Consider the following 57671-nt stretch of genomic DNA (forward strand, 5'->3'; position numbering starts at 1 on the left):
TGCCCAAGGTGGGGGCACGGGTGCTGATGACGCTGACGCAGGCCAATGGCCAGCCGGTGCCGTTCGGGGCCACGGTCAGTGATACCGACCCGGCGGCAACCCCCGGCGGCAGCATTGTTGGCGACGGCGGTCAGGTGTATCTGAGCGGCGTGGCCCCGCAGGGCAGCCTGCAGGTGAAATGGGGCAATGGTAACGGCGAGCAGTGCCGGATTAATTATCAACTGCCGCAGACGGTACAACCAGGCGGGATCGGTCAGATAGAGGAAGTGTGTCGATGAATAGGGAAAGAATAAAACTCATGATAGCTAATAAATACAGGGCGAACATTGCAAAAAAAATTGCACCAATATGTACATTGCTTGTCTTGGCTTTGTGGGGGAATGGGCAAGCATTTGGTTACTGCCATTTCGCGTCAACCTATACAACATTGCCAATGCATCTGACCCTGCCAGCTAATCTGGTAGTACAGCGCGACTCACCTGTCGGTACCGTGATATGGACCAGTAGCCCAAGCACCAGCACAGGCAGTGGGACTGACATTCACTGCACGCCCGAACCCTATATAGAAGCGACCCAATATCTGACCGCTGTAAGCCTGGTTAGCGGCTATAGGGATGTATATCAGACCGCTATTTCAGGTGTTGGATTCCGGGTAAGAAATCAGGGCACCTATACACTGTGGGACACTGTCCCTACATCAATCACTTATACCCCTGTTAATGATAATTGGAGCTATACCGAAAACAAATACATCTTCTTTAAAATGGAGCTGATTTACGTTGGTGGCGATGTCAACGGTAAGCTGTCATTTGCCTCTCCACTGGCATCCTTAACCACCGGGACTATTACTGCCGGTCAATTGTATATTGATGGCAGTAGCACCGTGAGTAAAGTCGCCTGCTCCCTTTCCAGCACCAGCATCAACGTCCCTCTGGGCGATGTGCTGATCTCCAAATTCACCGCAGTGGGCGTTACCGCTAATGACAAAAGCTTCAACCTCGGTCTGACCTGCGATAAAGACGCCAAAATCAACGTCTCAATGGCCGGTACGCAAAATGCGGACACCAGCGAAACCAGCGTGCTGGCGCTAACCAGCGCCGGGCAAACCGGTACTGCCAGCGGCATTGGCGTGCAACTGCTGTATGGCGGCATCCCGCTGAAAATCAACACCAATATTCTGCTGAGAACCTCCGCCGGCGGACTGGATACCCTGCCGCTCACCGCCCGCTATTACCAAACCAAAGCCACTGTCGGTACCGGGCAAGCCAACAGTAGTGCCACATTAAATATCACCTATCAATAACCCTGGAAGGGTTATGGCAGGCGTGATGTCAGCGACCGCAATCATACAAAGGACAATGATGAACGCATATAAGGAAATAGGCATGTCCCGATTCACAACGGCCGTTCGGTGCTATATCGCCGCTGGCGGCGCAATGATTTCACTGGTTTCTTCCGAGAGCAGCCACGCCGCCTCCCCCTGCACTATGAACATCAGCACCGCCAGTACCCAGACGGTTAGTCTGGGGGATATCCGTGCCTCGGCCTCGCTGGCCAATGGCTCAGTCATAGCCACCTACCGGTCGACAACCTTTAGCCAAGTCACCGTTGCAGCTTCTTTTACAGCCAGCGCACTCTGTCAAATGTTGATCATGGGAAAGTTTAAAAATTATGGGCTACCGATTTCATCCGCTACCGGGTGGGCCGTCACCAATAATATTATGGCAACTTCGATCTCTGGACTGGGAATACGAGTCTCATTGCCCACCGCAGAGGGCGATATTTACGCCGGATCCATCTACTACCCCAAAACTTCAGCTTTTTTTAGCCTCCCTGCGGGATCCTGGAAGGTCGAAGTAATCAAGACCGGGGCATTGGGCAGCGGTTCATTGCCGACCGGCACTACGCTGGCAAAAATGACCTTTATCGATACGGATAACAATTCACGCACCCTGCTGACGCTAAATCTTGGTGCCGGCAGTTCAGTCGCCTCTTCAACCTGCACACTTTCTAGTACCTCGATCAGTGTTCCTATAGGAAACATTGCCGGCACGAAATTTAGCAAAATCGGTTCCACCGCCGGCGATAAGTCTTTTGACATCGGACTGAAATGCGACAAAAACGCCAATATCAATGTCTCGATGACGGGAACCCAGAATAAGGATACGGCGGAAAAAAGCGTGCTGGCTCTGACCACCGGCGGCAATGCCCAGGGCATCGGTGTGCAGTTGCTGTATGGCGGTACTCCCCTGACGTTGGGCAGCAATCTGGCATTAAAAACCGCCTCTTCCGGGGGGGCGGAAACCCTGCCATTTACCGCCCGCTATTATCAGACCCAATCAACCGTCATCGCCGGAACGGCCAACGCCACCGCCACATTAACCTTCACCTACCCCTAGCGGATTGGACTCAATATGGAATACAGCCAAAGGACTATAAATATGTTGATGATTACCCCCCGTATTCTGATCGCAACCTTGCTGCCGGGGTTACTGATATGTCACGTCGCGCAGGCAGATTCGGTAACGGTGAATATTAGCGGCAATGTGGTTGCCAGCCCTTGTACGGTCGAAAGCACCAGCCCGCTCAGCGTGGTATTGCCGGATGTTGATATGGCGACATTGGCCACGGCTGCCAGCACCAGCGCAGAGAAAAGCTTTGAGCTGAAACTCAAAGACTGCCCGGCCAGCACCACCAAAGTCACAGCGACCTATAGCGGGACGGTTTCCCCGCTGGCCACCGACAGCTTTATCAATAACGGTACCGCCACCCAGGTGGTGCTTTGGGTGAAAGATGACGCAGGTTCCACCATAAAACCCAATGGCGCCCGGACAGCCACAATAGACAGCTCAACGAAAACGGCCGCGTTTAAACAGACGGTGCGGTTGTACTCAAAAGGTGCCGCACAACCCGGCACGGTCAGCGGCAACATTGTCGTTTCCTTCACCTATCAATAATTCTGTCCAGGAGACATTCAGGGATGAAAATCCGCATCATCACGCTGGCCTTTGTCAGCGTCGTCTGGGCTCTGCCCCTGTCGGCCGCTGAGGTCAATATCAGCGGCAAGGTTACCGCCTCGCCCTGCATGGTTGACGCCAGCATTAATCAGACGGTGGACTTCGGCGATGTCCAATCCCAGACCTTACAGACCGCCGGGTCGGGTAGCCCGTGGAAGGCATTCAGCCTGACGCTCAGTCAGTGTCCGGCCAGCACTACCAAGGCAGCGGTGACCTTCAGCGGTACGCCCGATGCCCAGGAGGCCACCGCGTTTAGCCAAAATGGCACCGCTGGCGGCGTGGCACTGCAACTGAACAGTGGCAGTGTGGCGCTGGCAGATAAATCGAGCCTGACGGCCGTCGTCGACCCGGCACACAAAGTCACCTTTCCGCTGACGGCACGCATTTACTCACCAAAGGGTAAAAGTAGCGCGGGAACCTTCCGCAGCATGGTTCAGGTCAACCTGAGCTACCCATAAACCAGAACAAGTCGATACGCGCGAAACCTGCCCGCATCGCCACTTATTGAAAACATTTTCAGGGAGATATCGCCATGATGCCGCACCCCCTCGTCAACCATGCTTTAAGTCTTCGCACACCGGAACGAGAAGCGAAACCTCGTACACTGCTGCCGCCGCAGCTTGCAGCCCGGCTAACCCCCAATGAACGCATCATCATGCAGGCTCTGCTCTGCGGTCAGGATTTGACCACCATCGCCTGGTGTCTGAAACGAGATATGCGCACCATCAGCAGCCACAAACAACGGGCGATGGGCAAGCTGGCGCTGACCAGTAACGCCATGCTGTATGCCCTGGCCGCCCTGCTTAACCCTCTGCTACCGGACAATATCACCGAGCGGCGGCAATTACTGACCCTACGCGAACAGCAGGTGCTGAATGCATTACTCGATGGGCACGGCGTGACAAGCATTGCGCATTTGCGGGGCCGCAGCGTGAAAACGGTGAGTTTTCAAAAGCGGCTGATGATGCAAAAGCTGGGGGTGACCAATGAGGTGGAGTTATTTGCGCTGGCACCATTCCGGGCTCGCGCATTGCTGGCACACTGGAGCGGCTGGTCGGAGTTTGAGCTGAAAGCATAAATGTCGGGCCTGGCAAGCACTGCAATCTATGCCAACCCGTTGAAGCTAAAAGAGATAAACCCTATCTATAATCAGACGGGGTTTATATTTAGTGCCTTAAAAAATGTAACGCTCTGGGCTGAATTGACACATAAGTCATAAATGTCCGCCTGAACAACCAACACCTCTAAATGGGTAATCAACTCTTACCGATAATCACCACAATATCAGCAACCTGGCGGACACTACGCATACTGTATAGTCCCCTTTCGACACTTGTTTGCGCGTCAGTCAGGCTATTGACCTTGCGCCAGTAGCGTTATAAAAAACATAAGATTAGTTAATCAATCTGAAAACCAACGCTGGCCGAGAGATTTTGCACGATAAAAAGCGTCGAATTAACCAGCAAACAGCATTATCCATTTAAAGTGACATTTAGGCTCAAAGTGTCACTTGTTCATCTGCGCGCCAGCCTGACAGACCGACGCGCAGCTGAAAAACTAGCGGCGGTTACGCACCAGTTGGTAGCGACGGGTCAGGTACTCCACCGGCACGCTCCAGATATGCACCAGGCGACAGAACGGGAACAGCACGAACAGCGTCATGCCCAGCACCATATGCAGTTTAAAGATCGGTGCAACCCCTACCAGATGTTCTGACGCACCGGCGTGGAAAGTCACCACCGCCTGTGCCCAGCCCACCAGCTTCATCATCTCGCTGCCGTCCATATGCTGGGCGGAGAATGGAATGGTCAGCAGACCGAGGCACACCTGCACCACCAACAGCGTCAGGATCATGATATCGGCAAAGCTGCTGGTCGCCCGTACCCGTGGGTTGGTCAGACGGCGTTTCAGCAACAGCGCACCGCCGACCAGGGTCATCACACCGCAGGCACCGCCGGCGATCATCGCCAGCTTCTGCTTCACATCAATCGGCAGGAAGGATTCATACATCCAGTGCGGCGTCAGCATGCCGAGGAAGTGCCCGGCGAAGATGCCCAGAATGCCGATGTGGAACAGGTTGGAGGCCAGACGTATCCCCTTTTTATCCAGCATCTGGCTGGATCCGGCACGCCAGGTGTATTGGCCGTAATCGTAACGCAACCAACTGCCGATCAGGAAAATCGCTCCCGCCAGATAGGGGTAAATATCAAAGAAGAACTGATTTAAAAATTGCATGATTAGCGTCCTTTGGTTCCGGTTAGCGCATCCGTCAGGTCCAGGTATTGCGGGGCCACCGCGCCGGCAAAGCGCCGTTGATGCGCCGCCTGCTGCGCCGAAGCGCAGCCTTCCTCGCCTAAAAACTTGACCTGCTCCTCTTCCCATACCGCGTCCAGCGCCTGGGGTGTGTCATCGCGGGCTTCTTTTGCTACCTGGGATGCCAGCGTTTGAGCCTGTACTTCACTGCCGGATAACGCCAGCAACAGATCAAACAGCACCGCATACGGGCTTTCCCGCTGTTGTAACCGCGCGCCCAGCAGCGCCAGGATCGGCGCGATGTCCTGCAGCCCCCCAGCGGCCTGCTCCTTGCTGCGGCTGGCAAGATACTCCAGATACAACGGCAGGAAATCTGGCAGTTCGCGGCTGTCGATCTCCAGCCCGGCTTCGCGGTATTGCCCCATCAGATCGACCATGGCCTGACCGCGATCGCGCGACTCGCCATGCACGTGCTCAAACAACAACAGTGAGGTGGCACGCCCCCGGTCGAACAGCTCGCAGTATTCGGCCTGCACATCCAGCAACGGGCGAGCGCAAAAACGGCGAATAAACAGGATCAGCTGTGCGCTATGGTGCAAATCCAGTTCACTGGCCGGTTCCAGCGCTTCCACCAGCGCCTGCTGATGGTCAAACAGCGCCTGCTCCGGGTAATCCAGCAGGCGGGCAATCACTTTCAGGCTGATCATGAGGCATCCTCCTGACGAGGTGTTTTTTGGCTCACATCAATAGCGTCAATGCGGCGGCTGTTGAACAGGTTGAATTTACCGTCGCTGCCGTGGCAGCCGTCGCCAAAGCTAAAGCCGCAGCCCTTGCTTTCGGGGAAGGCTTCACGCGCCAGTTCGCGATGGCTGGACGGGATCACAAAACGGTCTTCGTAGTTGGCGATCGCCAGATAGCGATACATCTCCTGCGCCTGCGCTTCGCTCAGCCCCACCTGTTCCAGTGCGCTAGTGTCCAGCACGCCGTCAACAGTTTCTGCCCGTTTGTAATGGCGCATCGCCAGCATGCGCTTGAGCGCCAACAGCACCGGCGCGGTGTCGCCGGCGGTCAGCAGGTTGGCCAGGTATTGCACCGGAATACGCAGGCTTTCCACGTCCGGCAGTACGCCGCTGTGTGCCAGTGCACCGGCATCGGCGGCGGATTGAATCGGTGACAATGGTGGCACGTACCACACCATCGGCAGCGTGCGGTATTCCGGATGCAGAGGCAGCGCCAGCTTCCAGTCCATCGCCATTTTGTATACCGGCGACTGCTGGGCAGATTCAATCACCCCTTGTGGAATACCGTCGGCCAGCGCCTGGGCAATCACCGCCGGATCATGCGGGTCGAGGAAGATATCCAGCTGGCTCTGGTACAAGTCTTTGTCATTTTCGACCGCCGCCGCCTGCTCGATGCGGTCGGCGTCATACAGCAGCACGCCCAGATAACGGATACGACCGACACAGGTTTCCGAACACACCGTAGGTTGGCCGGATTCAATCCGCGGATAGCAGAAGATACACTTCTCGGACTTGCCGCTTTTCCAGTTGAAATAGATCTTTTTGTACGGGCAGCCGGTCAGGCACATGCGCCAGCCGCGGCATTTATCCTGATCGATCAGCACAATGCCGTCTTCGCCACGCTTGTAGATAGCGCCACTCGGGCAGGTCGCGACGCAGGCCGGGTTAAGGCAGTGTTCGCACAGGCGCGGCAGGTACATCATGAAGGTGTTTTCGAACTGGCCGTACATCTCCTTTTGCATATTGTCGAAGTTTTTGTCCTTCGAACGCTTGGAGAATTCGCCACCGAGGATCTCTTCCCAGTTCGGGCCATTTTCAATCTTCTTCATGCGCTGGCCGGTGATCAGCGAGCGCGGACGGGCGATCGGCTGATGCTTGCCCTGCGGCGCGGTATGCAGGTTCTGGTAGTCGTAGTCGAACGGCTCGTAATAGTCGTCCAGCGCCGGGACGTCCGGGTTGGCGAATATCTTCGACAGCAGACCGACGCGGCCACCCATGCGCGGTTCCAGCTTGCCGTTGATTTTACGGATCCAACCGCCCTTCCACTTTTCCTGATCTTCCCAGGCGTGCGGATAGCCCACGCCTGGCTTGCTTTCCACGTTATTGAACCAGGCGTACTCCATACCCTCGCGGCTGGTCCAGACGTTTTTGCAGGTCACCGAACAGGTGTGGCAACCGATGCATTTGTCCAGGTTCAGCACCATGCCAACTTGCGAACGAATTTTCATTTTGCTTTCTCCTGCTGGCTACCCTGCGAGTCGTCGTTGCCTTCACCGTCTAACCAGTCGATACGGTTCATCTTGCGTACCACCACAAACTCATCGCGGTTGGAGCCGACGGTGCCGTAATAGTTAAAGCCGTAGGCCAACTGCGCGTAACCGCCAATCATATGGGTCGGTTTCGGGCAGACGCGGGTCACCGAGTTATGGATACCGCCGCGCTGGCTGGTGATTTCCGAACCGGGAATATTCACGATGCGTTCCTGCGCGTGGTACATCATGGTCATACCGGCCGGGACGCGCTGGCTGACCACCGCCCGCGCCGTCAACGCGCCGTTGGCGTTAAAGGCTTCGATCCAGTCGTTGTCCTCAATCCCCAGATCTTTGGCATCTTCTTCACTCATCCAGACGATCGGCCCGCCGCGCGACAGGGTCAGCATCAGCAGGTTGTCGCTGTAAGTGGAGTGAATGCCCCATTTCTGGTGCGGCGTCAGGAAGTTCAGCGCCTTTTCCTTGTTGCCGTTCGGCTTCTGGTTCAGCAACGGCTGCGCGGCACGGGTGTCGATCGGCGGGCGGTACACCAGCAGGCTCTCGCCAAAGGCACGCATCCACTCATGGTCCTGATACAGCTGCTGACGGCCGCTGATGGTGCGCCATGGGATCAGCTCATGCACGTTGGTATAACAGGCGTTGTAAGACACATGTTCATCTTCCAGGCCTGACCAGGTCGGGCTGGAAATGATTTTGCGCGGCTGGGCCTGAATATCGCGGAAGCGAATTTTTTCATCTTCCTTGTTCAGCGCCAGATGGCGGTGATCGCGGCCGGTCATCTTGCCCAATGCGTCCCACGCCTTGACCGCGACCTGTCCGTTGGTTTCCGGTGCCAGCGCCAGGATCACCTCGGCGGCATCGATGGCGGTTTCAATCTTCGGCCGACCGGCCGCCGGGCCATCCGCCTTCACGTAGTTAAGTTTTTTCAGGAAGTCGACTTCGGTCTGGGTATTCCAGCTAATGCCTTTGCCACCGTTGCCCAGCTTATCCAGCAACGGTCCCAGCGAAGTGAAACGCTCGTAGGTGGCCGGATAATCACGCTCTACCACCATGATATGCGGCGCGGTAATGCCCGGGATCAGATCGCACTCGCCTTTTTTCCAGTCTTTGACGCCATAAGGCTGCGCCAGCTCGGCGGCCGAGTCATGCTGAATAGGCAGCGTCACCACGTCGGTTTCCTGGCCCAAATGCCCGACACACACCTCGGAGAAGGCTTTGGCGATGCCCTTATAAATCTCCCAGTCGCTTTTCGAATCCCAGGCCGGATCGACCGCCGCCGACAGCGGGTGAATAAACGGATGCATATCCGAGGTATTCATGTCGTCTTTTTCGTACCAGGTGGCGGTTGGCAACACGATGTCGGAATAAAGACAGGTGCTGGACATGCGGAAATCAAGCGTCACCACCAGATCCAGCTTGCCTTCGCCGCCGTTATCCAGCCATTCCACTTCCTCGGGTTTGGCTCCGCCCTGCTGGCCCAGATCCTTGCCCTGAATGCCGTTTTCGGTGCCCAGTAAATACTTGAGCATGTACTCGTGGCCCTTGCCGGATGAGCCCAACAGGTTGGAACGCCAAACGAACAGGTTACGCGGGAAGTTCTGCGGGTTGTCCGGCTGTTCGGCAGCAAAGTTCAGGCTGCCTTTTTTCAGCCCTTCGACGGTGTAGTCCAGCGGCGACTGACCGGCGGCTTTCGCCTGCGCCGCCAGATGCAGCGGGTTGGTGCCCAACTGGGGTGCCGACGGCAGCCAGCCCATGCGCTCGGCGCGCACGTTGAGGTCAATCAGGCTACCGCCAAAGCGGGTCTTGTCCGCCAACGGCGACAGCAGCTCTTCGGTGCCGACGGTTTCATAACGCCACTGGCTGGAATGGTTATAGAAGAATGAGGTGCTGTTCATATGGCGCGGTGGGCGTTGCCAGTCGAGGCCAAACGCCAGCGGCAACCAACCGGTCTGCGGACGCAGTTTTTCCTGGCCGACGTAGTGCGCCCAGCCACCACCGCTCTGGCCGACGCAGCCGCAGAAGATCAGCATATTGATCAGCCCACGGTAGGTCATGTCCATGTGGTACCAGTGGTTGACACCGGCACCGACGATAATCATCGAACGGCCATGGGTTTTCTCGGCGTTGTCGGCAAACTCACGGGCAATGCGGATGATGTTGTGGCGTGACACGCCGGTGATCTGTTCGGCCCAGGCCGGAGTATAGGCTTTGACGTCGTCATAGTCGGTGGCGCAGTTGGCATCGTTCAGACCACGATCGAGGCCGTAGTTGGCCAGGGTCAAATCGTAAACGCTGGTCACCAACGCTTCGCTGCCGTCCGCCAGACGCAGGCGTTTGACCGGCAGCTTGTGCAGCAGGATCTCGTCCAGCGCCACGCTGTTGAAATGTTCGCTCTCGGTACTGCCGCTTTTGATACCGCCAAAATAAGGGAAGCCGACTTCGGCTACTTCGTCATGTGCGCCCAGCAGGCTGAGTTGCAACTCGACTTCCTGCCCGTCTTCACCGGCGCGCTGTTCCAGGTTCCATTTGCCCTGCTCGCCCCAGCGGAAGCCAATCGACCCCTGCGGCGCCACCAGCTCACCGTTGCGCTGATCGATGGCGACGGTTTTCCACTCTGGATTGTTTTCCTGCCCCAGGCCATCCACCAGATCGGCGGCTCGCAGCAGGCGACCGGCGGCGTAATAGCCTGCTTCACGCGGTTCGAGCATCACCAGCATCGGCATATCAGTGTAGCGACGCACGTAGTCACGGAAGTAGCCCACCTCACGATCCAGATGGAACTCTTTAAGCATCACGTGGCCCATTGCCAGCGCCATGGCGCTGTCGGTGCCCTGTTTCGGATTGAGCCACTGGTCGCACAGTTTGGCGACTTCGGCATAGTCCGGCGTCACCGCCACGGTTTTGGTGCCTTTGTAGCGCACTTCGGTGAAGAAGTGGGCGTCCGGGGTACGCGTCTGCGGCACGTTGGAGCCCCAGGCGATGATGTAGGAGGAGTTGTACCAGTCGGCGGATTCCGGCACGTCGGTCTGCTCGCCCCAGGTCATTGGCGAGGCCGGCGGCAAGTCGCAATACCAGTCGTAGAAGCTCAGGCAGGTGCCGCCAATCAGCGACAGGTAGCGGGCGCCAGCGGCGTAGGACACCATCGACATCGCCGGGATCGGTGAAAAGCCGATAATGCGATCCGGACCGAAAGTTTTGGCGGTGTAGACGTTGGAAGCGGCGATCAGTTCGTTCACTTCCTGCCAGCTGGAGCGGACAAAACCGCCACGTCCGCGCGCGACCTTGTAGCTTTTGGATTTTTCCGCATCGCTGACGATCGAACCCCAGGCATCGACCGGGTCACTGTGCAGCGCCTTGGCCTCACGCCACAGTTTGATCAGGCGTTTGCGCATCAATGGGTATTTCAGTCGGTTGGCGCTGTACAGATACCAGGAGTAGCTCGCGCCACGCGGGCAACCGCGAGGTTCATGGTTGGGCAAGTCCGGACGAGTACGCGGGTAATCGGTTTGCTGGGTTTCCCAGGTCACCAGGCCGTTTTTCACATAGATCTTCCAGCTACAGGAGCCGGTGCAGTTCACCCCATGGGTGGATCGCACAATCTTGTCGTGCTGCCAGCGGCTGCGATAGCCGTCTTCCCAGTCGCGGTTGGTGTTCAGCGTCTGGCCATGTTCGCCAGAAAAGGGTTCCGCCAACTGCTTAAAATAGCGGAATCGGTCTAGAAACTTGCTCATCCGGAGTTCTCCTGGAAGCTTTTAATATTTTTACCGTTAAAGGAACGGCATTGCTCAATCTGCCGCCAGCCTACTAATGCGGTTGCAGCGACAAATTGATTGCGATCAAGAGAACGGAGGGAGAATAACGGCGGCAACGGCGTGCCTACCCCTAAAGTATCAGGACAGGCAATGGCGTTAATTAATTGAAAATAGAATAAAAATTATGATTTGGATATTCGGCGGGATGTACTGCGAAGTGAGTCGGGGTATTTGGGGGTAGGATGCGGATCGGCGTCCGCATCCCTGGTTGCTATGTTGATGTCAGTGGAGGCAGAAGCGGGTTAGCCTGCATCCATTTCATGGCCGATCCACTCGCCACTGTCGCGATTAATCACGCGCAGATACTGCTCATACTCCTGTTCGCCGTAGAACAGGTTCAGCAACGGCGTTTTATAAAATGACTGCCACATTTGCCCCAGCATGATCGGCCGACGCGGGACATAGATATTCTCGATCAGGTTATAGCCGGTGGCCATCAGCATGAAACACAAGAAGAAGTAGTTAAACCTGCCGCGAATGAACGAGCCCTGATGAGCCACGTAGTAAAACAGCAGAAATACCGACGCCACGCTGGCATAGCGGCTGGCCGCCTGCAGCGAGCTGGAACACAGGAACACAAACACCACCAGCCAGGCCGCGGTGTTTTTGATGTCCCCCGCCTGGTTACGCATCGGATTCGCCAGCATGAAGACCCCGAGAAACAGCGCCGGGAACAGGACGATCAGGAAGTTAATCATCCCATTGGCATTGCCGGAGGTCAGGTAATCGCTGGCATACATGCCGGAGGTATAGACGTCGGAGTAGCTGTTAATGCCGGAAATCGTAATATGAGAAAGAATAAACGGCAGCGCGAATTTGGCGGTCAGCAACGCAATGGCGCTAAACACCACCGTCAGCAAGCGGTTCAGGCGCATTACCCGGCTGCACAGAAACACCCCGACCAGCAGCATGCTGGAAAAGTGGGTCAGCATGGCGAATAACATCAGGCCGGCGGCCAGCGGCCGATTCTGTTTATGGCAAAACAGTACCATCGCCAGCGTCATCACCGCCATCGAGAAGCCAAAACGCAGCCCCATGCCAATGATAAACGGGTTGATCAGAAACAACACCGCCAGATGCAGCAATACAAACTGCCTGGCTGAAAACACCTTGCCGGAATGCAGCATGACAATATTGAGCGCGGCGAGATAACAGTAAACCGACAGGCCAACGTACAGCCCCGGAATCACGTAAAAAGGGATACCCAGGGTTTTGAAAATATAAAAGTTGGCGTACAGCACCACGTCCACCTTGCCCTGAATGACATCACCCAGGCTGGTGGCCGAGTTAATCGCATCATAGTTGGCAAAGTGGCGGTAGAGATCGGCCAATGGCGGGATCTTGATAAAGAAGAAGAAAAAACACAGCGCAATCAGCAGATAGGCCACCGTGTTTTTCTTTCCTGCCCGCAACGTGCCAATGCTGTGCAGTAAGGCAAACAGCGGTACCGTCAGCAGCAGCACGCTGCCAATCAGCGTAGAACGTTCAAAGCGCATAATCATCCTCTGGCTAAATATTCCCTCTCAGTTGGGAGTATTGCTCATCAGTTAAGGCGATATTGTCCCCTCTCCTTTGGGAGAGGGTTAGGGTGAGGGGAAACAGACAGAGCAGAGGCTAAAGCCCCTCACCCCGGCCCTCTCCCACAGGAGAGGGTGATGTTTATTCAGAAAGGCACGCCACGGAAAAACACATTGCGGATAATATTTTTCATATACACCCCTGCCATCAGGCCGCTATTGACGTAGACAATGCCCTTCAGCCCATACAAAACCCCAACCAGAGGGTTCTTACCGTCGGTAATGATGCGCGAGTTAATGCAGGTGTGGCGCAGGCGCATGATGTTGCGCGCCCGGGGCGATATCTGCGGCATCAAGCGCTTTTCAAACTGCATTTTATTGCGGTATCCCAGGATGCCTTTCGGGCTGGAGGTGATACGTTCACCATCATGATCGTTGTGCACGGCCAGGCGTTCATGCAGCGTGCCGATGTTCGCCCCGGCCGCCAACAGTCGGTACAGGAAGATATGATCCTGATAGCGCGGAGTATTGAAGAAGCCGCGCACTGCGATCGCCATGCTACGCCGCAGCATGATCATCGGCGTGTATGCCACACCGGCCAGCATAAAGTCTTCCAGCCCTGCGCAGCGCGCCCGGTAATAATGCTCGGCGCTGATCTGCCCATTCTTGAGAATATCCATGTCGCACAGGCTGACGTCGTAATTGCCCTGCTGCATAAACGCCAACTGGCGGGCGATTTTCTGCGGGTGGTAGTAGTCGTCATCATCCAGAAAGGTAATGTACTCGCCGCGTGAGCGCAGGATCCCGCTGTTACGCGCCTGCGCGCCACCGCCGTTGTGGCGACGTGGGTAGTAAATAATCTGCCCCTGCTCGATATAACCGGCCAGGCGTTCGCGGGTCGCCAGGCGTTGTGCATCGCCCTGCGGATTGTCATCCACCACGATAATTTCCAACGGACGATGGGTTTGCGCCAGTACGCTGTCGATGGCACGTGGCAACAGTTCACTGCGGCCAAAGGTAGGTATGATGACGCTGACGGTAATACTCATAGTTTGATTCTGCCTGTAGGGGGCGAATAAATTCGCCCCGGTTGACATGGGCGCCGCTATCCGCGCAGGTTATACAGCCGGGCCATCAGGTAGTAAGCCAGCGGGCTGCGATAGAACAGTCGGTTCTTGCGGCTCAGCATTTTGCGCTCTTCCGCTCGCAGGCCGGAGTAGCGGCGTTTCAGCTCGCGGGTTTCGCGCAGCGCGTCACGCAGCCCGAAGAAGTCCAGCCCCACCAACAAACGCGCCTTCAGCGTGGTGACAAAAAGTACGGAGTACAGCCCATGCCCCACGCCCTCACGGCGGCCCGTGTCGGCGCCGTCGAGCGCATAATCCAGGTCATCCAGATCGCGTCGTTTGGGCGCACGCGTGATGCCATTCGGGTTGGCGCGGTAGCCCACCAGCGGCGTGTCGCAGACTACGATACGTTCCGCCTTCAGGTACAGTTGCGGGATCAGCTGAATATCTTCGAAATTGCGTCCCGCCGGGAAGCGCGCCTGATCGAACAGCGTTTTACGGTAAATACGCGCCCAGGCGAACCACATACTGCGGTTGAAGCTGTCTGCCAGCAGCGCCATATGAGTATCATGCTGCTGGGGGGCGGCATTGCCGGGCACGATAGCCATAGTGCCGTCCGGCTGGATCTTGCCGTTGTTGATCGCCGAGAAACGCTGGGCGTTGAAGGCCACAATGTCTGCCTGCGAGTTATCTGCCAGCAGGCGCCCCAAAATGCTGAAATACCCTTCCAGCAGCACATCGTCAGAGTCGAGAAAACCAACATAACGGCCTTGCGCATGGGCAATGCCACTGTTACGCGCCTCGCTCAGTCCCTGGTTTTGCTGACGCAGAATACTGACCTGCAGTTTGTGCTGCGGATAGCGACACAGCACCTCTTCGGCAATGCCGATGGCGTCATCCGGGCTGCCGTCATCCACGATGATCACTTCCGCCCAGTCCGGCAGCTGTTGCAACACTGAGCACAGGCAGGCCTCAATATAAGCCTCGACCTTATACACCGGAATAATCAGGCTCAGAGTGGTATTCATGATCGGTTATCCTTGGTTTTCTTTTTGAAGTTGCACCCATACCGCCCGGCTGCCCATCGACGGCAATTGGGCCTCAATCTGCCGTTGCCCCTGCGCCTGCCAGCCGCTCGGCAGGTCAAAGCGCGCTGACATTGGCCGATAGTAAGGGTTGGCAATCAGCACCAGACCCTGCCCGCCGTTGATAAACAGCCTGGCCGGAATGGCGGTATTGTTGCCCTGCAGCAGGGTGCTTTCGCCGGAAAGCAGGTAAGGGTTAAAGCTGACAATCTGCTGCGCCACGCTGGCCACCCCCCGCCAGATAGCATCAAACTCCTGCTGGCTAAAGCCGCCGCGTTGGCGCTTGTAGAACAGGTCGGTATAGGAATAAAACAGGATGCCTTTAGCGCCGCCAATCAGCCCCAGCCAGGCCTGATTGCGCATCTCTGCCTCCGTGGGTTGGCGCGGTTTTCGGCCCGGTGCATAAGCGGCGTGATCCATAATCTGCATCACCAGCCAGGCCCCTTTGACCTGCCGCGCGACCTGGCTGGTAATGCGGCTGTACTCCAGCGTCCGCGTCAGATCGGCGTCTCTGCCGACCGGGTAAGGGTCGCTGGCCAATACGTCAGAACTGTTGAAATAGGCGTTGAGCGTGCCGGTCTTGTCCAGCACCTGGAACGTCAGGTGATCCGGATCCAGGCGTTTTACCTGCAGATGCTTTTGCTCAATCTGCGGCACGTATTCCGGCCCCAGTTCATCGTTGATATACCAGGCCAGCAGGTTCGGCTGGTGTTTGAATCTTTCCACATAGCTCGCGGTCAGTTGCGGATAGCTCATTTTGCTTTCCGGCGCGAACCGGGTACCGGCGTACATGTCTTTGAGCGAGAAAATCACCTGCAGGCCATACTGCTGGGTTTTACGGAAATAGTTATCGGGATCGCGACCGGTACCGTAGTTGTAATTGAGCAAGGTGTTGAAACCGGCATCGCGGATGCGCGCCAGATGCTCATCCGTCACCATCTCACCGTACATATAAATGCCGAGCGGGAAGAAACGCTTGCCCTGTTTCAGGGTATAACCCTGCGCATCCAATGCCACTTTGGGCTGTTCACGACCGACGCTGATCGGCATTTCACTGCGCTGGCTGCGCTGGGAAGCCACGTCCGTCACCTGCTGCTGCAGCCGATACTCCCCGGCGGCAAGACCGGCAGGCAGCGGGAATTCCACCTGCTGTTTGCCACTAATACGGTAACGGCGGCTGTCGTGCTTCACGGCAGTGTTTTTGTCGTCGACCAGCGTGCTGTCCACCTGCACCTGCTGCGGATCCACCACTTCGATCAGGCTCGATGCCGCGCCGTTGCCGCTGCGCATCTGGTATAACTCCGGTGCCACCGGCTGCTGACAGGCATAGACGTCGTCAAACCAGGCGCTGCCGGTGGTACCCTGGCGCAAATAAACACCCAGCACCACCTTCACCGCCCGTGGCGGTACCCGAAAATCCCCCGTGACCGGCTGCCAGCCGCTGGTGCCCAGCAGGCCCTGCGGATAGCTGCCGGCCAAAAAACGCCCCTGGCTGTCATAGCTTTCGATAAATACCCCGGCGCCCTGATTCTCCCCCTTGCCTTTCAGGTTCTCACCGCGCACCCAGGTGCCAAAGGCCAGCTGCTGACCCGGTTTGACCGACAGCGTCTGCAGCATGTTGTGGTAGTTGGCGGGGTTGTGATTTTGATAAAACAGGCTGCTCTGGCCGCCGTGACCGCCCGCCACCACCTGTGCCGAGGCCAGTGACCAGCCCGCGCCCCCCTGCTCGAAGCCGGGATCCTGCAGCAGGTTGTTACTGCAGGGGGCAGCATTGGCCAGCCCGGCCCCCGCCAACAGGCAGGCGGTGGTTAGCTTGTTGAGTTTCATTGGCGTTTCATCACCGCGTTGTACAGATAAGAGAAAAACAGATAGCAGGACTTCTGGTAGGAAAGCCCCAGATGACGGCGATAAATCTGCCATTGCCAGTCGGCCGCCTGAATTTTATTGCCGGATAGCGACTGTGCAGAAAGACGGTAAAAGGCCAGTGGCTCGGGTATGCAATACGCCAGATGGTTACGCGCTTTTTCCAGCACCGACAGCCACATCACGTAGTCCTCGTGGCCGACCTTACTTTGGTACACCTTGCCGACCTGACGCTGGTTGTACATCCCGGTCAGATTGCCGATCCAGTTGCTTTTCAGCATGTCCCGGTAGGCGATGATCTCCCCGGAACCCCGGTAGTTTTTCACCCGCGCCGGGTCATCTTCGAAGGTGTAATAGTGTGAGCACACCACGTCATAGCGGTCGGTTTTCAGGATGCCAACCTGACGCGCCAGCTTGTTGGGGTGCCAGACATCATCGCTGTCGCAGAAGGCAATATAATCGCCGCGCGCCGCTTCAATCGCGATATTGCGGGTTTCGGCCACGCCCTGGTTGGTGCTGTTACGGATGTAGGTCAGACGATCGTGAATAAAGGGTTTCACCACCTCGGCGGTCTGATCGGTGGAGGCATCGTCGATCACATACAGGTGATAATCCTGATAGGTCTGGTTCAGCACCCCGAGGATCGACTGTTTGATAAAGCCTGCGGCGTTGTAGGCCGGCATGATAACTGAAACTTTTTCCATCTTAACCTCCAGCGATAAGCTGTTGCCATTGGGGATAAATCCGCTCAGGGATGAACTGCTGCGCCCGCTCCAGCGAGTGCATAGAAAAGCGCTGCCGCAATTCGCCATCGTCGATCAGCGCCAGCGTGCGTTGGCTGAAGGCCTCGATATCGCCCTCCGCCACCAGATAGCCATTCCTCGCGTCATCGATCAGCTCGGCTGGCCCGGTCAGGCAGTCAAACGCCACCAGCGGCAGGCCAAAGCTCATGGCTTCAATCAACACCATCGGCAGCCCTTCGTAACGCGAGGTCATCAACAGCATTGCCGCCTGTCGATAGTGGCTGGCAATGTCCGCGGTCGCCGGCAGCAATTTCACCTGCTGAGCCAACCCGGCGGCGTCAATCTGCTGCTGTAACGCTGCCCGATCCGGGCCATCACCGACGATATGCAGTTGCCACCCCACCGTTTGCCGTGCCACCCGTTGCCAGGCGGCAATCAGGCGATCAAAACCTTTCTGATGGCACAGCCGACCGACCGCCAGCGCCACCGGCTGTTGCAGCTTCGGCTGCGGCGATTGCACCGGGAAAGGGGAAACGTTTTCGATCACCTGACATTTGCGTTCCGGCACCCAGCGGCTGATGGTGGCCAGATCTTTTTTCGTCAGCAGTACCGTGCGGTCGCCCAACCGATAAACCAGCACCTTCAGCCACTTCATCGGCCAGGCATATTGATGGAAGCTGACGTGTTCACTCAGCAGCAGGCGGCTGTGCGGGCAGAGTAAACGCAGGTAGGGCACCATCAGCGACGAGAGTTTTCCCATCGAAACGGTGACTATGACGTCATAACGGCCACGCCGCAGAAACCACGCCAACCGCCAGGGCCACAGCAGCGTCCTGCCGGGCATAAAGCGCAAGTTCACCGCAGAGTCCAGCGGGTAAAAGGCCCGCTCACCGCTGATCGACACCAGATCCACCTGATGCCCCAAACGAGTAGCCAGCGCATTGGCCAGGCTGCTGGCGACCCGCTCGGTACCGCCTTTTTCGGCGATGTTCTCAATCACAATCGCTACTTTTCGTTGCTGCATGTCATCTCCGAAATCCCTCGCGGGCGCTGCGTAACAGACGTCCCCCCAACGGAAACAGCCCTAGCCTGGCCAGGCAGTCGCCGTACAGTTTGATCGCCCTGAACTTGCTGCTCAGAGCCTGGCGTTCCGTACGCGATGAGTAATAGTTGAAAGCCTGCAGGTTCTCGCTATACAGCGAGGCCAGCAGGTGTTTGCAGGCAAACCCGCTGATATAACGGCCACTGGCGTGCAGGTAGGCATCAATAAACTGTTCGCTGTCGTCGAGGTTCATCCGGCAACGATCCGTATCGGCATCGCCGCAGCGGATGAACACCCCAAGCCCTTGGTCGAAGGCCACTTTGGCCCCCAGATTGGTGGCATTGACCAAAAATCCCCAGTCCTGGTACTTGTAGAGGAACTCCGGGAATAAGAACCGTCGGTCATCTTTTTTACGCAGGCTGATGGTGGAGGTGCGAATATCCCCCATGTCGAGAAATAAAAAATCCGCCCCTGCCGCCCCCTCCTTGTAATCGAATCGATAGCTGCGAATATTTTTGTCACTCACCGTGGCGTAATTACCAAAAATAATGTCCAGCCGGGTGTCCTGATGGCGTTCCAGGCGGCGGATAATATAGTTGGTACTAAAGGAGTCTTCCGGTTCAAGAAAGAAAACCACTTCCGCACGCGCCAGACGAAAACCGGTATTACAGGAAACCGCCGTATTACTGCGAACTTTATTTTCATGTAATCGTGCCCGGCGGTTGGCGGCCAATAAGCCACGCATATTATCCAGTTCTGATTTATCGGAAGCATTATCAACCACGATAATTTCATAATCGAACCCCGAGCAGGCACTGGTCATCCGGACTAGTGTGGCGGCCAAACTGGCTGAGTTATTAAAAACGGGCATGACAATCGATAAGTCCATTTATTACCTCAACAATATATTATCATTTGGCAAAACAGCATTATTGCCAACGGAATAGTTTGTTATCCCAGAATTTCCTTGTCCGGTTATTACCCCCCGTCCTGACGCGGATAAAATCCGCGCAGCCTACCGGTTATTCAACTACTCCTGGAAATAACCTCCCCACTCCTGTTCAATGGTTTCTGGCGTCAGCCTTTGCAGACCGGCCCCCGGGGTGAATGTCAGCTCGCCAAAATAGATACGTTGCTGCACCTGATAAAAATCGACACGTACATAAGAGAATTGCTCGGCGACCTGGTGTGCCAGTGCCAGCATCTGTTCCAGCCGGCAGGGTTTATCCATCGGCACTTCGCTGTTGGGCACGCCCAGGCGGATTTCAGTGCGGTTCCAGTCGGCGTCAAAAAAGTCGCGCCGGTGATCAATAAAACGCTGATAATCAATCTGGATGAAAAACCGCACTTCACCGCCGCGGTTAAAGCAGTGGACCTTGATGTCATTCGGCGTTTTGCCGTCTTCCAGCAACATTTTTTCCACCATCACACAGGGTGGAATATCCTTATAATGGCGTTCACGGTAAACCTGATAAAAATTCTGTCGCAGCCAACTGTTGGTCAGGACTCTTAACTCATCAAAACTGGTCTGACTTTTATCAAATACCAATTTGTTATAGCCACTTCCGTGGTTGGCTTTAATAACGAATGCATCAGGCAATGCCTCATACATTTCCTCAGTCAGTTCTTTTCCCTGTGCGTAAAGCTCAATCAGGTACTCTTCTCCCCACAGTTTTTTAATATACTCCCGCACCTGATACTTATCAGATAATTGCGTGTACATCGCCAGAGGATAGACTTTTCTACGCATCAGTTTTTCGCTATACCCCACCGGTTTGGCCAGGTGCGGCATCTTGCGAAAAAATAATGCGTACTTTAACTGATGATATAGTGCATCGGGTATATTACGGTAAAACCCCTCCACCAGATTATTTAGCATAAAGTTCTCGCACCTTCCCTATGAGTTGAGGTAAACAACGGTAGCAGGTGACCTGCAGCCGGGTAATTTGTCCTCTTCTGAAAAAACCATTAAGTACAAAAAATGAAATAAACTCGGTGATCAGCGTTGCAACCGCCGCGCCCGCAATGCCGTAACGTGGGATCAACACCAGATTCATCAACACATTGGCCAAGGCGGCCAGCGGCATTTTTATCGCGATAAACCGGTAACCGCCAAACAGCACAATCGCCCGATAGGACACGGTGCCCATCACCGAGAACAACGAAGTCACCGAACACAACGCCAGGATAGTCGCGGTTTCACGGTAGCTGTCGCCAAACATCAACGCCACTATTGGCCCGGGAAGCAGCGAAAGCAGCAAAATCACCGGCATCGAAAGCAGCAGCACCACCAGATACAACAGCCGGATGCGCCCTTCCTGTTCGACCAACGTGCGGGCATTCGCCACCCCTGGCATCATCGAGGTGATCAGCGCAATCGGCACGAAGATCCATCCCTGGCTCAGGGTGATGGCGGCGCTGTACAACCCGACGCTATGCTCCCCCAGATAGTTACCGATCATTATTTGATCGATACGGGTGTAGATGACTATCGACAGGCCCGAAACCGCCAGCGGCAACCCCACTTTCAGCAGGTAACGTCCGTAACGCCGTTGATGACGCCGACCGATCGGCTGCATGCCACCTTGTTCACGGCGAAACAGCACCCAGCGCACCGCATAGGGGATCAGGCTGCTCAGCACATAAGGCACGGCAAACCACTCCAGCGGCAGTTTGGCGTGCACCAGCGCCAGCCGCACAACGATCGACAGTAACAGCGCCAAATTGTTGATCAGCGTGTTCAACTTCGATTTCAGCAGGGCGTCGTAATAGATTTTATAAACGTCCTGCACCGAGAAATAAGCGCTGATCAGCATCAACGCCATCATGATCTGGCTGGTACGATCCTGCGTCAGCAGCGCCCAGGCCATCAGCGGTATGGCGATCAACCCAAACAGTTGCCGCCGCAGACGCATCGAGGCCAGCATCAGCCGGATGCCGCTGTGCCGTCGGCGGGCGACACGGTTAAACAACACCGCGTCGGCCCCCAGTTGTACCAGCGGTACGGCGATGGCAATCACCGACAGCAGGTAGTTAATCAGCCCGTATTGCGCCGGCCCCAGGTAGCGCGCCACGTATACCGAAACAAAAATGCCTGACAGGCTCAGCGATATCCGTTCCAACATCAACCACAGGGAGTTCATCAGCATCGCTTTCATGCGGTTACTGAACCTTTTCCTGGTGGCTGGGGTAAGCAAAGGCATAGTAACCGGCATCGGTGGCGGTTTTCTTCACCATGCCGTTGAGGATCACCCCTTTAATCGTCACGCCGTTCTGCTCGAAGCGACGGATACTGGTCTCAATCTGTCTGACGGTGTTGACCTCAAAACGCACCACCATCAGCGCCGTACCGGCATGATGACCCACAATCGCGGCGTCGGTTACCGCCAGTACCGGCGGCGTATCGATCAGCACCAGATCGTAGTTTTGCCCTGCCCAGCGCAGGAAGTCGGCAAAGCGCTGATGCATCAGCAGTTCAGACGGGTTCGGTGGCACCTGGCCGCGCGGCACAAAGTCCAGATTGGTGATATCGGTTTTCTTCACCGCCTGGTCTGGCGCGATCAGTCCGGACAGCATGTCTGACAGCCCGTCCTTGGCACTGTTGTTCAACCAGCGGTGCAAGAAGCCTTTACGCATGTCGGCGTCGATCAACAACACCCGCTGCCCTGCCTGAGCAATCACCACCGCCAGGTTGGTGCTGGTAAAGCTTTTTCCACTGGCAGGGCTGGCGCCGGAAACCATCAGAATATTGTTTTTGGCCTCCATCATGGCGAAATGCAGGCTGGTGCGCAGGCTGCGGATCGCCTCAACCGACAAGTCCTCCGGTTGCTCTTGCGCCAGGATTGGCAGCTTGCCGCTGCTGCTTTTGGTCAACAACTGCTGCTGAGTGCGATTACGCTTTTGCTGCCATGGCGACAACGGCACCGTGGCATACACGCTGATGCCGCGTTTTTCCAGCGTATCGGTGTCACCGATGCCGCGATGAAGCGCGGCGCGCAACACCACCACCGAGGCTGACAGCACGCCTCCCATCAGCAGAGCAAAGAAAACGATCATCGCTTTTTGCGGTTGCACCGGGCGCAGACCGGTTTCCGCCTCATCGATAATGCGGATGTTGCCCACCGTGCCGGCCTTGCTGATGCTCAACTCCTGCTGTTTGTTCATCAGTTGCATATAGACTTGCTGGTCCACCTGCACGTCGCGGGTTAAGCGCAGAATTTCCTGCTGAGTTTTCGGCAGGCTTTGTACCTGCTTGCCAAGGCGGGCTTTTTCCGCTTCCAGCGTGGCGCGTTTTTCCAACAGCGCCCGATAGGCCGGATGCACGCGGGTATACAGCTTGGAGATTTCCGCCTCTTTGAAGGTCAGCTCATTCAACTGGCCTTCCAGTTGCACCTGGGTATCCAGCACCGATTTGGCCTCAAGCGACAAATCCACCGAGTCGTTTTGCTGACGGAACTGATTAAGCTGATTTTCGGCGTTGTTCAGCGAGCTTTGAGTCCGCGGCAACTGCTCGTGCAGGAAGGCCAGCATGCGCTGGGCCTCCTCGGTTTTACGATCCACGTTCTGTTGCAGGTAGTTGTCGGTGATGCTTTTTAGCACCGCCTCCGCGCGCTGCGGATCCTCCCCCGCCAGGCTGAAGGTCATGATGCCGCTTTCCTTGCCGCCGGGGGCGACGTCAAGCATGTTGCGCAGGTCATCCACCGCTTTCTGGCGCGGCACGTTAACCAGGGTGAAGGTAGTACCCGGCAAGGCTTCCAGCGCGGTCACATTGATGGCCCAACCGCCCTGCTGCAGGGCTTGCCCAACGCTGCCGCCGAACAATTTTTTGCCGTCATGGCTCAGGCTGTAACGCTGTTGATCCTCTGCGGTCAGAGTCACTTCCTGGCCCTGCATGACCGCCGGCACCTTCATCCCGGAGATGTTCAGCACCGGCGGCGTTTCACCGCTCAGGCGGGCGATGCCCTTGCCAAACAGCGGGAAGTAGTCCGGGCTGATACGCACAGTCAGACCAAGATCGTCGACGGTTTTGCCAATCACGTAGCGCGATTTCGCCAGAGAAACCTCGTCCTGAGTCGCCGAGTTTTGCCCGATAGATCCACCAATCGAGCTGTCCAGCGTTTCACGCAGCAGTGAATCACCCGAGAGCTGCTTTTCCACCTGCACCAGGGCAGTGGCCTGATAGATTGGCGTCGCCATCAGTGCATAAGCGCAGCCCAGAATACCGGCGACGCCGGTGACCAGCAGAATGCGCCAGCGGTTATCCCACAGCGGGCCAATCAGGCGCTCCCACTCCAGTTTGTCGTCCTGTTCAGCCATCACAATTGGCAATGCATTGTTCTTCATCATCAGTATTCCTTAAGTCACCGTCACGGGTTTACCAGTTACGGACCCGCAACGTGGCCTCGCTAAGGTCGTTAAAGCTGGAAATGGTTGGTGCCAACTGGCTGATCAAACGGTTCCAGCGTGCGATCGGCGCCGCAGTGACGTACACCACGTCGTAAGGTTCCAACTGGAATTCGGTGCCCATCGCCAGCGCGGAGGCATCAGACAGGTCAAACTGGTACAGCGACGCCAGCCGCTGTGGCTGTTTGCCGCCATTCGGGCGGATCACGAACACGCCGGTGGCGTCGGCCACCGTTTGGCTGATCCCTTCGGAACTGCCCAGCGCCTCGGTTAGCGTCATACCGCTGCGGTCCATTTTCAGCGTCGACTGCTTGCCGACCTCACCCATCACAAAGATTTTCAGTTCGTCGTTGCGCGGCACATACAGGATGTCGCCCGGCTCCAGCAGATGGTTCTGGCTGATATCGCCGCGTTGCATCAGCGCCTGCAAAGAAATCGGCTGCTCTTTGCCCTGATGCGTCAGCACCACGTTGCGCCAGTCGGCGTTATCGGTCAGCCCACCGGCTGCGTTGATTGCATCAAGAATGGTCAGCGGCACGTTGGTCACCGCCTGCTGCCCGGAGGTTTTCACTTCGCCGGTCACATAAACTTTCTGCGAGCGAAAGGCGGCAATGCTGACGTCGACCTGTGGACTTTCCACATAGGTCGCCAAGCGCCCGGCGATCTGATTGCGCACTTCGCTGACGGTTTTCCCCACCACCTTCACCCGGCCGATGTAGGGATAGAAGATCGTGCCGTCGGCATGCACCCAGTTGCCGGTGTCGCTGGCGCTGCGATACTGCCCCGCCGGGGTGGTCAATTCCGGATGATCCCAGACGGTAACGTTAAGCACATCGCCGATACCAATACGGTACTGATAGCTTTGCAGACGCTGATCCAGCGCCAGATTTGGCCGCGCCACCGGCTCTACCCGGCGCATTTTTTGCAGTAGCAGCGGCGTAACGCGATACACCTGGACCTGCTTGTTCAAATCGAAGTCTTCGTCCTGCTGAGTCACGACGTCTTTGCCATGGGTCGGCAGGTGCGAACCCGGAAAAGCAGTGCAACCGCTGAGCAAAACGCTGGACAGCACCAGTGGCATCCAATGAGGCAAATGAAGGTTCATAACGGTACCGTGAGAAAACGGGCCGCCTTTGCAGCCCGTTGGGGATTAACGATCGGCGGTAGGATTATCAGTAAAGATTCTTGCCTGGCGCGGTTCGTGCAACAGGGCAAAATAACCGAAGAAACAAAATATAAAGGCCAGCAGCATCAGGTGATCCGGTGTCTGCAGCACTTCACTACAGATGCCGACACAGGCCAGAGTGACCGCCAACATGCAGCTCATCCCCAGCGCCTGACGCGCATTGAGGCCACGGCGCATCAGAATATGATGCAGGTGATCGCGTCCGGCCTTGAACGGGCTCTGGCGACGCATCAAACGGCGTACCATCACGGTCACCATGTCCATCAGCGGGATGGCGATTAACCACAGTGCGGTCACCGGTCGTATTACCGCGTCCTCACCCTGGGTGGCGACAATCAGCAACCACAGCACGCTGAAACCAATCACCATGCTGCCGGCATCGCCCATGAAAATCTTGTTACGCGCACCGAATACGCTGAGGTTGAACAGCAGGTAGGCCGCCAGGGCCGCTATCAGGCTCAGGCACCACAAGGCCTGAGCCTCATGCCCGGCCAGCCCGAACAAAATGGCCAACGCCATAAAGGTGACACAGGACAGCGCGCCAAGCTGACCGTCGATACCGTCAACCATGTTATAAGCGTTGATCGCCCCCCAGACCGCCAACGGCGTGATCAGCAAGGCCGCATAACCCAGCAACAACTCCTGATGGCCCCACAGGAACCCCAATGAAGAGAGTTGCATCCCTGCCGCCAGCATCATCGCCAGCGCGATCCCTCCCTGCACAATGACGCGCGGCGCCACAGGCAGATCAAAACGGTCATCAAGCACCCCCAGCATCACCAATGCGGTGACGCACAACAGATAGGTGGTGCTGTGCGGCAACCAGTCCGGTTGCCAGAAAGTCACCAGCGTCATGATCAGGTAGATAGCAATGCCACCGACCAGCGGTACATGCCCCTGATGGCGCTTACGGGCATTGGGTTTATCCACTAACCCCACCGCCAGTGCAGCGCGGCGGGCAATAACTACCAGCATCAGCGCCAAAATAAATATCACACTCAGTTGATATAACATGGTTCCTCCAGCGAATAAGCACGCTACCGCCCTTGAGTTACAGCTCCCAATGCGCTATTAACAAAAATAAAATTGATATTGCCAGGATATAAGTCAGCATGAGTTAATCCTGTGAAATACAGATTTATCCGCTTGTCAGCAGAAAAGAATAAAAACCCTTAGCGTTGAATAAAGGTATCTCTAGGAAAACTCGTGCTTAATCGTTTTTTCGATCGCCAAATTAAGATCGACCGGCGCCACGAAATCATTTTGCACATTGCTTTTAAATTGCGTTCTGGCGCAGAATTTTTGCACCCGCACTCGGCTAATTGGAAATTTACGGTGACTTATTTTGCTCACCACATCCAAGGCCGTTGCGCCGCAGAGACCAAATAAATAGGGAATGCGAATAGTCTTATTACTTTTTCCTAATGAAGAAGAAATAACGTCGACCAGTTGATTCATGGTGAAGTCAGGTTTATCAACATAATTACTGACCTGATAGGTTGCCTGCTGGTCCAACGCATGCTCCAGTCTGGCGGCAATATTTTCCACATAAGCCATGGACTTCATATTATTGCCACTGCCGATCATTACAAAACGGCCGCTGGCGATTTGTCGGAACAGGTTATAGACGTTGCCGCGATTATTTTCACCAAACACCACCGTTGGGCGGATGATGGTTAATTTGTTGCTGCCATCCGCTTTGCGCCAGGCTTCGTAAACATACTCTGCCTCCAGCTTGGATTTGCCGTAATGGTTAAAGGGTTCGAAAAGCCCTTCCTCGCCGGTTTCCTGAGTCACGAAGCCGTAAACCGCCACCGAGGAGGTAAAGATGATTTGTTTGATATTCAGCGCCGAGGCCGTCATGCAAACATTGCGCGCACCATCAACGTTAACCTGATAATACAGAGAGATAGGATCGACGTTATCCTGATGCTCGGCCGCAAGGTTAATCACGGCGTCACAACCTGCCAGCGCCTGCCGCAGGGTTTCTGGCTGGGTTACATCGCCAAACTGATAGAGTTCAGGAAAATGTTCACTCGGCTTTTTATCCACGATGATCAACACCAGGTCGTCACGCGCACTCAGTCGTTTAACCAAACGCGTCCCGATAAAGCCGGAACCCCCGATGATAGCTACTTTACGCTTATCCATAATTTGTCACTCAATCCGGTTTCCCATTATTCCCTACCGCACCATGAGGCAGGACGCTAATTGGCGTTAGAACATGGAAACCAGACTGGACAAAACAGACCGGGCTTTCAAATAACAAATAATGAAATAAAAATATTAGCCGAATGTAAAATTATCGATAAAGGTGAAATATCATCTGATGCTAATTTTTAACATCGTAAGCAACTTGATATTCCATGGTTTTACCCGGCAATATAAGATTAATCTTACCCACTCCCTGTGCGTCCGAAGTATCGTATTTCACCGGCTGTTTAAACTTCCCCTGCTTGGGGTCAACGCACTCAATGGTCGCCTGCTCCAGGTTTTCACCCTGATACAGGCAAAGCAAGCTTTGCGGCCCCTTGGCCAAAGGATTGTTCAGCGTCAGAGTGAGTACCACGCGGGTATTGTTTTGAATATCATTGATAATTGGCGGGCGAGTTTGGTTCCCCAGTACGTATGAGAAATGTGAAATAACCAGCAATGACACAAATACCGACAGGTATTTCACTACTCTGATGGCCGGAACTGAGAAAAGACCGGCTGAAACCGGAACCTTGTTTCTTATTGTCGTATTTTTTATCGGCGCTGGCGTGACAGACGAAGAAACCGGAGCAATAACCTCCTCCGGCTGTTCTATTTCTTCAGTAAGAATTTCATCATCTTTATTGTCACTTTCAGAAAGTTCCGCTTGAATATCTTTATTGGCATCACTTTCGATATTCCATAATTCATCGGCGACGTATTCATCCTCTTCAGAAATAAAGTGAAAAACAGCCTTATTTTCCACCTTATAACCCAGGCGAGGAATGGTTCTGATAAGTGTATGCTCCGCATCACCTATTTTTTGACGAATAGATTTAATTGTTTGATTTATCGTTGAATCTGAACAGTAAGTTCCTTTCCAAATGTTTTCTATAATTTCCGTACGGCTAACCAGTTCTGGGGATCTGGCGACAAGAAGGGAAAGTATCTGATACTCCTTCCAACGTAGGCGAAATTTTTCCCTGGACGGTGTCAGAACATCTAGATTCCTAATCTTTATTCTTTTATCAAGATTCACTTTTAATTTCCTTAGCGTGCCTGTCCTGCACACTTTGTATAGAAATATGAAAAAATGTTCAAGAAATTAAATGTAAACTCAACAGGTTGCATTCATCAGATATTTATTTTTATAAAAATTTACTGATTTCATTTTTTACATACCTCCTTAAATGGAGATTATGATTCTTTGAATGTCTTTATTTCCCTGTTGGAAACATGGTTTCTTATCATGTTTACCGGCAATAAAATACATATAACAATCTGTTTTTAAATGAAAAACACAAAAATGTTATAAATTTGTTAGTTAAGTGAAATTGTGAAATTTCATCCTGCCAGTGAAGGATATCACCTGTTTTTCCACCTAATCCGATTGCCAGATAGCCTACAAAAAGCCTGTCAAAACAGAATGAGAGTTATCTGATTTAATCCTTCGCAGAACACCAGGTTAAAATATAGCACCAAATACAAAGGCCCCTTGTTAACTTGATGGGATAATTCTCGAAAAACGGAAAAACCAAAATTTATTACCAGGCAGCGCGTCATACACAGTGCTTTATTTTCGTAAAAAATTCGACTGAAAAATGAAAAATAACCAACAGGAATAATTCGCCTGGCGAAAGCGGGAAATCACAGTTTGAGAGAGACGCTTATAAACAAAGGGAAAAATGGCGAGCGGTAATAAGAATATTACCTAAAGCGACAGGGATTTCACTGAGGGAGTAAAACTTCACAGGGTAAAGCAGGGAAATAGCTCCTCCCCTGCCGGGGAGGAACTGGGGACATGTGAACTATTTTTTACGGCCGTAGACGACCCAGGTGACCAGCACACAGACCACGTAGAACACCAGGAAGATTTTCATCGCCCCCGCCGGTGAGCCGGTCAACGCCAGGGAAGTGCCGAAGGCTTTCGGAATAAAGAATCCGCCGGCGGCCCCAATCGCCGAGATGAACCCCAGGGCTGCCGCGGAATCGGTAACCGCTTCGCGTTGAGCGCTTTCGTCACTGCCGCCGCTGGCCTTAACCCGATCTACGGTAATTTTACGGAAGATCACGGCAATCATCTGAAAGGTAGAGCCACTGCCCAATCCAGCCGTGAGGAACAGCAGCATAAAGACGCTATAAAATGCGATAAACGAGCCCGTATGCCCTGCCCCCGGTAAAGTCAGGAACAGCAAGGCAGCAAACACGGCCATCAGCACAAAGTTAATCAGCGTGACGCGAATGCCACCGAAGCGATCGGACAGCGCCCCGCCCACCGGCCGTGCCAGAGCACCGAGGAATGGACCAAAGAAGGCATAATGCAAAATCACCACGTCCGGGAACTGGGTTTTGGACAACATGGCAAAACCGGCGGAAAAACCGATAAAGGAACCAAAGGTGGCGAGGTACAGCAGGCTCAACACCCAAAGGTGACCGCGTTTCAATACCGGCAGTTGCTGACGCAGCGACGCTTTAGAAGCCGCCAGATCGTTCATACCGAACCAGGCCGCCAGCGTACCGACCAGCAGGAAGGGTACCCAAATCCAGGCGGCGTTCTCCAGCCACAGTGAACTGCCGTCAGCCTGTACCTGACCGGTCCCCCCAAAGGCGCCAAAGATGGCAACAGAGATAGCCAGTGGGGCCACCAATTGCATCACGCTAACGCCCAGGTTGCCCAGGCCACCATTCAGGCCCAGCGCACCGCCCTGTCTGGCCTTTGGGAAGAAGAAGCTGATATTGGCCATGCTGGAGGCAAAGTTGGCCCCGGCAAAACCACACAGCAAAGAGATAATCACAAACACGCTATAGGGCGTGCTGGCGTCCTGCACCGCAAACCCCAACCACAGGCAGGGTACCAGCAGCAGGCAGGTGCTGATCGCCGTCCAGCGACGGCCGCCGAACATCGGGATCACAAAGGAATAAGGCACACGCAGGATAGCGCCTGAAACGGAAGGTAATGCGGTGAGCATAAACAGCTGATCGGTGGTGAAATTAAAGCCAACCTTATTCAAATTGACCGCGACCGCGCTAAACAGCATCCAGACGCAGAAAGCCAATAGCAGGCAGGGAATGGAGATCCACAGGTTGCGGTTGGCAATGCGTTGGCCGCGTTGTTGCCAGAATGCGGCATCCTCAGGTTGCCAGTCCTGAATAACCGCGCCTGTTTGTTTTGATAATGACGTTGCAGATTGCGACATAAAAACCTCAGACACAGGATGATAACTTCGCTCACCCTAGGCGGCCACCCCTGCGGCAAAGTTGATGTAAATCAACCCGGATGCAGGTAGCCAACGGCCCGAAAAGCCCCGCCATCCCTTTATGAGTAACTCTCCGCATAGATTTAAAATCATGGAAATCAACCTATTGGCTATTACTCAACGCCGCTGTCAGCAGCAGGCAAGGCAGACGGGAAACTAGTGGGTACTTCGTTAGAGGTATGGGGTTATCGCCGGGTATGATGAAAAATAACGCTGAATCGTTACCACACCCGCTGATACCACCTGCGCTTGTCCTCTGGTTACCAGCCGTATCTTGCTCTGCCGTCGGGGATCCGAAACCTATGAAACGCCTGTTAGCACCGCTTTCCATCGTGAACCAGGTGGCCGTCCTGATGTTGCTGCTGGGGGTACTGGGCGTGGCCGGTATGAGTATTTCCGCCTGGATGTCGCAAAGCATTCAGGGCAATGCACATGCCATCAACAAAGCCGGTTCGCTGCGAATGCAAAGTTATCGCCTGCTGGCTCAGGTGCCATTGAATGCACACAGCGAAGCGCTGATCCGCGAGCTGGATCAGGATGCCAACAGCCCCGATCTGCAGCGTTCAGTGACGCAAGAACAACTGAGCGAACAGTTTCAGGCGCTGAATAATTACTGGCAAGAAACCCTGCTGCCAAGGTTGCGGGCGGCACAGCAACCGGCGGACGCCACCCCGCAGGTGGTACATTTTGTTTCCCTGCTCGATACGCTGGTCTCGGATATCGACCACCATACCGAACGTCGGCTGCTGACGGTGACGCTGGTGCAGGCGGTGTTTATCGCGCTGACGCTGCTGCTGCTGGTGGGGACTATCTGTTACCTGCGCCGTCGTCTGCTGCATCCGTGGCGTCAATTGGTGGCGATGGCGCTGTCAGCGGGTCGCGGCGATTTCAGCCGCCGTTTTGCCCAGCGTGGCCATCAGGATGAAATGGCCTCACTCGGCGGTGCGTTAAACACCATGTCCGACGAACTGGCCACTATGTACAACGGGCTGGAGCAACGGGTGGCAGAAAAAACCGCCGATCTGCAGCAAAAGAATCAGGTGCTGAGCTTTTTATATCGTTCCAGTCGCCAGTTGCATGCCAATGAGCCCTTGTGCAGCCGCCTGACACCGATCCTCAATCAGTTGCAAACCCTGACGCCACTGCGCGCCATCCAGGTACGGCTGTACGAAAACAACAGTCAGGAGCAATTTGTCCAGCTGTGCGGCAACCAGCCGCTGCGGCCGGAATATTGCAATAACCCGGTGTGCAGCGCCTGCCTGAGCGATGACGATCAGCAGCAAGCCGATCACCCTTCGCTGAGCTGGAGTCTGAGTGACAAGCTGGGCGATTACGGGGTGATTGTCGCGCAACATGCACCGCAGCGCCCGCTGAATGACGAGCATCGACAATTGATGAGTACCCTGGTCGAACAGTTGACCAGCGTGCTGGCAATTGAACGCCAGGTGGATCATCAACAGCAGTTGATGCTGATGGAAGAGCGCGCAGCGATAGCGCGTGAACTGCATGACTCCATCGCCCAGTCATTGTCGTGCCTGAAGATGCAAACCAGTTGCCTGCAAATGCAGGGGGCTGAGCTTTCACCCGCCAACCTGGCGCTGGTACAACAGATGCGCGAAGAGTTAAACATCGCCTACCGCCAGCTGCGTGAACTCTTGACCACCTTCCGTCTGCGGCTGACGGAGCCGGGACTGCTGGCCGCCTTGCAGTCGACGGTGCAGGAGTTTAACCAACGGCTCGGCATCGCCATCCACCTCGACTATCAGTTAACGCCGCGTACGGTGCCCGCTTATCAGGCCATCCACCTGTTGCAGATTGCCCGCGAGGCGTTAAGCAACATCAACAAACATGCCCAGGCCAGCCAGGTGAGCATTCAGGTAGTCAATCAACGAGGCGAGGTCACCCTGAGCGTCTGCGATAACGGCTGCGGATTGCCGGAAGAGACCGATCGCCCTGACCACTACGGCCTGATCATCATGCGCGATCGCGCCAAAAGCCTGCACGGCCACTGCGAGATTTTACCCCGCAGCGGCGGCGGCACTGAGATCCGGGTGATCTTTAAACCGGACAACCACGCCATCGACTAATGGGAGAAACCATGACCACCGAAACTGCCGCCACTATTTTACTTATTGATGACCACCCGATGCTGCGCAATGGCGTAAAACAGCTCATCGCCATGGACCCACGCCTGCAGGTGATCGCTGAAGCCGGCAGCGGTGAACAGGGTGTCACGCTGGCCGAAGAGCATGATCCGGATCTGATCCTGCTTGATCTGAACATGCCGGGGATCAATGGCCTGGAGACGCTGGATCGCCTGCGTATGACCGCTCTCTCTGGGCGCATCGTGGTGTTTAGCGTGTCGAATCACGAAGATGACGTAGTCAGCGCGCTAAAACGCGGTGCTGACGGTTATCTGCTGAAGGATATGGAACCAGAGGAACTGCTGAAGGCGCTGCATCAGGCCGCAGCGGGGCAGATGGTGTTAAGCGAGGCATTGACGCCGATCCTGGCGGCCAGCCTGCGTGAGAACCGCCCCAGCGCCGAACGCGATATCCAGCAGTTGACGCCACGTGAGCGCGACATTCTCAAGCTGATCGCCCAGGGTCTGCCGAACAAGATGATCGCCCGCAAGCTGACCATCACCGAAAGCACCGTCAAGGTGCACGTCAAACACCTGTTGAAAAAAATGAAGCTGAAATCCCGCGTTGAGGCCGCCGTCTGGGTGCTGCAGGGAAAAAACGGTTAATCACTGCCGTTTAACGGTCCGGTTTCTGCCGGAATGGTCGGTGGTTGCAGTATTTTCGCCGGTGGCAGTCCTTGGTCAGCTTCAGAAGAGGCCGTCAGCGGCGGCGTCACCTGCAGCTGGATCCAGTTAGAGGTCACCAACTGTTGTTTATCGTCTTCCAGCGTCACCGACAGGCGGTAGCGGTTGGCGGCATCGGGTGAGTCGTCCCATTGCGGCACAATCAGGCTCCAGCCGTGCGGGTCATTACTGTTTTGCGACGGCGTCAGGCTTAGTGCCTGGGTATCCCCCTGCCAACTGACCCGGGTAATTTTGTTGGTGGTTTTGATTTCCAGCACCAGCGGCAAGGTTTCCCCCGGTTGCAGGCGCCAGGGCGGCGTAGCCAGGAACACTTGCAGGGTTTTGCGCTGCTTAAACGCCATTACCGGCACATTTTTCCGTTCGATGTTGTCATAACGGCTGCCACGCAGCGACTTGGCCTGAGCGACATATTCCGGCGAAATTTGCTTCACTAGTGGTACGCCAAGCCGATAACTTAACGCCAGCTCGACCTGATCCTGACTGACCCCGCCTTCTCCCATCTTGTGCAGCGCTTTCACCGTCACCAGAGGGACCGGAGTGTAATTTACCCCGAGTTGCATGGCACGCGGGTCATTTTGCTTTTTGCCGCTACCAAACAGATCGACGTTCTCACCCCAGTACTGTTCATAGCTAAGCGAGCCGCCAATCTGGCGGTAAAACGGCAGATAACCCTGAGTGGTGATGTCATACCCGCTCGCCGGACGGCTGAGGAACTGGGCGTTATCCTTCTGTTGCGCCAGCGCCGACAGCGGATAGTAATAGTTGGCGGAAAAACGCAGATAATCGCCCCAGGCTTCGGCCCCCAGGCTGGCTCGGTTATGCTGACGCGCAAAATCGCTGTCGAGCACCGTGTTATACCCCAGCAACCAATCGCCGGCGACCCAACGCTGGCCGAGGCCAAAGTTGCCCAGCGAACCCTGGGTTTGCTGCAACAGGCCGATCTGACTGTAGGTCAGCAAGCCGTTAACATCATACAGCGGGCTGAACAGCTGGCCGCTACTGCCGGAAAAATCCCCCTGGTCGGACATCACCAGCGACAGTTTGGCGTTACCCAATGGTGAAAGCAATTCCTGGGCCTGCTGTTGCAACACGCTGCTGGCTTGCCCCACGGCATAGCTCTCGGCGCGGGTGCGCACCTGTTGGCTGGAAACGTTATTCAGGTTACGTTCACCCAGTTGTTTGGCCATGGTGGCCCACTCTTTTTCGCGCTCCGCGTCACTCGACGCACTGCCGCCCAGTTCCGGCAAATCGTTGGCCGGTTGATGAGCCACAGAGTCCGGTGCGGGTGGTGATTCGGCGTAGGCGGGCAACGCGCCACACAACCACGCCAACCCTATAACCGGTAAATAACCCGCGGCAAAAGGCACAACTTTTTTCAATCGGTAACGCGTTTTACGAATAACGTCTGTCATTACAGCGTCGCCGCCCCTTGATCCTGAGGGTTGGCAAATAGACCTTTTCTTGCTGCCATCACTCCAGACGACAGAACACCCAAGCTTTGCACAGTCTGACATTTTCACCCTTACGGGCAGATGTCCGCCAAACTGCATCATGAACCTTAAAGTCTAATGGGTTTCTCATCAGAAACAATCGGATAAACCTCATTCGGCATAGTGACAACGTAACACTAAACCCAATTATTTCAGCCGGAGACGTGGCGACCAGAGCAACGCTGAAACTCTTGCGTCTGAAACGAAAATTCACTTTATTTCATCGCTGATTTTGCCGAAAAAAACCGCACATTAAAATTCACCAAGAAATTAATCTATTGATTATGCGTAGCAATTCGCAATTTCAGCGTATTTCACCTGGCATTTAACAACATCTTGCGCCCCCCTGCGCAATACCGATAATCGATAAGTCATTCGCTCTGCGTGAAAGCCATTTTGCCGCTATGTTGAACGCTAATTTCACGCCAGCAGGGACGTTTTTATGTTCGATAATCCCCAGATCGATTTCTGGTTTCGCGGACTGTTTGTCCCGGCCATGTTGCTGCCCGCCACCCTCGCCACCCGCCTGATTGACTCCCTGTCGCCAGGCTTGACACAGCCTTCACTACTTAAGGCACGTACGGTGATATTGATTGCCGTCGGTGCCGGGCTGGCAGCCCTGCCTTTCTCTATTCCACTGATGCAACGGCTATTGCTGCTGCCGGTAGCGACAATATTGCTGGCGCTGGCACTCATTGACTGGCAACAGCGGCTATTGCCGGATTGTCTGACGCAGCCGCTGCTTTGGGCCGGGCTGTTGGTCAATCAACAAGGCTATTTTGTTTCGCTGACCGAGGCGGTGACCGGGGCCAGCGCCGGTTATCTTTCGCTGTGGTTGCTCAATGCGGTCTATCGCCGCAGGCGGAAAACGGACGGTATTGGTCAGGGGGATTTTAAACTGTTGGCGGCGCTGGGTGCCTGGACCGGCTGGGCCGCGCTGCCGATGCTGGTCACCGGTGCTGCGATTGCAGGACTGTGCGCTTCGGCAATGGCCGGTTTACTGCACAAATCCGGCAGGCAGGATACGCTGCCCTTTGGCCTTTATCTGGCGCTATCCGGCTGGCTGGTTCTGCTGTTGACCGCCGATATTGGCATTTCACCCTTCAGTGGAGAAATCACACCATTTCACATTATTTCACCCTGATGCCGACTGGCCCGGCCGTTATGTCGCTGTTATAGCCTACTGATGGCGTAGCTGTTATGGCGCCTCTCCGCCTGCGGCACTATGCTTTGCCCAAGGCAAAACGGGGTTTACCCAAATCAACACAGGAGGTTGTATGTCAGGTCGTGGTTTATCTGCACTCGCGCTCAGCGCGGTTTTGGCCAGCGGTGTGTTGTCGTTCGCGGCACAGGCCGCCGGCACCTTTACCCTAACTTCACCGGCATTTCAGGATGGTGGCACGCTGGCACAGAAATATGCCGGGGCCACACCGGGCAACGCCAGCTGCACCGGCGACAACGTTTCGCCACCGCTAAGCTGGGCCAACCCACCGGCAGACACCAAAAGCTTCGCCCTGCTGCTGTCCGATCCCGAGGGCCGGGCAGGTTTGGGAGTCAGCCATTTAGTGGCCTATGGCATTCCAGCCAGCGCCAGCGGCTTCGCCGAGGGCGATCTCACCCAGGGTAAAGGCTTTGTCGGTGGCAAAAACTCGCCCGGCACTGTGGTTTATCATGGCCCCTGTCCTCCGGCCGGCTCTGGGTTTCACCACTATACCTTTGTGTTGATCGCCACCGATCTGCCGCCCCACGCGCTCGGTCCGGGGCTCACCCGCGAACAGCTACTGGAGAAATTACAGGGACACGCCAAGGGCGGTGCGGGCATTATCGGTCGCTTAGGCCAATAATCGCTCAGGCGGTCAGGACTTATGCCGCTATCTCAGACAACCGCCGCCCCTGGGGTAACGTGGCAGGTTACTTACTCACGCGATCCAGATACAGCATGCTGTTGGCGATATCCACTTTGGCGTCTTTGACGTTATCGCGCAGCGCCACCAGCGTTTGCCCCTGCAATGCCACCACGTAAGGTGAACGGGTTTGGAGTTCGCGCTGTAAGCTGGCGTAGTGGGCGGCGCGTTTTGCCCCGTCACCTTCCGCCGCCGCTGCGCGGGTTTCCGCACTCAGCGCGGGGATGTTCCACTGGGTACGCCATGCCAGGGTTTTCGGCCCGTTTGGCACGTTATAGGCAAAGGCGCTGGCGTTAGTGTTCGGATCCAGATAGTCGGCGCCCCAATAGGTGAAAATGGCCTGGAAATCACGGCTGCGCATCTTGCCCCACAGATCGCTTTCCACCACCGGATGGATATCCAGTTGCAAACCGGCCTTGGCAAAGCTGGCCTGCAGCGCCTGGGCAATATCGGTATACGGCGGCTGATTGATGACGATCAGGTCAATACGCGTGCCTTCGGCGATCCCTGCATCATGCAAAATCTGTTTGGCCCTGGCCACGTCGAGCTTGAACGGTTGGTCGTCGATCGCGCCATCCAGCCCCAGCGGCAGAAACGCCTGATGGACGCGGTACTGCCCCTTCAACAGGTTGTCGGCAATGGATTGATAATCCACCAGCCAGCGCGCCGCCTGCCACAGGGCCGGATTACTCAACGCAGGTGCCTGCTTGCTGCCGGTGTTGAAGCCGAGATAATAGACTTTGGACGAGTCCTGCTGCTCTATCCTGACCCCCGGCTCTTTACGCAGCGAATTGAACTGATCGGCACCCAGATCGTAAGCCACGTCGGCGTCCCCTTTCAGCAGCAACAGGCGTCGGGTTCCGGCATCGCTAACGTTCTTCAGCAGCACCGTTTTCAACTTCGCCTGCGGTTGGGCGTAGTCGTTACGACTGAACAACAGTGCCTCATGCGGGACGTAGTTACTGACGCGATAAGGCCCAGCACCGGCGGAGTTCGAACGCAACCAGGCATTGCCGAAGTCCCCCTGTTTGCTGTGCTGGTTCAGCAGCTTTTCATCGACTATCGAAGCCACCGGCGCGGTCAATAGCCGCAGTGCCAGCCCGCTGCCAATATTGGCCGACCAGCTTAACTGCACCTGGTTATCGCCCAGCTTTTTCAACTGGCTTTCGACGTTTCCCGGCGTCCAGCCGAATTCGCCAAGAATGAACGACGGCGCCTTGTTCAGTTTCACCGCTCTGACCAGTGAGAAAATCACATCCTCCGGCCGCACCGGATTACCGGAAGCAAAGCGCTGATTAGCCTTCAAAGTAAAAATCAGGCTGCGACCGTCCGTCCCCGCCTGCCAGCTGCTTGCCAGCTCCGGGGCCAGTTTTTCCGGCGTGCTGCGATCCGGCGTCAGTAACCGTTGATACAGATTGACCAGGTTGGCCGAGCTGACGGTTTCGAAGCTTTCCGCCGGATCCAGACTGATGATGCCTTCCAGCGAACTGACTACCACCAGCGTGTCTTTCGGGGTGGCCGCCTGCGCGCCAAAGCTCGCCGCCAGGGCGCTGAACAATAAGGTGGGGATTAACCGTTTCATTGATGCACTCTCCAGGATCACGCGGATGCGTTATTTTTCGAGTGTAGGGGCAGCGGCTTAGCAGAAGAACGACTATAAATTGCTTTATTTATTACGCAGATGTCTATTGATTTCAAATAATACCCGCCGGGTTAACAGCGGGCAGTTTTCAGTTCACCAAACGGCCGTGCGCCATCGCCACCGAGCGATCGCACATGTGGTCAATGACATCAGCGTCGTGACTGACCAGGATCATCGTCAGGTCACCCGCCTGTTTCAACTCGTTGAGCAGGTTGAGGATCTCCGCCTGCACCGACATATCCAGCGCCGAGGTGGGCTCATCGAGCAACAGCAGTTTGGGTTTTAACAGCAGTGCGCGCACTATCGCCACCCGTTGACGCTGACCGCCGGAAAGCTGGTGCGGATAACGATCAAGCAGCCGGGGATCCAACCCAACCTGACGAAAACCGGCGCTAATCTTCTGTTCGATACCGCTCTCTTTGAGCAATTTCAGAGGCTCCGCCAGCGTACGCAGCAACCGGTGTTTGGGATGCAAAGAAGCATAAGGATCCTGGAACACCATCTGCACCTCACGCCGCAGCGTGCCGGTGAACGGACGCCCCGGCTGCAGATCGCGCCCCAACAACTGGAAACCGCCGCTCCAGTTTTCATTCAGTCCGGCCAGCACCCACAGCAGCGACGATTTACCGCAGCCGGAAGGGCCGACCAAACCAAAACACTCGCCCGCTTCGATATGCAGGTTGACCTCATGCACCACGGTACGCACGTCATAGCCCTGCCGATGGCTGACGCTAAGATTATCCAGAGTAATCAGGCTCATTTCAGCGACTCCAGCAGCGCACGATCCAACACCGGCAAGGATTTGCCATGGGTTTCCTTACTTGGCCGACACGACCACAGCGTGCGGGTATAAGGATGAGTGGCCGAGGCCAAACGATCGGCAGGCAACTGATCCAGCAGTTCACCCTTATACATCACCAGCACTCGCTCGCAGTAGTGCGCCACCTGTTGTAAATCGTGGCTGATCAAAATCAGGCCCATATTGCGCTGCTCCACCAGGTTTTCGATCAACTGTAATACCTGATCGCGCATCTGGTGATCCAAAGCGGAGGTGGGCTCATCGGCAATCAGCAATTGCGGATCGTTAATCAAGGCGATCGCCAGCATTACCCGTTGTCCCATGCCACCAGACAGTTGGTGCGGGTAACGTTGGCGCAGCGCGGCGGGATCGGGCAAGCCAACCGCCGCCAGCATGTCCAGCACCTTTTCCCGCCGTTCGGCACGGCCCAGGCGGGTGTGCAGCAACAACGGCTCCTCCACCTGACGGCCAATCGGCTGGGTCGGGTTCAGCGCATGCTTGGGATCCTGCATCACCATCGCCACTTTATTGCCGCGCAGACGGTTCCACTGGCGCTCGTTCAGGCGTGTCAGATCGTCCCCACCCAGGGTTAAACGCTGCGCCTGCAGCTGCAACGGTGGCGGCAGCAGCCCCATCAAGGCCCGCGCGGTCAGGGATTTGCCGGAACCGGACTCGCCAACCAGCGCCAGCCGCTCCTGCCCCATGCTGAAGGAAATGTCTTTGACCAGCGGCGGCGAAGCTGGCAATGCCACCGACAGCCGTTCGACGGTCAATAAAGGGTTATCAATGCCCATGTCGAGGATCCATTTTATCGCGCAGGCCGTCGCCCAACAGGTTAAAGGCCAGGCTGGCGAACAGGATCGCCCCACCCGGTACCGCGGCGACCCACCATTGGTCGAAAATCACTTTGCTGCCCTCGGCCACCATCGATCCCCATTCGGCGGTCGGCGGCGCCACGCCCATACCGAGAAAGCCCAGACCGGCGGCGGACAGGATAATCCCGCCCAGACTCAGAGCCGCACGCACCACCGCACTCGGCAGGCATAACGGCAAAATGTGCCCGGCCATCAGCCGCAGGCCACCAATGCCCTGCATGCGCGCCGCCGCCAAATAATCACTGCGGCGCAGCGCCAGAGTTTCTGCCCGCGCCTGCCGGGCAAAAGACGGCCAACTGGTTAACGCCAACGCCAGCGCGCCGTTCATCAACCCCGGCCCCAGTACGGCAACAAACGCCAGCGCAATCACCAGGCTGGGCAACGACAGAAAGATATCGGTTATTCGCATCAGAATACGCTCTACCCAGCCACCGAGATAACCGGCGCTAATGCCCACCAGCAGGCCAATCGGAATGGTCAGCAGCAGGATCAATGACACCAGGATCAGCGTTGGACGAGCCCCGTAAATCACCCGCGACAACAGGTCACGGCCAAAACCGTCGGTGCCCAGCCAATGGCCGGAAGAAGGCGGCAACAGCCGCAGCTCTATGTGCTGCAAGTTGGGATCGAAAGGGGCCAGCCAGGGGGCCAGCAGCGCAGTGAGGATTAAAATAGCCACCAGCGTTGCGCCAATCATCAGCGTGGTCAGCCGGCCGCGTGGGCGGTAAGCGGTGGCCGGTTCGCTCTGGGGTTCATGTTCGGAAAGATATTGGCTCATCGGGTTCGCGGGTCCACTAAATAGGTCAGCGCGTCGGCCAGCGCATTAAGCACCACAAAACAGGTGCCAATCAGCAAGGTGGCACCAAGGATGGCCGGCGTATCGGCGGCAAACAGCGCGGTGGTCAGATAACGCCCTACACCGGGCCAGGCGAATACCGTTTCGGTCAATACCGCGCCCTCCAGCAGGCTGGCGTAGGACAGCGACAGCACGGTGATCAACGTGCCCAACACATTAGGAAATACGTGACGCACCAGAATGCGCGCGCGGCTGGCCCCTTTGGAACGCGCCAGGGTAACGTACTCTTTATTGCACTCTTCCAGCATCGCGGCGCGCAGCAAACGGGTGATGCCCGCCATCGACAGCAGCGCCAGCGCCACCACCGGCAGCCACAGGTGGCTGATGGCGTTATAGAACATTTCGCGATCGCCGGACAGCCAACTGTCAATCAGGATAAACCCGCTGCGCGGCTCCATGCTGTACAGATAGATATCATCCAGCCGCCCCGGTCCTGCCGACCAGTGCAATGTGGCGTAAAACAGCAGCAACCCCAGCAGGCTGAGCCAGAAGATCGGTACCGAATAGCCGATCAGCGACAGTAGCCGTGCCACGTTATCCAGCCAGCCGCCCGGTTTGATCACCGCCAGAAATGCCAGCGTAATGCCACCAACGGCACCGAGAATAATGGCACAGGTCGCCAGCTCGACCGTTGCCGGGAAGGTGCGAAGTAAATCGCTCAGCACCGGCTGCGAGGTAATACGCGAGATGCCCATATCCCCGTGCGCCAGATGCACCAGATAACGCCAGAACTGCACCGGCAATGGCTGATCCAGCCCCAAATCGTGGCGCACCTGAGCATAGGTGGCTTCGCTGGCGTGATCGCCGGCAATTTGCAACGTAGGATCGATCGGCGCCAGGTGCGAGAGCATAAAGGTGAACAGCAGCAGGCCAAGCAGCGTCAGCGCAAGCGACAGCAAGCCGGTAAACAGCCTGCGGCCCCAGCGCCAACCGTGCCGGGCGAACCCGGCGGAAGAAGAACGGCTGATCATTACTTGCTGACCTTGCTGTAGAACACCATGTCAGGGTTGATACCCTGCTCATAGCCTTTCAGGTTGTCGCGCACCGCAATCAGGCTGCGCGCCTGCAGACCAATGACAAACGGTGAGCTTTTCTGCACGGCCTGCTGCAACTGTTGGTAATCCGCCACCCGTTTGGCGGTGTCGTTTTCCGCCGTGGCCGCCAGCGTCAGCTTGTTCAACGCAGGGATCTGCCAGTTGGCGCGCCAGGCCAGCGTTTTGCTGCCGTCTTCCGGGTTATAGGCGAAGGCGGCGGCGTTGGTATTCGGGTCAAAGTAGTCCGGCCCCCAAGAGGTCAGGACCGCGTCGTAATTGAGGGATTTGACCTTGGTGGAGACCTGCGCGCTGAGGCCCGGCACCAGGCTCACCTTCACCCCGCCCTGCGCGAAACTGGCCTGCAATGCCTGCGCGATATCCAAATACGGCGGCTGATTGTTGACCTCCAGCTTAAAACTGACGTCTTTCAGACCGGCCTTGGCCAGAATTTCTTTGGCCTTGGTCGGATTAAAGCTGTAAGGCTTATCCTTCAACGCCCCCAGGTAACCCTCTGGCAGGAACGCCTGATGGTTCTGGAACTGCCCTTTCAACAGGTCGTCGGCAATGCCTTTATAATCGAATAACCAACGCGCCGCCTCCCAGAATGCAGGGTTGCCCAGTGCCGGTGACGCCTTGGCGTTGAACTGCAGGAAATAGAGTGAGGCATAGGGGATTGCCAGCGGCTTGACGCCCGGCTTGCCTTTTAGCGCCGCCATCTGGTCTGCACCGAGGTTACGCGCGATATCGGCATCGCCCTGTTCAATCAGCAGGCGACGCGCGGCCGGATCCGGCACGTTCTTGATCAGGATGGTTTTCAGCGTGGGGGCGCCCTCTGGCGAACCTGGGTTGGCGTCGAGCACCACCACTTCATGCGGCACATAGGTGCGAATTTTATACGGGCCGCTACCGGCGGAATGGCTGTTCAGCCACTGGTGACCCAAGTCATCGCCCTGCTGATGAGCCAGTGCTTCTTTGGCATCGACAATCGAGGACACCGGGGCCGAAAGCAGGCTAAGCACAAACGCCGGGCTGACGTTTTCGCTCCAGCTGATTTTGACCCGTTGGTCATCCACCTTGCTCAGATATTGGTCGACATTTTTGGCGTTCCAGCCCAGTTGAGTGAGGATAAACGACGGTTCCAGATTCAGCTTCACCACCCGCGACAGCGAGAAGATCACGTCTTCCGGGCGCAGCGGATTGCCGCTGGCAAATTTGGCGTCCGGGCGCAGGGTAAAAGTCAGGCTGCGGTTATCACTGCCCGCCTGCCATTCGCTGGCCAGCGTCGGTTTAAGCTCAATCGGATTTTTCGGGTCGGACTGGATCAGGCGTTGGTACAGACTGTTGAATGACTGCACCGTGGTTAATTCAAAACCCTGGGCCGGATCAAAGCTGACGACGTCATCAATTGACTGAGCGATCACCAAAGTATTGGCCGGAGTTGCTGCCTGCGTGCTGAAACTGGCCGCCACGGCCAAAAACACCAAAGAAGGGACGAACGCTTTCATCAAAACTCTCCAAGCGGATGGAATTTATAGTAATTTCGCGAGTGTATGTGAGAGCCATCGGCAGGCGAAGGTACTTAAATAACTATAGATATTCTTTTTATGTCTATAGCTGAGATTTTGATTATTACGCAGGCGGGGTTTTGCGAAATCGCCGGGCCCTGGGCCCGGCGTCTGAACTAAATCTGGTAATCGATCACCGTATCGAGCTGTGAGGAAAATACTTTGTCTTTGATTTCCGTCAGCGACAGTGTTGGGTTACACAGCTGGATAAATCGCCAGGCATAGTTACGTTGTAACTGACTACGTTTCAAACCTAACCAAACGGTATTGGGTTCGAACAGGTGTTCGGCGTTAAGGCTGACCAACCCATGGTCGCGCTCCTTCTCGTAAGACATATCCGCCAACACCCCCACTCCCAACCCCAGTTCAACATAGGTCTTGATCACATCTGAATCCTGCGCGCTTAAGGCAATATCCGGCGTCAATCCAGCGGCTTTGAAAGCGCTATCCAGCCGTGAACGGCCGGTAATTCCCTGTCGGTAGGTGATCAGCGGCAAGGTGCTGAGCATTTCCAGCGTCACCTGTGGCTGACGAGTCAGCTCATGCCCCTCCGGCACCAGAATGGTGTGATGCCAACGGTAATAAGGGAACGCCGCCAGAGACTCATCACTCATCAGCCGCTCACTGGCAATGCCGATATCGGCTTCGCCGGAAGCCAGCATGCCGACGATCTCTTCAGGACTGCCCTGATTCAACACCACCCTCACCCGTGGATACAGCGCCCGGAACTCTTTAATCACTCCCGGCAGGCTATAACGCGCCTGGGTATGGGTAGTGGCGATGTGTAACTGGCCGGAATCGTTACTGCTGAATACGTCCGCCAGACGGCGGATGTTATTGGCATCATTCAGGATGCGCTCCGCCACCACCAGCAGCTCTTTTCCCGGCTCGGTCATGCCTAATAAACGCTTGCCGCGGCGAATAAATATCTCGATGCCCAGCTCTTCTTCCAGTTCCCGAATATGACGACTAACCCCAGATTGTGAGGTAAATAAAGTGTTGGCCACCTCGGTCAGGTTGTAGTTGCAGCGCGCCGATTCCCGAATAATTTTTAATTGTTGAAAGTTCATCCACTCCCCCGGTCGAACAATTATTGTTAACACAGTGATACGGAGTCTGCCGTGAGGGGACAAATAAGAAATAACCTTTAGTTATGCATTTTCATGCTAAGTGAATTTTTCAGCGCTGTGAATTAACTGTTTTTTTAGTCTTAAAATAACCAATCCCTTTAAAATTAAAGAGATAAATACACATATTAAAATTGTGGTTTAAATGCTCATGCAGAATAAAGTTATTAAATATAGGTATTAGATATATGAAACGCAAAAGGCTCAACATGTTGAGCCTTTTAAAAACGCGGGGCGGGGATTAGGCCGTCGCTTCTCCAGCAACAGGGCCGGAGGTATTCTGCTGCAACCACTGCTGCACATAGCAGACCAAATCACCAACACAGTCATCCTTCATACCGTGGTTCTTCAGCTCGGTGTCCAGCGAGAACAGGTACTGGGCGTTGGTGCCCAATGGTCCGCTGGCGCTGGCGATCAACGGGGCGATCACCTGGTGGCTGGTATCTTCTTCAAACAGCGGGTGCTGCGGGTTCATCACAAACACCAACGCGGTCACCACCTGGCCATCGGCCAGAGTGAGGTCACACCAGGTCGGCAAATAACAGCCGGTCAGCATTTCTCTTTTCCACAGCAGTTCCAGCTCTTCGCGCAGCTTGGCTTCCGGCAGACGAAACGCCAGACCGGTGGTATGGCCGCCCTCTTTCAGCGCCAGCATACGCCCCGGCTGATGCAAGGTGCCACGTCCGGCGGTCAGCCGCAAACAGAAGGCACGGTGCCAGCCCTGCAGCGTGGCCGGTCGCACCTCTTCGGATTCAAACACCGGGTTCCACATCAACGAACCGTAGCCGAAAACCCACACAGGGCTGTTATCCGGCCGACGGGATAAAGTACAATCCAGTGAGGCCGCACGCTGCTCTGATGTCAGTAACAGCGACTCCTCAATGGTGCCGAATGCTGTTTTGCAATCCGCATTTTGCAGAAAATCTCGCGTTAACACCTTAACAACCTCCCGGGAATAAGATTGCTCATACTCCCTAGCCACTGTTCATCTTTATTATTGAGTGCGGAATTTTATTAATTCTATAACCCTTTCCGCGATAATAATGACCTTATTCTTTTCTCGGGGAGCAATCAAGTTTCCAGCGTGGTTTAAAGTGAAAAAGTATTTGTACTCAGCAGCAATAATATTAATTGCCAAGCTGTAGGTTCAAAATTCAGGATTTACCGGCGCACCAGGGCGCCGGGTGAAGAGGTTACTTTTTATGCCAGTGGTCATCATCGCCTTTGCGGTAGCTTTGCTTGACTGCGGCCCAAGCCACCTTATGTGCCGTTTCCTCACGACTGTCGTCACCACGTCGGTCGTCCGGATCGCGGTATTGTTGCCAGGCGCTGTTGAATGCTTCCTTGTAGATCTCTTGCGCATGCGCCGGCAAAACATTCTTCACATTGTCAGGCAAGGCATTTGTGCTGTTATAGGGCATCACTTTCCTCCAGTAAATCGTCAGTGAACCTTAAGCTTAGATGCCCCATCCGCTCGCCTCAATTAGCAAACAATTCTCATTATCAAATGGCGTGATATACTCAGCGCCAAACGAACATAAGGAGAACCCCGTGACTACCGAAGCCCCACGCTCACGCGCACCCTACCTGATTGCAGTCAGTGCCATTCGCGATATTACCCCGCACCTGCGTCGCATTACCTTCACCGCGCCGGACCTGCGCTATTACCCGGCCAACGCCGCCGCCGCACACATTAAGGTTTTCCTGCCGCTTGCAGGCCAGACACAGCCAGATCTGCCGACGCTGACCGAAAATGGCCCGCGCTGGGCGACTGACACAGTACGCCCCATTGTTCGCACCTACTCCATCCGTGCGGTACGTCCAGAGCTGGCGGAGGTCGACATTGAATTTGCCATTCATGACCACAGCGGCCCGGCGGTTGACTTTGCGCGCGCGGCAAAAGCCGGCGATAAAATTGGCATCAGTAACCCCGGAGGCCCGAAACCCATGCTGCCAGAGGCCGATTTCTACTGCCTGGCCGGCGACCCTTCTTCTTTACCCGCATTGGCGGCTTTACTGGAAGGGCTACCGGCACACAGCGAAGGTTATGCCTTTATCCGCGTAGATAGCTCGGCCGACGTGATCGAGCTGAAAAAACCTGCAGGCTTTGAGCTGAGCTGGATCATTGGCGGCACCGAGAAAACCGCAGAGCTGATCACCCAGTTCTGCGCCTTGCCGCAGCCGCAGGCCGAGATCCAATACTGGCTGGCCGGTGAAGATCGTCTGGTGGTTGAACTGCGCCGCTACCTGCGCCGCGATCGCCAATGTGAGCGTAATCGGCTTTATGCAGTCCCTTACTGGCGTGAGGGATTAAATGAAGAGGGTTATCATAATAAACGGCATGAAATTATGGACAATATTGATGACTGATGAGGATTTTTTCCTTTGTTAACGGTGCAATACAACCACAAACTGCAATTTATGTGCCGTTAATGAAAAAAATCAGTCTCACTACGTAAAAGTAAGTAAAGAAAACCGCATCCCGTGCGGTTTTTTTGTTAACCTAGTCACAGTTTGCAAGCATTCACGCTTGCAACTATAACAACATCACATCATTCCCCGGCACGCGCCACTGGGTGTATCCTATTATTATTAAATATAATTACATTCTGGATGCGCAGAGTTGCCTTTAACGGCAGTCAGCGATGACGGGACCACGCTGTTTGAGAAGGAGTACCATCGAAATGAAGTCGCAAAACGATCCTGGCCGATCCAAATCCCGCCACACTGAGTATTCCCTGCTGCTCCCCATCGCCGCCCTGGTGGTACTGAATCTGTGGGGCAATACCACTAACTTTCCACTGATCGTCGGCATTAACATCGTTGCCCTGATCGGTATTCTCAGCAGTGCTTTCAGCGTAGTGCGCCACGCCGACGTCCTGGCTCACCGCCTGGGTGAACCCTACGGCTCACTGATCCTCAGCCTGTCGGTAGTGATCCTGGAAGTCAGCCTGATTTCAGCGCTGATGGCCACCGGCGACGCCGCGCCAGCACTAATGCGCGATACGCTTTACTCGATCATTATGATTGTCAGCGCCGGATTGGTCGGTTTTGCCCTGCTGCTTGGCGGGCGTAAATTCGCTACCCAGTACGTAAACCTGGGCGGTATTAAACAGTATTTGATGGCGATTTTCCCGCTGGCGGTGATTGTGCTGGTGTTCCCGAGTGCGCTACCGGGCGGTAACTTTACTACCGGTCAGGCGCTGCTGGTTTCGGTGATTTCTGCTGCCATGTACGGCGTGTTCCTGGTGATCCAGACCAAAACTCACCAGAGCCTGTTCGTCTATGAGCACGAAGATGACGATGGCGACCCGCACCATGGCAAGCCTTCCTCGCACAGCAGTGCCTGGCATGCCGGTTGGTTGATCGTGCATCTGATTGCGGTGATCGCGGTGACCAAGTTTAACGCCAATCCGCTGGAAGGTTTGCTGACCAAGGTGAATGCCCCGGCGCAATTTACCGGCTTCCTGGTCGCCCTGCTGATCCTGTCGCCTGAAGGGCTGGGGGCACTGCGTGCGGTATTGAATAATCAGGTACAGCGCGCCATGAACCTGTTCTTCGGCTCGGTGCTGGCTACCATTTCCCTGACGGTACCGGCGGTCACCGTTATCGCCACGCTGACCGGCCAGACGTTGATCTTCGGTTTGCAGACGCCGCACATCGTGGTGATGCTGACGGTGTTACTGCTGTGCCAGCTTTCATTCTCCACCGGCAGAACCAACGTGCTGAACGGGACTGCGCACCTGGCGCTTTTCGCCGCCTATATGATGACTATCTTTGCCTGATTAACCGATGGGCGCCCTGCTGGCGCCCATCGTCTTTATACCGCGAAGGTTTAAATTGCGAAGAAAATGCCCGCCGCAATCCCACCAAACAAAATCCATTTAATGATGTAATACCCGGTACGGTTCCACGCCTTCAGTCGCTTCCCCACTTTACGCACCGCATAAATGTACTTGAACAGCTTGTTGACGCCACCGGTGCGATCGCCCTCTTCATTGGGTGCGGTAGCCGCGCTCATCAGGTTGCGCCCCAACCAGTGGTTGATGCCCTGCGCCCAGCGGAAGCGCATCGGCCTTTCGATATCACAAAACAGAATCAGCCGGTTTTGCCCACTTTGGTTTTCGGCGAAGTGCAGATAGGTCTCGTCAAACATCACCCCCTCACCATCGCGCCAGCTGTAACGCTCACCGTCCACTTCGATAAAGCATCGGTCGTCATTCGGGGTAATCAGCCCCAGGTGATAACGCAGCGAACCGGCGTAAGGGTCACGGTGACGTGGCAGGCGGCTGCCGTCCGGCAGTTCGGCAAACATCGCCGCCTTGACCGAAGGCAGGCTGCGTAACAAAGCCGTAGTCTGCGGACACAGACTCATCGCCGACGGGTGGCTGTCTTCATACCATTTTAAGTAAAAGCGCTTCCAGCCGGTTTTGAAAAACGAATTGAAACCGGCGTCGTTAAATTGATCCGAGGCTTTGATCTGCTGGATAGCCATCAGTTGCTGCCCTTCATCACGAATGGTTTGCCAATTCTCCCGCAGCACCTGCAGCTCAGGGAATTGCTCCGGCTGCAAATAAGGGGTGGTCGGCACGCGTGAGAACAGATACATAAAAACGTTCAATGGCGCGGTGAAGGTGGAATGATCGGAAAGCTGCCGCCAGAAGGTGTAACGCACCCTGCCACGGTAATGGACATACACAACGCACAAAATAAATAGCAATAAAATAATATATTTCATGATTGAACCGCTTTGAAGTTCCCAATGCTCAGTACGCCAACCCGGCATACTCCCCAGATATTTCCTTTTGGCGGATGAACCCCCGGCCCCGTCTGGAACACCACTAATCATTAACGCTAATCCAACTAAAATCTATACAAAAAACCACAATAATTTACACAAAAGCTAAACGAGTACAGATTAACAGGCCCGCAACTCGACCGAAGTAAACCGTCCCAAACAGCATGGGATGATTTTTATTTGCGCTTTATTTATTAGCGGTTCGTATAAGTTTCGAAAAAAACTATAAATTATTAATTTGATTTCGATCAGTACGCAATAATTTACTCATGATTAACTCAGCGTGTTTTTAATTAAAAAAACCACGAGAACAATAATAAAAACAAATAATACACGCGGGAAACATCATGAAAAACATATCAGACATCAGAATGAATCGCAGAACCTTGTTAAAGGGTCTCGGAGTCATTGGGTTGGCCAGCATCTCACCCTGTGTATTTTCGATGGCTATGGATAATGGTAAACCCTTGCCGCGTGTGCAGCTTAAACTAACCGACTATCAAACCTTTAGGTCAACCTGTGCGATGGAGTGTCTGCACTGTAACTTAACGGCTTATGTCTACCAGGGTGAGCTAAAGAAAATAGAAGCCAGTAAAGATTTTAACGTCAAGTGCTGTCTGCGCGGTATGAGCCGGACCAAATGGGTGTATCACCCACTACGGGTTAAAACACCGCTGCTTCGGGACGGGGAAAAGGGCGAAGGAAAATTCAAACCCATATCCTGGGATGACGCGCTGGATCTGATTGAGCTAAATATCCGCAACACCATTGCCAGCCACGGGAATAAGGGCCTGTTGATTTCGACCAGCTCCGGCAATATGGATGCCATTAAAAACGATATGGCCAAGGCCTTTTTTGATTACCTCGGCGGTGCCACCAAACGCAGCGGATCCTTGTGTTGCTCTGCGGTGACCGCCGCCATGATACCGATGCTTGGCCTGCGCTATGCGGATATGCGCGACACCATTAGCGATAGCCGCTACATCCTGTGCTGGGGCAATAATCCTGCGGTGACCATGCAGGCCTACTTCAAAGAATATATCAAGGCGCAGAAACGGGGAGCACGCCTGATAGTGATTGACCCTCGATTTAACGAAACCGCAGCCAAAGCCGATGAATGGATCCCGATTGTTCCTGGCACCGACACCGCGTTGGCACTGGGGATGCTCAAAATCATTATCGATGAGCAGCGCTATGATACCGAGTTCTTGCGTCAACACACCGGGGCAGTTTATCTGGTGGATGCTCAGCAAAAACAGCTTAGGGAAAACCCACAGGACCAAGAAAGCTATTTGGTCTACGACAAGCTAAGTCAGCGCCTTGTACGTCACGATACGCCCGCCATTGTTGCTGCGCTGACGCGGGCAGAACTGCCTGCGGATGCCGCTTATACTACGGTGTTTGAATTGATCCGCCAGGAAGCCGCCGCCTGGAGCCTTGAGAAAGTGGCGGCGGAAACCGATGTTCCGTCGGCCACCCTGCTGCGGTTGGCGCGGGAATATGCCAGCAATAAGCCTTCGATGATCGTTCAGAATATGTCCGGCGCTCAGCGCACCGAGTTTGGCACCTATGTGGCCGCCAGCCAGTTCTATCTGGCGCTGCTGACCGGCAACATGGGCAAAGCCGGTGGTGGCGTCTGTGATGCCGGCGGCGCAAGACAGATGATGAAGTTCAATCCGCCAGTGCCTCCGGCACCCAATGTCCAAAAAATCCCGCCGATACCGGTGGCCAAAACCGGAGAATGGATCCTCAACGACCGCCCTCACCCGATTAACTTCTGGTGGATTATGACCCTCGGCGCCCTGACCCAGCTACCCAATACCAATAGGGTCAAGAAGGCATTGAAGAAGGTACCCTTTGTGGTGGTGGCCGATAACCTGATGAGCTCCACCGCCTTATATGCAGATCTGGTGCTGCCAGTGACCACCATCTTTGAAGATCTCAGCCTGATGGCCGGCGTTCGCAGCCACTACGTGCAACTGATGGAAAAAGCGGTAGAGCCGGTGGGCGAAGCCAAAGCGGATTATTGGATCTTTGCCCGGCTGGCCGAACGTTTCGGCTTTGGCGAAGTGTTTAATCAGCCGATTGAACAGTATATCGAAAACTGTCTGGCCGGTACCGGCATCACGATTGAACAACTGCGCCAGGGGCCCGTCAAGCCGGTTCCGGTGCCGTGGATCCCGTTCAAAGATGGCATCTTCCGTACGCCGACTAAAAAAGCCCACCTGTTTATTGAAGCCTGGCAGAAAAAGGACTTCTCGCCGATTGTCACCTATATGCAGGTGAAAGAGTCCCCCAAAGGCTCGCCTGAACTGGCGAGAAAATATCCGTTAATGGCCGTGCAGCGCAAGCTGGCCCGCAGTATTCACTCCAGCCACGGCATGAATGAATGGATCCTCGAGGTACAGCGCAATCAGCCCAACATCATGATCCACCCGGATGATGCCGCCAGCCGCAATATCCAGAACGGCGCATGGGCCATTGCTTTCAATCACCGTGGCGAGCACCGGGCATTGGCTGTGGTGACCCGCCAAATCAAACGCGGCGTGGTGTGTCTGGATAACGGTTGGTGGGAACAGCAAGGAGGCAGCAGCAGCCATGTGACTAACGATCATGTGGAAGTGCTGGGCACCGGCCATTGCTGCAACAGCACCCTGGTTGACGTTCGGGCGGAGGCATAATCATGGTCAGACAATATGGATTCTTGGTGGATATGCGCGGCTGTTACGGCTGTAAAACCTGCTCGATGGCCTGTAAGTCTGAAAATGCCACCCCGGCGGGTGTGCTTTGGCGTCGGGTCAGGGAATTTAGCTTTGACGATCCCAACGCGATGGCGTTCATCTCGATGTCCTGCAATCACTGTGACGATCCGCAGTGTATGAAAGTCTGCCCTGCCGATACTTACAGCAAACGAGCGGACGGTATCGTGGTGCAGGATCACGACAAATGCATTGGTTGCCGGATGTGCATTATGGCTTGTCCTTATAATGCGCCGGTATTTGACCCGGTCGAAGGAAAAACCAGCAAGTGCAATCTGTGTGCCGAACGGCTGGATGAAGGGCTGCAACCCCGTTGCGTCGAGTCCTGCCCGGCCGGGGTACTGCAGTTTGGTGATATTGATGTGCTGCGCGTGCAGTACTCCGCTGACTTAACGCGCATCGAAACCCGTTACTCACTGCCGAACCACCAAATCAGCCATCCCAATATCGTGATTATTCCCGCCGGTGATAAGGAATAGATGCCATGTCTGAATATGAACTTCCCCTGGTCTTTTTTACCGTATTTTGTCAGTGGGCGGTGGGCACGATTGTGGCCATCACAGTATTAATCCTCGCCCAGCCGATATGGCTGACGGAACAAAAACGCTTTAATGCCCTGCGCAACATGGCGGTGGTTATTCTGGCCGTCAATATTTTCGGTTCGATGCTGTCGCTATTGCATCTGGGTTCACCAACCGGTGCCTACCGCGCCATTTTGGGTGTCGGTCATTCCTGGTTAAGTCGGGAAGTTGTCGCTTTCTTCTTGCTCAATGCGGTGGTGTTTAGCTGGGCTGCCATCCTGTTTCGCTTTAACCGTAGCCATGCCTTGATCCGCGGCGTTAGCCTGCTGGCTTCCGTTGCCGGGCTGGCCGCCATTCTGGTTTCGGCACAGGTTTATTACCAGATGAGCAGCCACCCGCTGTGGCACTCGCCCATCACCCATCTCAGCTTTATTACCACGGCGCTGCTGTTGGGCTTTGCCACCCTGGGCCTGAGGATCAGTGTCTTCAATGCGGCGCTGGATGAACATCTGCGACAGCTCCCCACACAGCTGCCGGGCGGCATTTTGCTGGCGGTGGCACTGATGTTGGCGGTGATCCTGGGGTACAGCGCAGGTTTCAGTGAACAAGGCAAAATGTTGGCCAGTGCCATCGCCATCTTTGGCTCAGGTTTAATGAGTTGGCTGATTTTTGCCGGGCTGATTATCGCCACCGGACTGGCGACCTATCTTTATCGCCGACCGGTGTTGTCAGTAGGAACCGCCAGCGTGCTGATGCTGGCCCTACTCTGCGCCTCGGTGAGTGGCCGGATGCTGTTTTACTCTGGCGTGATGAGCCAGTATCCGTGGTTTTGAGATGATCAGTCGGCCCCTATTTGCAGGGCAACAAAAAGGCCGCCGAAGCGGCCTTGAATTAGCGGGCAGGTTTTAACTGTAGGCGTTGAGCGTACGCTGGCACAGGGCGGAGCGGACGCAGTCTTGTTTATCAAAGCGGATGATGCCGATCATTTCATCCTCCTCGAAGCGTTCCATCGCATCGCTGAGGCCGGACTTCACGCCGCGTGGCAAGTCGCATTGGGTGACGTCACCATTAACGATTACCGTTACGTTCTCACCCAAACGGGTCAGGAACATCTTCATCTGGCTGGCGGTCACGTTCTGGGCTTCATCCAGGATAACGACCGCATTTTCGAAGGTACGCCCGCGCATGTAGGCGAAAGGCGCGATCTCTACCTTGCCGATTTCCGGACGCAGGCAGTATTGCATAAAGGACGATCCTAAACGGCGCACCAGAATGTCATACACCGGACGGAAATAAGGGGCGAACTTCTCAGAAATATCCCCGGGTAAGAAACCGAGGTCTTCATCCGCCTGCAGAACCGGACGAGTAACGATAATCCGATCCACTTCTTTATGTATAAGGGCTTCTGCCGCTTTCGCAGCGCTGATGAAAGTTTTGCCGCAGCCGGCTTCACCGGTGGCAAAAATCAACTGCTTCTTATCTATGGCGATTAAGTAATGACCCTGAGCTTCGGTTCGTGCCTCTATGGGAGAGCTATCGCGCTTGTCACGTGCCATGCCGATAGACTCAACACCACCCATTTGTACCAGCGAGGTTACAGACTCTTCTTCAAGCTGGCGATGACTACGAGCGTCACGACGAATAACGCGTTTCGCTTCACGACGTGCTTTGATCACTGCTTTTTGTCTCATAGTGGCACCTTACAGTTTGTTTCACCTACCGCAACGGCCAGGCCGCGCGATTATGTTTCACACACAGATTAGGTTTCGGCTTCCTTTCGAGCCAACAATAGCCAATTGAAAAAGTGAATATACGGCGGGCGTGACGGCACACCGATGTTTCACGGGATAACGCGATTGCGTAATTAAAATCTGAGTAAAAAGTGACAAGAATTTGGAATGACGAGAGTGCGGAGTAGCCAGGAAAAGAGAGTCGGAAGCAATGTCCTCGTTACAACGAGAAATCAGGGAAGGTCTGTTATTTGTTCTTTCTAGCCCAACCAAGGACTTTACCATTAGCGATCCCCGCAGTGTTATTTACAGCTTCGAGCTGTGCACCTTGTGAAAACTACCGCCAGATGATTACAGTATAATGACATTCAACCCTGCCGCGTTACTAAAATGTAAAAAAATTTAATCTTTTTTGTTTTCACGTAGCGCAATAACACTATATCACGCCGATTACGTCATTCAATAAAATTTTTAATATTCATAATATCAAATGGTTACCATTAAATGGCGTCGATGACATTTTGGTTTCCCGATTAAATTTTAGCCAACCAAGAAGCCGTCAATCCGACGAAAATTATAAATAAAAAAGGCGGGAAAGCTCCCGCCCTGATGCTGAATGATTACGCCGCCAGGCGATCCCTGCCGTTACTCGAAGGTATAAGAGACGCTCAATCCGCCGCCCCAGTTTCTGCCCGGAGCCGGTTCGTAGTAACGGCCATTGCCTTCATTAACGATCACTGAACCCACATATTGTCGGTCAAACAGATTATCTACCCGACCGAAAACGTTAAGCATCCAATTGCCCAGCGGATAACGGTAGCCAGTATTCAAGCCGACGGTGGTATAAGCCGGGGCCTGCTCCGTGTTGGCATCATTAACCTCGATATCGCTCATATAGCGCACCTCTGCGCCAGCATACCAACCTTCCGGCGGTGACCAGGCCAGCGAGGCATAGCCCATATTACGTGCAATGCCCGGCATGCGGTTGCCGCTGGGCACCATGTTGGCCGCCGAACACTGGCTGTCACCGCACACATCATCGCGATAGCGAGCATCCAGCAGCGTCCAGGCCAACTGCACCCGCCAGTCATAAGCGAATTGCTGATCCAGCGCCAACTCCAGGCCACGCCTACGGGTCTGCCCGGCGTTTTTGTAGCTGGTGCGGCCGTTGCTGCTTTCATCCACCACGATTTCGTTGCGGGTGTCAGTCTGGAAAACGGCGGCGGTCAGCAGGCCATTGCCAATGCGGGTTTTACTGCCCAACTCCACCGTGTCGCTGGTTGAGGGATTTAGTCCGAAGTTCAGCCCAGCCTGATCGCCTGAACGGTAAGACAGTTCGTTAATGGTCGGCGTCTCAAAACCGCGTCCGGCGGAAAGATACAGGTTCCAGCCGCTCATCACCGCATAGTTGAGGGAACCGGCAGGCAGCCACTGATGGTAACTGGCGCTGCCGCTGTCATCGCCATTGGCGCCGGTAACGTAGTGATCGTTAGAGTCGAAATTGACGGTGCTGTAACGCATGCCAACATCCAGCGTCAGCTGTTGCGTCAACTGCCATGAGGTTTGCAGGTAAGGATCCACATTCCACATCAGGTTGCGTTCGTTGCGGCGCAACGCCCCCTCGGTACCCAGCTCGGTGACACCGTTGACCTGGGTAAAGTTTTCATACCCTTTACGCTGCTCGGTCATGGTTTCATAATCCAGCCCGCCGGTCAGGGTGTATGGCACGCCCAGCTCGCCACGGTGCGTCCAGCGGGTATCAATCCCCTGATAATGGCGCGTCAGGTCAATCACCCCGCCCGGATGCTGCGCACTGCGCTGTTGTACCGCGACCGGGATCGACTGGTATTGGGTGGTTTCACGCTCACCGGCATACATCATGATGCTCAGGTCGTCATCAACGCCCATCTGGCGCTCATAATGCAACCCGGCCTGAGTTTGTGACGTGGTTTTGCGCGTATTGTATTGATCGGCTCGCGGTGCCTGGCGCGGATTATCGTGCCACTCGGCGGAGGTCAGACCGCCCGGATCGTTGGCGTTGATATCAACACTGTTAAACAACAGCGTGAGGGTGCTGACATCGTCGATGCGAACGCCCAGCTTGGCATTACCCAGATTTTTCTGCGCGCCACTGTGATCGCGAAAACCCTGAGTAGTGAAACGGGTGCCGGAAATGGTGTAGTTAACATCACCGGCGTGGGTACCGTCACCGGTCGCCCCGGTGGCCTTGACACCATAGCGCCAGGTGCCGTAGCTACCGAAGTACGAACTGGCCTCAAGGCGGGGCGGCTGTTGGCCGGTTTCGGTTTCCACATTCACCATGCCGCCGGAGGCATTCCCGTAGAGCGCGGAAAACGGGCCGCGCAGCACTTCTACCTTCTCGACCGAGTTAAGGTCAATGTTCGAGGTCTGCCCCTGCCCATCCGGCATGGTGGCTGGAATGCCATCGACATAAATACGCACGCCGCGTACGCCATACATTGAGCGCGCGCCGAAACCCCGCACCGAGAGCTGTAAATCCTGCGCATAGTTCTGGCGGTTCTGAATTTGTAAACCGGGCACGCTGCCCAGACTTTCCGACAGGTTGATCTGTGGCCGTGCCTCACGGATTTGATCGCCCGTGACCACGCTGACGGCAGCCGGGGTTGAGAGTTCAGAAAGACCGCTGCGCTTGGCGGTGACCACCATGGTCTGTTCGCTATCCTTGTCCTGCGCAAAGCTGGCAGAAACAGGCAGTAGGGCTGGAATAACCAGCGCTGAAACTGCCAACCGGTTTTTATGAGTACTTTTCATCAGGGGATTGCCGTTAAAGGGATCGAAGGGTATGAACCATTTGGAACGTTATGGCCAGCATGTTAATGCTTTTAACAAAAAATGAAAATAGTTAGCCTAATTAAAGCCCGGCCCCGCAATTGCGCAAGGTCACTATTGATTTTAATTAGCTGTGGTTTGTCGTGGATGGCTGAAAATTCAGGCGGGGATCCCCCGCCTTTTTAGAAGTGGCTTAGGCTTTCAACAG

48 protein-coding genes and 1 pseudogene (1 of these 49 running past the window's edge) are annotated in these 57671 nt (G+C 55.2%); 16 read left to right on the forward strand and 33 right to left on the reverse strand.

Annotated features, from left to right (window positions below):
* The 7 genes and pseudogenes from FCL49_RS10245 to FCL49_RS10270 form a co-directional block, all read left to right on the forward strand.
* A partial coding sequence (locus FCL49_RS10245; protein WP_302479860.1) for a FimD/PapC C-terminal domain-containing protein occupies positions 1-278 on the forward strand: 278 nt, incomplete at its 5' end.
* A gap of 155 nt (positions 279-433) precedes the next feature.
* Positions 434-667 (forward strand): annotated as a pseudogene (locus FCL49_RS24855) (hypothetical protein); the annotation flags it as partial.
* A gap of 96 nt (positions 668-763) precedes the next feature.
* A complete protein-coding gene (locus FCL49_RS24675; RefSeq protein WP_254611063.1) occupies positions 764-1303 on the forward strand; it encodes a fimbrial protein in 540 nt (179 codons plus the stop codon).
* Between the two features lie 13 nt (positions 1304-1316).
* Complete coding sequence (locus tag FCL49_RS10255; protein WP_174353514.1) at positions 1317-2399, forward strand: fimbrial protein; 1083 nt, start codon at positions 1317-1319, stop codon at positions 2397-2399.
* A 42-nt stretch (positions 2400-2441) separates the two neighbouring features.
* Entirely contained in the window at positions 2442-2957 is a 516-nt protein-coding gene (locus FCL49_RS10260; protein ID WP_174353515.1) for a fimbrial protein, read from the forward strand.
* A 23-nt stretch (positions 2958-2980) separates the two neighbouring features.
* Positions 2981-3475, forward strand: a complete 495-nt coding sequence (locus FCL49_RS10265; RefSeq protein ID WP_174353516.1) for a fimbrial protein — start codon at positions 2981-2983, stop codon at positions 3473-3475.
* Between the two features lie 74 nt (positions 3476-3549).
* Positions 3550-4095 (forward strand): helix-turn-helix transcriptional regulator, encoded by a 546-nt coding sequence (locus FCL49_RS10270; RefSeq protein ID WP_254611064.1) that lies wholly within the window; start codon positions 3550-3552, stop codon positions 4093-4095.
* A gap of 479 nt (positions 4096-4574) precedes the next feature.
* On the opposite strand, the gene narI is transcribed toward FCL49_RS10270, so the two are convergent.
* From narI to FCL49_RS10365, 19 genes are all read right to left on the reverse strand, one after another.
* A complete protein-coding gene (gene narI / locus FCL49_RS10275) occupies positions 4575-5252 on the reverse strand; it encodes a respiratory nitrate reductase subunit gamma (RefSeq protein ID WP_174353517.1) in 678 nt (225 codons plus the stop codon).
* A gap of 2 nt (positions 5253-5254) precedes the next feature.
* Positions 5255-5977, reverse strand: a complete 723-nt coding sequence (gene narJ / locus FCL49_RS10280; protein ID WP_174353518.1) for a nitrate reductase molybdenum cofactor assembly chaperone — start codon at positions 5975-5977, stop codon at positions 5255-5257.
* On the reverse strand, positions 5974-7518 hold the full coding sequence (gene narH / locus FCL49_RS10285; protein ID WP_174353519.1) for a nitrate reductase subunit beta: 1545 nt from the start codon (positions 7516-7518) through the stop codon (positions 5974-5976). Before narH ends, narJ begins: the two co-directional genes overlap by 4 nt.
* Positions 7515-11291 carry a nitrate reductase subunit alpha gene (locus tag FCL49_RS10290; protein WP_174353520.1) on the reverse strand — a complete coding sequence of 1259 codons (3777 nt, stop codon included), beginning with the start codon at positions 11289-11291 and terminating at the stop codon, positions 7515-7517. Before FCL49_RS10290 ends, narH begins: the two co-directional genes overlap by 4 nt.
* Before the next feature lie 323 nt (positions 11292-11614).
* Positions 11615-12868 carry an EpsG family protein gene (locus tag FCL49_RS10295; RefSeq protein ID WP_174353521.1) on the reverse strand — a complete coding sequence of 418 codons (1254 nt, stop codon included), beginning with the start codon at positions 12866-12868 and terminating at the stop codon, positions 11615-11617.
* Between the two features lie 167 nt (positions 12869-13035).
* Positions 13036-13938 (reverse strand): glycosyltransferase family 2 protein, encoded by a 903-nt coding sequence (locus tag FCL49_RS10300; RefSeq protein WP_174353522.1) that lies wholly within the window; start codon positions 13936-13938, stop codon positions 13036-13038.
* Positions 13939-13994: 56 nt separating this feature from the next.
* Positions 13995-14981 (reverse strand): glycosyltransferase family 2 protein, encoded by a 987-nt coding sequence (locus FCL49_RS10305; protein ID WP_174353523.1) that lies wholly within the window; start codon positions 14979-14981, stop codon positions 13995-13997.
* A gap of 6 nt (positions 14982-14987) precedes the next feature.
* The gene (locus FCL49_RS10310) at positions 14988-16865 is read right to left on the reverse strand and encodes a carbohydrate-binding protein CenC (protein ID WP_174353524.1); all 1878 of its coding nucleotides are present in this window, start codon (positions 16863-16865) and stop codon (positions 14988-14990) included.
* Positions 16862-17605 (reverse strand): glycosyltransferase family 2 protein, encoded by a 744-nt coding sequence (locus FCL49_RS10315; protein WP_153860012.1) that lies wholly within the window; start codon positions 17603-17605, stop codon positions 16862-16864. The genes FCL49_RS10310 and FCL49_RS10315 overlap by 4 nt, the downstream gene beginning before the upstream one ends.
* A gap of 1 nt (position 17606) precedes the next feature.
* Positions 17607-18668, reverse strand: a complete 1062-nt coding sequence (locus tag FCL49_RS10320) for a glycosyltransferase family 4 protein (RefSeq protein ID WP_174353525.1) — start codon at positions 18666-18668, stop codon at positions 17607-17609.
* A 1-nt stretch (position 18669) separates the two neighbouring features.
* A complete protein-coding gene (locus tag FCL49_RS10325) occupies positions 18670-19575 on the reverse strand; it encodes a glycosyltransferase family 2 protein (RefSeq protein ID WP_174353526.1) in 906 nt (301 codons plus the stop codon).
* Between the two features lie 141 nt (positions 19576-19716).
* The gene (locus FCL49_RS10330; protein WP_174353527.1) at positions 19717-20565 is read right to left on the reverse strand and encodes an ATP-grasp fold amidoligase family protein; all 849 of its coding nucleotides are present in this window, start codon (positions 20563-20565) and stop codon (positions 19717-19719) included.
* Positions 20555-21844: a flippase gene (locus FCL49_RS10335; protein ID WP_174353528.1), complete on the reverse strand. Its 1290-nt coding sequence runs from the start codon at positions 21842-21844 to the stop codon at positions 20555-20557. The genes FCL49_RS10330 and FCL49_RS10335 overlap by 11 nt, the downstream gene beginning before the upstream one ends.
* Before the next feature lie 4 nt (positions 21845-21848).
* Positions 21849-24032, reverse strand: coding sequence for a polysaccharide biosynthesis tyrosine autokinase (locus tag FCL49_RS10340; RefSeq protein ID WP_174353529.1), 2184 nt, complete (start codon positions 24030-24032; stop codon positions 21849-21851).
* Positions 24033-24060: 28 nt separating this feature from the next.
* Complete coding sequence (locus FCL49_RS10345) at positions 24061-25194, reverse strand: polysaccharide export protein (RefSeq protein WP_174353530.1); 1134 nt, start codon at positions 25192-25194, stop codon at positions 24061-24063.
* Between the two features lie 45 nt (positions 25195-25239).
* Positions 25240-26289, reverse strand: a complete 1050-nt coding sequence (gene wecA, locus FCL49_RS10350) for a UDP-N-acetylglucosamine--undecaprenyl-phosphate N-acetylglucosaminephosphotransferase (protein ID WP_174353531.1) — start codon at positions 26287-26289, stop codon at positions 25240-25242.
* Positions 26290-26469: 180 nt separating this feature from the next.
* Complete coding sequence (locus FCL49_RS10355) at positions 26470-27426, reverse strand: NAD-dependent epimerase/dehydratase family protein (RefSeq protein ID WP_174353532.1); 957 nt, start codon at positions 27424-27426, stop codon at positions 26470-26472.
* A 181-nt stretch (positions 27427-27607) separates the two neighbouring features.
* Positions 27608-28507 carry a transcriptional regulator gene (locus tag FCL49_RS10360; RefSeq protein ID WP_174353533.1) on the reverse strand — a complete coding sequence of 300 codons (900 nt, stop codon included), beginning with the start codon at positions 28505-28507 and terminating at the stop codon, positions 27608-27610.
* 769 nt (positions 28508-29276) lie between these two features.
* Positions 29277-30665: a NarK family nitrate/nitrite MFS transporter gene (locus FCL49_RS10365; protein WP_174353534.1), complete on the reverse strand. Its 1389-nt coding sequence runs from the start codon at positions 30663-30665 to the stop codon at positions 29277-29279.
* A gap of 362 nt (positions 30666-31027) precedes the next feature.
* Here FCL49_RS10365 and narX point away from each other — a divergent pair, with 362 nt between their 5' ends.
* Positions 31028-32812, forward strand: a complete 1785-nt coding sequence (gene narX / locus FCL49_RS10370; protein ID WP_174353535.1) for a nitrate/nitrite two-component system sensor histidine kinase NarX — start codon at positions 31028-31030, stop codon at positions 32810-32812.
* A gap of 11 nt (positions 32813-32823) precedes the next feature.
* A complete protein-coding gene (narL, locus tag FCL49_RS10375; RefSeq protein WP_174353536.1) occupies positions 32824-33474 on the forward strand; it encodes a two-component system response regulator NarL in 651 nt (216 codons plus the stop codon).
* Here the strand turns inward: narL and FCL49_RS10380 are convergent.
* The gene (locus FCL49_RS10380) at positions 33471-34964 is read right to left on the reverse strand and encodes a YchO/YchP family invasin (protein ID WP_174353537.1); all 1494 of its coding nucleotides are present in this window, start codon (positions 34962-34964) and stop codon (positions 33471-33473) included. The genes narL and FCL49_RS10380 overlap by 4 nt on opposite strands.
* 520 nt (positions 34965-35484) lie before the next feature.
* Here FCL49_RS10380 and FCL49_RS10385 point away from each other — a divergent pair.
* Positions 35485-36186, forward strand: a complete 702-nt coding sequence (locus FCL49_RS10385) for a prepilin peptidase (RefSeq protein ID WP_174353538.1) — start codon at positions 35485-35487, stop codon at positions 36184-36186.
* Between the two features lie 133 nt (positions 36187-36319).
* Positions 36320-36886, forward strand: coding sequence for a YbhB/YbcL family Raf kinase inhibitor-like protein (locus FCL49_RS10390; protein ID WP_174353539.1), 567 nt, complete (start codon positions 36320-36322; stop codon positions 36884-36886).
* A 67-nt stretch (positions 36887-36953) separates the two neighbouring features.
* On the opposite strand, the gene FCL49_RS10395 is transcribed toward FCL49_RS10390, so the two are convergent.
* The 9 genes from FCL49_RS10395 to chaB all read right to left on the reverse strand — a co-directional run bounded on the left by FCL49_RS10395 (position 36954) and on the right by chaB (position 46265).
* The gene (locus tag FCL49_RS10395) at positions 36954-38528 is read right to left on the reverse strand and encodes an ABC transporter substrate-binding protein (RefSeq protein ID WP_174353540.1); all 1575 of its coding nucleotides are present in this window, start codon (positions 38526-38528) and stop codon (positions 36954-36956) included.
* Positions 38529-38676: 148 nt separating this feature from the next.
* The gene (locus FCL49_RS10400) at positions 38677-39348 is read right to left on the reverse strand and encodes an ABC transporter ATP-binding protein (protein WP_115184415.1); all 672 of its coding nucleotides are present in this window, start codon (positions 39346-39348) and stop codon (positions 38677-38679) included.
* Positions 39345-40181 carry an ABC transporter ATP-binding protein gene (locus FCL49_RS10405; RefSeq protein WP_174353541.1) on the reverse strand — a complete coding sequence of 279 codons (837 nt, stop codon included), beginning with the start codon at positions 40179-40181 and terminating at the stop codon, positions 39345-39347. Before FCL49_RS10405 ends, FCL49_RS10400 begins: the two co-directional genes overlap by 4 nt.
* On the reverse strand, positions 40171-41040 hold the full coding sequence (locus FCL49_RS10410) for an ABC transporter permease (protein ID WP_174353542.1): 870 nt from the start codon (positions 41038-41040) through the stop codon (positions 40171-40173). Before FCL49_RS10410 ends, FCL49_RS10405 begins: the two co-directional genes overlap by 11 nt.
* Positions 41037-42089 carry an ABC transporter permease gene (locus FCL49_RS10415; protein WP_174353543.1) on the reverse strand — a complete coding sequence of 351 codons (1053 nt, stop codon included), beginning with the start codon at positions 42087-42089 and terminating at the stop codon, positions 41037-41039. The genes FCL49_RS10410 and FCL49_RS10415 overlap by 4 nt, the downstream gene beginning before the upstream one ends.
* Entirely contained in the window at positions 42089-43657 is a 1569-nt protein-coding gene (locus FCL49_RS10420; protein ID WP_174353544.1) for an ABC transporter substrate-binding protein, read from the reverse strand. The genes FCL49_RS10415 and FCL49_RS10420 overlap by 1 nt, the downstream gene beginning before the upstream one ends.
* Positions 43658-43833: 176 nt before the next feature.
* Positions 43834-44787, reverse strand: a complete 954-nt coding sequence (cbl, locus tag FCL49_RS10425) for an HTH-type transcriptional regulator Cbl (protein WP_135316988.1) — start codon at positions 44785-44787, stop codon at positions 43834-43836.
* Between the two features lie 298 nt (positions 44788-45085).
* Positions 45086-45781, reverse strand: coding sequence for a gamma-glutamylcyclotransferase (locus FCL49_RS10430; protein WP_135316989.1), 696 nt, complete (start codon positions 45779-45781; stop codon positions 45086-45088).
* A gap of 256 nt (positions 45782-46037) precedes the next feature.
* Entirely contained in the window at positions 46038-46265 is a 228-nt protein-coding gene (gene chaB, locus FCL49_RS10435; RefSeq protein WP_129936661.1) for a putative cation transport regulator ChaB, read from the reverse strand.
* A 130-nt stretch (positions 46266-46395) separates the two neighbouring features.
* Here chaB and FCL49_RS10440 point away from each other — a divergent pair, with 130 nt between their 5' ends.
* Complete coding sequence (locus FCL49_RS10440; protein WP_174353545.1) at positions 46396-47214, forward strand: siderophore-interacting protein; 819 nt, start codon at positions 46396-46398, stop codon at positions 47212-47214.
* A 314-nt stretch (positions 47215-47528) separates the two neighbouring features.
* Complete coding sequence (chaA, locus tag FCL49_RS10445) at positions 47529-48629, forward strand: sodium-potassium/proton antiporter ChaA (RefSeq protein ID WP_174353546.1); 1101 nt, start codon at positions 47529-47531, stop codon at positions 48627-48629.
* A 50-nt stretch (positions 48630-48679) separates the two neighbouring features.
* On the opposite strand, the gene lpxO is transcribed toward chaA, so the two are convergent.
* Positions 48680-49582 carry a lipid A hydroxylase LpxO gene (gene lpxO / locus FCL49_RS10450; protein ID WP_135316993.1) on the reverse strand — a complete coding sequence of 301 codons (903 nt, stop codon included), beginning with the start codon at positions 49580-49582 and terminating at the stop codon, positions 48680-48682.
* Between the two features lie 407 nt (positions 49583-49989).
* On the opposite strand from lpxO, the gene FCL49_RS10455 reads away from it, so the two are divergent.
* From FCL49_RS10455 to FCL49_RS10465, 3 genes are read left to right on the forward strand one after another with little or no spacing between them, the layout of a single operon-like run.
* Complete coding sequence (locus FCL49_RS10455; protein ID WP_174353547.1) at positions 49990-52323, forward strand: molybdopterin-containing oxidoreductase family protein; 2334 nt, start codon at positions 49990-49992, stop codon at positions 52321-52323.
* 2 nt (positions 52324-52325) lie between these two features.
* The gene (locus FCL49_RS10460; RefSeq protein WP_174353548.1) at positions 52326-52880 is read left to right on the forward strand and encodes a 4Fe-4S dicluster domain-containing protein; all 555 of its coding nucleotides are present in this window, start codon (positions 52326-52328) and stop codon (positions 52878-52880) included.
* A 5-nt stretch (positions 52881-52885) separates the two neighbouring features.
* The gene (locus FCL49_RS10465; protein WP_174353549.1) at positions 52886-53755 is read left to right on the forward strand and encodes a dimethyl sulfoxide reductase anchor subunit family protein; all 870 of its coding nucleotides are present in this window, start codon (positions 52886-52888) and stop codon (positions 53753-53755) included.
* 72 nt (positions 53756-53827) lie between these two features.
* Here FCL49_RS10465 and phoH read toward each other — a convergent pair whose 3' ends face one another.
* The 3 genes from phoH to efeB all read right to left on the reverse strand — a co-directional run.
* Positions 53828-54613: a phosphate starvation-inducible protein PhoH gene (phoH, locus tag FCL49_RS10470; RefSeq protein WP_004945903.1), complete on the reverse strand. Its 786-nt coding sequence runs from the start codon at positions 54611-54613 to the stop codon at positions 53828-53830.
* A 684-nt stretch (positions 54614-55297) separates the two neighbouring features.
* The gene (gene pqqU / locus FCL49_RS10475) at positions 55298-57445 is read right to left on the reverse strand and encodes a TonB-dependent receptor PqqU (protein ID WP_174353550.1); all 2148 of its coding nucleotides are present in this window, start codon (positions 57443-57445) and stop codon (positions 55298-55300) included.
* 211 nt (positions 57446-57656) lie between these two features.
* Positions 57657-57671: the final stretch of an iron uptake transporter deferrochelatase/peroxidase subunit gene (efeB, locus tag FCL49_RS10480; RefSeq protein WP_174353551.1), read on the reverse strand. It continues 1278 nt past the right edge of the window; 15 of the gene's 1293 nt are visible here — the last part of the coding sequence; the start codon falls outside the window, past its right edge; its stop codon occupies positions 57657-57659.

Source organism: Serratia proteamaculans (assembly GCF_013337185.1).
GTDB lineage: Bacteria > Pseudomonadota > Gammaproteobacteria > Enterobacterales > Enterobacteriaceae > Serratia > Serratia proteamaculans_D.

Coding starts and splice junctions, on each gene's coding strand:
- FCL49_RS24675 (WP_254611063.1), top strand. CDS start 764: ATGGAGCTGATTTACGTTGGTGGCGATGTCAACGGTAAGCTGTCATTT.
- FCL49_RS10255 (WP_174353514.1), top strand. CDS start 1,317: ATGGCAGGCGTGATGTCAGCGACCGCAATCATACAAAGGACAATGATG.
- FCL49_RS10260 (WP_174353515.1), top strand. CDS start 2,442: ATGTTGATGATTACCCCCCGTATTCTGATCGCAACCTTGCTGCCGGGG.
- FCL49_RS10265 (WP_174353516.1), top strand. CDS start 2,981: ATGAAAATCCGCATCATCACGCTGGCCTTTGTCAGCGTCGTCTGGGCT.
- FCL49_RS10270 (WP_254611064.1), top strand. CDS start 3,550: ATGATGCCGCACCCCCTCGTCAACCATGCTTTAAGTCTTCGCACACCG.
- narI (WP_174353517.1), bottom strand. CDS start 5,252: ATGCAATTTTTAAATCAGTTCTTCTTTGATATTTACCCCTATCTGGCG.
- narJ (WP_174353518.1), bottom strand. CDS start 5,977: ATGATCAGCCTGAAAGTGATTGCCCGCCTGCTGGATTACCCGGAGCAG.
- narH (WP_174353519.1), bottom strand. CDS start 7,518: ATGAAAATTCGTTCGCAAGTTGGCATGGTGCTGAACCTGGACAAATGC.
- FCL49_RS10290 (WP_174353520.1), bottom strand. CDS start 11,291: ATGAGCAAGTTTCTAGACCGATTCCGCTATTTTAAGCAGTTGGCGGAA.
- FCL49_RS10295 (WP_174353521.1), bottom strand. CDS start 12,868: ATGCGCTTTGAACGTTCTACGCTGATTGGCAGCGTGCTGCTGCTGACG.
- FCL49_RS10300 (WP_174353522.1), bottom strand. CDS start 13,938: ATGAGTATTACCGTCAGCGTCATCATACCTACCTTTGGCCGCAGTGAA.
- FCL49_RS10305 (WP_174353523.1), bottom strand. CDS start 14,981: ATGAATACCACTCTGAGCCTGATTATTCCGGTGTATAAGGTCGAGGCT.
- FCL49_RS10310 (WP_174353524.1), bottom strand. CDS start 16,865: ATGAAACTCAACAAGCTAACCACCGCCTGCCTGTTGGCGGGGGCCGGG.
- FCL49_RS10315 (WP_153860012.1), bottom strand. CDS start 17,605: ATGGAAAAAGTTTCAGTTATCATGCCGGCCTACAACGCCGCAGGCTTT.
- FCL49_RS10320 (WP_174353525.1), bottom strand. CDS start 18,668: ATGCAGCAACGAAAAGTAGCGATTGTGATTGAGAACATCGCCGAAAAA.
- FCL49_RS10325 (WP_174353526.1), bottom strand. CDS start 19,575: ATGGACTTATCGATTGTCATGCCCGTTTTTAATAACTCAGCCAGTTTG.
- FCL49_RS10330 (WP_174353527.1), bottom strand. CDS start 20,565: ATGCTAAATAATCTGGTGGAGGGGTTTTACCGTAATATACCCGATGCA.
- FCL49_RS10335 (WP_174353528.1), bottom strand. CDS start 21,844: ATGAAAGCGATGCTGATGAACTCCCTGTGGTTGATGTTGGAACGGATA.
- FCL49_RS10340 (WP_174353529.1), bottom strand. CDS start 24,032: ATGATGAAGAACAATGCATTGCCAATTGTGATGGCTGAACAGGACGAC.
- FCL49_RS10345 (WP_174353530.1), bottom strand. CDS start 25,194: ATGAACCTTCATTTGCCTCATTGGATGCCACTGGTGCTGTCCAGCGTT.
- wecA (WP_174353531.1), bottom strand. CDS start 26,289: ATGTTATATCAACTGAGTGTGATATTTATTTTGGCGCTGATGCTGGTA.
- FCL49_RS10355 (WP_174353532.1), bottom strand. CDS start 27,426: ATGGATAAGCGTAAAGTAGCTATCATCGGGGGTTCCGGCTTTATCGGG.
- FCL49_RS10365 (WP_174353534.1), bottom strand. CDS start 30,665: ATGTCGCAATCTGCAACGTCATTATCAAAACAAACAGGCGCGGTTATT.
- narX (WP_174353535.1), top strand. CDS start 31,028: ATGAAACGCCTGTTAGCACCGCTTTCCATCGTGAACCAGGTGGCCGTC.
- narL (WP_174353536.1), top strand. CDS start 32,824: ATGACCACCGAAACTGCCGCCACTATTTTACTTATTGATGACCACCCG.
- FCL49_RS10380 (WP_174353537.1), bottom strand. CDS start 34,964: ATGACAGACGTTATTCGTAAAACGCGTTACCGATTGAAAAAAGTTGTG.
- FCL49_RS10385 (WP_174353538.1), top strand. CDS start 35,485: ATGTTCGATAATCCCCAGATCGATTTCTGGTTTCGCGGACTGTTTGTC.
- FCL49_RS10390 (WP_174353539.1), top strand. CDS start 36,320: ATGTCAGGTCGTGGTTTATCTGCACTCGCGCTCAGCGCGGTTTTGGCC.
- FCL49_RS10395 (WP_174353540.1), bottom strand. CDS start 38,528: ATGAAACGGTTAATCCCCACCTTATTGTTCAGCGCCCTGGCGGCGAGC.
- FCL49_RS10400 (WP_115184415.1), bottom strand. CDS start 39,348: ATGAGCCTGATTACTCTGGATAATCTTAGCGTCAGCCATCGGCAGGGC.
- FCL49_RS10405 (WP_174353541.1), bottom strand. CDS start 40,181: ATGGGCATTGATAACCCTTTATTGACCGTCGAACGGCTGTCGGTGGCA.
- FCL49_RS10410 (WP_174353542.1), bottom strand. CDS start 41,040: ATGAGCCAATATCTTTCCGAACATGAACCCCAGAGCGAACCGGCCACC.
- FCL49_RS10415 (WP_174353543.1), bottom strand. CDS start 42,089: ATGATCAGCCGTTCTTCTTCCGCCGGGTTCGCCCGGCACGGTTGGCGC.
- FCL49_RS10420 (WP_174353544.1), bottom strand. CDS start 43,657: ATGAAAGCGTTCGTCCCTTCTTTGGTGTTTTTGGCCGTGGCGGCCAGT.
- cbl (WP_135316988.1), bottom strand. CDS start 44,787: ATGAACTTTCAACAATTAAAAATTATTCGGGAATCGGCGCGCTGCAAC.
- chaB (WP_129936661.1), bottom strand. CDS start 46,265: ATGCCCTATAACAGCACAAATGCCTTGCCTGACAATGTGAAGAATGTT.
- chaA (WP_174353546.1), top strand. CDS start 47,529: ATGAAGTCGCAAAACGATCCTGGCCGATCCAAATCCCGCCACACTGAG.
- lpxO (WP_135316993.1), bottom strand. CDS start 49,582: ATGAAATATATTATTTTATTGCTATTTATTTTGTGCGTTGTGTATGTC.
- FCL49_RS10455 (WP_174353547.1), top strand. CDS start 49,990: ATGAAAAACATATCAGACATCAGAATGAATCGCAGAACCTTGTTAAAG.
- FCL49_RS10460 (WP_174353548.1), top strand. CDS start 52,326: ATGGTCAGACAATATGGATTCTTGGTGGATATGCGCGGCTGTTACGGC.
- FCL49_RS10465 (WP_174353549.1), top strand. CDS start 52,886: ATGTCTGAATATGAACTTCCCCTGGTCTTTTTTACCGTATTTTGTCAG.
- phoH (WP_004945903.1), bottom strand. CDS start 54,613: ATGAGACAAAAAGCAGTGATCAAAGCACGTCGTGAAGCGAAACGCGTT.
- pqqU (WP_174353550.1), bottom strand. CDS start 57,445: ATGAAAAGTACTCATAAAAACCGGTTGGCAGTTTCAGCGCTGGTTATT.